The sequence below is a fragment of the Thermoactinomyces sp. CICC 10522 genome (genome assembly GCF_016055075.1).
Classification (GTDB): Bacteria; Bacillota; Bacilli; order Thermoactinomycetales; family Thermoactinomycetaceae; genus Thermoactinomyces_A; species Thermoactinomyces_A daqus.
This window is the reverse complement of record NZ_JAECVY010000012.1, coordinates 1-57,671: the sequence shown is the minus strand read 5'-3', so window position 1 is coordinate 57,671 and position 57,671 is coordinate 1. Positions and strand designations below refer to the sequence as shown.

At 50.5% G+C, this 57,671-nt stretch carries 44 protein-coding genes, 1 pseudogene and 1 riboswitch (1 of these 46 running past the window's edge); of the genes and pseudogenes, 33 read left to right on the top strand and 12 right to left on the bottom strand.

The window, feature by feature from the left end:
* Window positions 1-562, top strand: the 3' portion of a protein-coding gene (locus I8U18_RS13990; RefSeq protein ID WP_198056316.1) for a bile acid:sodium symporter family protein. 371 nt of this gene lie to the left of the window's left edge; 562 of the gene's 933 nt are visible here — the last part of the coding sequence; its start codon lies off the left edge, out of view; its stop codon occupies window positions 560-562.
* A gap of 178 nt (window positions 563-740) precedes the next feature.
* Here the strand turns inward: I8U18_RS13990 and I8U18_RS13985 are convergent, their stop codons facing one another.
* A complete protein-coding gene (locus I8U18_RS13985; protein WP_198064863.1) occupies window positions 741-1,628 on the bottom strand; it encodes a LysR family transcriptional regulator in 888 nt (295 codons plus the stop codon).
* 128 nt (window positions 1,629-1,756) lie between these two features.
* Between I8U18_RS13985 and I8U18_RS13980 the strand changes: the two genes are divergently transcribed.
* The gene (locus tag I8U18_RS13980; RefSeq protein ID WP_198064862.1) at window positions 1,757-2,674 is read left to right on the top strand and encodes a PhzF family phenazine biosynthesis protein; all 918 of its coding nucleotides are present in this window, start codon (window positions 1,757-1,759) and stop codon (window positions 2,672-2,674) included.
* A 204-nt stretch (window positions 2,675-2,878) separates the two neighbouring features.
* Here I8U18_RS13980 and I8U18_RS13975 read toward each other — a convergent pair whose 3' ends face one another.
* Window positions 2,879-3,445 (bottom strand): cysteine hydrolase family protein, encoded by a 567-nt coding sequence (locus I8U18_RS13975; protein WP_198064861.1) that lies wholly within the window; start codon window positions 3,443-3,445, stop codon window positions 2,879-2,881.
* A gap of 110 nt (window positions 3,446-3,555) precedes the next feature.
* On the opposite strand from I8U18_RS13975, the gene I8U18_RS13970 reads away from it, so the two are divergent.
* From I8U18_RS13970 to I8U18_RS13935, 8 genes are all read left to right on the top strand, one after another.
* Window positions 3,556-4,164 (top strand): TetR/AcrR family transcriptional regulator, encoded by a 609-nt coding sequence (locus I8U18_RS13970; protein WP_198056320.1) that lies wholly within the window; start codon window positions 3,556-3,558, stop codon window positions 4,162-4,164.
* Window positions 4,165-4,572: 408 nt separating this feature from the next.
* Window positions 4,573-6,039 (top strand): CoA-acylating methylmalonate-semialdehyde dehydrogenase, encoded by a 1,467-nt coding sequence (locus I8U18_RS13965; RefSeq protein ID WP_198064860.1) that lies wholly within the window; start codon window positions 4,573-4,575, stop codon window positions 6,037-6,039.
* A gap of 60 nt (window positions 6,040-6,099) precedes the next feature.
* Window positions 6,100-7,494 carry an aspartate aminotransferase family protein gene (locus I8U18_RS13960; RefSeq protein WP_198064859.1) on the top strand — a complete coding sequence of 465 codons (1,395 nt, stop codon included), beginning with the start codon at window positions 6,100-6,102 and terminating at the stop codon, window positions 7,492-7,494.
* Window positions 7,495-7,539: 45 nt separating this feature from the next.
* On the top strand, window positions 7,540-9,060 hold the full coding sequence (locus tag I8U18_RS13955) for an NCS1 family nucleobase:cation symporter-1 (RefSeq protein WP_198059434.1): 1,521 nt from the start codon (window positions 7,540-7,542) through the stop codon (window positions 9,058-9,060).
* Window positions 9,061-9,073: 13 nt separating this feature from the next.
* A complete protein-coding gene (locus I8U18_RS13950) occupies window positions 9,074-10,408 on the top strand; it encodes an NAD(P)-dependent oxidoreductase (protein WP_370589399.1) in 1,335 nt (444 codons plus the stop codon).
* A 20-nt stretch (window positions 10,409-10,428) separates the two neighbouring features.
* Entirely contained in the window at window positions 10,429-11,688 is a 1,260-nt protein-coding gene (gene preA, locus I8U18_RS13945) for an NAD-dependent dihydropyrimidine dehydrogenase subunit PreA (RefSeq protein WP_198064857.1), read from the top strand.
* Window positions 11,689-11,707: 19 nt separating this feature from the next.
* The gene (gene hydA / locus I8U18_RS13940) at window positions 11,708-13,099 is read left to right on the top strand and encodes a dihydropyrimidinase (RefSeq protein WP_198059432.1); all 1,392 of its coding nucleotides are present in this window, start codon (window positions 11,708-11,710) and stop codon (window positions 13,097-13,099) included.
* 35 nt (window positions 13,100-13,134) lie between these two features.
* Complete coding sequence (locus tag I8U18_RS13935) at window positions 13,135-14,025, top strand: nitrilase-related carbon-nitrogen hydrolase (RefSeq protein ID WP_198059431.1); 891 nt, start codon at window positions 13,135-13,137, stop codon at window positions 14,023-14,025.
* A 46-nt stretch (window positions 14,026-14,071) separates the two neighbouring features.
* Here the strand turns inward: I8U18_RS13935 and I8U18_RS13930 are convergent, their stop codons facing one another.
* The gene (locus I8U18_RS13930) at window positions 14,072-15,730 is read right to left on the bottom strand and encodes a PucR family transcriptional regulator (RefSeq protein WP_198064856.1); all 1,659 of its coding nucleotides are present in this window, start codon (window positions 15,728-15,730) and stop codon (window positions 14,072-14,074) included.
* 566 nt (window positions 15,731-16,296) lie between these two features.
* Between I8U18_RS13930 and I8U18_RS13925 the strand changes: the two genes are divergently transcribed.
* The 7 genes from I8U18_RS13925 (at window position 16,297) to I8U18_RS13895 (ending at window position 28,045) form a co-directional block, all read left to right on the top strand.
* Window positions 16,297-16,509, top strand: coding sequence for a hypothetical protein (locus I8U18_RS13925; protein ID WP_198056329.1), 213 nt, complete (start codon window positions 16,297-16,299; stop codon window positions 16,507-16,509).
* Window positions 16,510-16,518: 9 nt separating this feature from the next.
* On the top strand, window positions 16,519-18,957 hold the full coding sequence (locus I8U18_RS13920; protein ID WP_198064855.1) for a UvrD-helicase domain-containing protein: 2,439 nt from the start codon (window positions 16,519-16,521) through the stop codon (window positions 18,955-18,957).
* Window positions 18,958-19,321: 364 nt separating this feature from the next.
* A complete protein-coding gene (locus tag I8U18_RS13915; protein ID WP_198064854.1) occupies window positions 19,322-21,517 on the top strand; it encodes a hypothetical protein in 2,196 nt (731 codons plus the stop codon).
* Window positions 21,489-23,165, top strand: a complete 1,677-nt coding sequence (locus tag I8U18_RS13910) for a UvrD-helicase domain-containing protein (protein WP_198064853.1) — start codon at window positions 21,489-21,491, stop codon at window positions 23,163-23,165. Before I8U18_RS13915 ends, I8U18_RS13910 begins: the two co-directional genes overlap by 29 nt.
* A gap of 327 nt (window positions 23,166-23,492) precedes the next feature.
* Window positions 23,493-24,494 carry an HNH endonuclease gene (locus I8U18_RS13905; RefSeq protein ID WP_198064852.1) on the top strand — a complete coding sequence of 334 codons (1,002 nt, stop codon included), beginning with the start codon at window positions 23,493-23,495 and terminating at the stop codon, window positions 24,492-24,494.
* Between the two features lie 313 nt (window positions 24,495-24,807).
* Window positions 24,808-26,301: a class I adenylate-forming enzyme family protein gene (locus tag I8U18_RS13900; protein ID WP_198064851.1), complete on the top strand. Its 1,494-nt coding sequence runs from the start codon at window positions 24,808-24,810 to the stop codon at window positions 26,299-26,301.
* A gap of 28 nt (window positions 26,302-26,329) precedes the next feature.
* Complete coding sequence (locus tag I8U18_RS13895; RefSeq protein ID WP_198056335.1) at window positions 26,330-28,045, top strand: acyl-CoA dehydrogenase family protein; 1,716 nt, start codon at window positions 26,330-26,332, stop codon at window positions 28,043-28,045.
* Between the two features lie 172 nt (window positions 28,046-28,217).
* Here the strand turns inward: I8U18_RS13895 and I8U18_RS13890 are convergent, their stop codons facing one another.
* The 8 genes and pseudogenes from I8U18_RS13890 to I8U18_RS13855 form a co-directional block, all read right to left on the bottom strand.
* Window positions 28,218-28,817, bottom strand: coding sequence for a class D sortase (locus I8U18_RS13890; RefSeq protein ID WP_232331052.1), 600 nt, complete (start codon window positions 28,815-28,817; stop codon window positions 28,218-28,220).
* 2 nt (window positions 28,818-28,819) lie between these two features.
* A complete protein-coding gene (locus tag I8U18_RS13885; RefSeq protein WP_198064850.1) occupies window positions 28,820-29,572 on the bottom strand; it encodes an LPXTG cell wall anchor domain-containing protein in 753 nt (250 codons plus the stop codon).
* Window positions 29,573-29,685: 113 nt separating this feature from the next.
* Window positions 29,686-31,530, bottom strand: coding sequence for a tetratricopeptide repeat protein (locus I8U18_RS13880; RefSeq protein ID WP_198064849.1), 1,845 nt, complete (start codon window positions 31,528-31,530; stop codon window positions 29,686-29,688).
* A gap of 221 nt (window positions 31,531-31,751) precedes the next feature.
* Window positions 31,752-32,906 (bottom strand): mannitol-1-phosphate 5-dehydrogenase, encoded by a 1,155-nt coding sequence (locus tag I8U18_RS13875; RefSeq protein WP_033101512.1) that lies wholly within the window; start codon window positions 32,904-32,906, stop codon window positions 31,752-31,754.
* 2 nt (window positions 32,907-32,908) lie between these two features.
* A complete protein-coding gene (locus I8U18_RS13870) occupies window positions 32,909-33,340 on the bottom strand; it encodes a PTS mannitol transporter subunit IIA (protein ID WP_033101513.1) in 432 nt (143 codons plus the stop codon).
* A 5-nt stretch (window positions 33,341-33,345) separates the two neighbouring features.
* Complete coding sequence (locus tag I8U18_RS13865; protein WP_033101514.1) at window positions 33,346-35,442, bottom strand: BglG family transcription antiterminator; 2,097 nt, start codon at window positions 35,440-35,442, stop codon at window positions 33,346-33,348.
* Between the two features lie 46 nt (window positions 35,443-35,488).
* A complete protein-coding gene (locus I8U18_RS13860) occupies window positions 35,489-36,928 on the bottom strand; it encodes a PTS mannitol transporter subunit IIBC (protein ID WP_033101515.1) in 1,440 nt (479 codons plus the stop codon).
* Between the two features lie 250 nt (window positions 36,929-37,178).
* Window positions 37,179-37,433: pseudogene (locus tag I8U18_RS13855) on the bottom strand (DeoR/GlpR family DNA-binding transcription regulator); the annotation flags it as partial.
* A 379-nt stretch (window positions 37,434-37,812) separates the two neighbouring features.
* On the opposite strand from I8U18_RS13855, the gene I8U18_RS13850 reads away from it, so the two are divergent.
* From I8U18_RS13850 to I8U18_RS13775, 16 genes are all read left to right on the top strand, one after another.
* A complete protein-coding gene (locus tag I8U18_RS13850; RefSeq protein WP_198056341.1) occupies window positions 37,813-39,411 on the top strand; it encodes an APC family permease in 1,599 nt (532 codons plus the stop codon).
* A 286-nt stretch (window positions 39,412-39,697) separates the two neighbouring features.
* Window positions 39,698-39,892, top strand: a riboswitch (cobalamin riboswitch).
* A gap of 315 nt (window positions 39,893-40,207) precedes the next feature.
* Window positions 40,208-41,851 carry a precorrin-3B C(17)-methyltransferase gene (gene cobJ / locus I8U18_RS13845; RefSeq protein ID WP_370589398.1) on the top strand — a complete coding sequence of 548 codons (1,644 nt, stop codon included), beginning with the start codon at window positions 40,208-40,210 and terminating at the stop codon, window positions 41,849-41,851.
* Between the two features lie 33 nt (window positions 41,852-41,884).
* Window positions 41,885-42,772, top strand: coding sequence for a sirohydrochlorin chelatase (locus I8U18_RS13840; protein ID WP_198064847.1), 888 nt, complete (start codon window positions 41,885-41,887; stop codon window positions 42,770-42,772).
* 69 nt (window positions 42,773-42,841) lie between these two features.
* The gene (cobK, locus tag I8U18_RS13835) at window positions 42,842-43,609 is read left to right on the top strand and encodes a precorrin-6A reductase (protein WP_198064846.1); all 768 of its coding nucleotides are present in this window, start codon (window positions 42,842-42,844) and stop codon (window positions 43,607-43,609) included.
* Window positions 43,610-43,614: 5 nt separating this feature from the next.
* The gene (locus I8U18_RS13830; protein WP_198064845.1) at window positions 43,615-44,292 is read left to right on the top strand and encodes a precorrin-8X methylmutase; all 678 of its coding nucleotides are present in this window, start codon (window positions 43,615-43,617) and stop codon (window positions 44,290-44,292) included.
* 52 nt (window positions 44,293-44,344) lie between these two features.
* Complete coding sequence (locus I8U18_RS13825) at window positions 44,345-45,481, top strand: cobalt-precorrin-5B (C(1))-methyltransferase (protein ID WP_033101519.1); 1,137 nt, start codon at window positions 44,345-44,347, stop codon at window positions 45,479-45,481.
* Complete coding sequence (cbiE, locus tag I8U18_RS13820; RefSeq protein ID WP_198056345.1) at window positions 45,444-46,688, top strand: precorrin-6y C5,15-methyltransferase (decarboxylating) subunit CbiE; 1,245 nt, start codon at window positions 45,444-45,446, stop codon at window positions 46,686-46,688. Before I8U18_RS13825 ends, cbiE begins: the two co-directional genes overlap by 38 nt.
* Entirely contained in the window at window positions 46,685-47,389 is a 705-nt protein-coding gene (cobI, locus tag I8U18_RS13815; protein WP_198056346.1) for a precorrin-2 C(20)-methyltransferase, read from the top strand. Before cbiE ends, cobI begins: the two co-directional genes overlap by 4 nt.
* Window positions 47,386-48,183: a precorrin-4 C(11)-methyltransferase gene (gene cobM, locus I8U18_RS13810; RefSeq protein ID WP_033101522.1), complete on the top strand. Its 798-nt coding sequence runs from the start codon at window positions 47,386-47,388 to the stop codon at window positions 48,181-48,183. The genes cobI and cobM overlap by 4 nt, the downstream gene beginning before the upstream one ends.
* On the top strand, window positions 48,180-49,292 hold the full coding sequence (locus tag I8U18_RS13805; protein WP_198056347.1) for a cobalt-precorrin 5A hydrolase: 1,113 nt from the start codon (window positions 48,180-48,182) through the stop codon (window positions 49,290-49,292). Before cobM ends, I8U18_RS13805 begins: the two co-directional genes overlap by 4 nt.
* On the top strand, window positions 49,285-50,691 hold the full coding sequence (locus I8U18_RS13800) for a cobyrinic acid a,c-diamide synthase CobB (RefSeq protein ID WP_033101523.1): 1,407 nt from the start codon (window positions 49,285-49,287) through the stop codon (window positions 50,689-50,691). The genes I8U18_RS13805 and I8U18_RS13800 overlap by 8 nt, the downstream gene beginning before the upstream one ends.
* Window positions 50,688-51,266, top strand: coding sequence for a cob(I)yrinic acid a,c-diamide adenosyltransferase (cobO, locus tag I8U18_RS13795; RefSeq protein ID WP_033101524.1), 579 nt, complete (start codon window positions 50,688-50,690; stop codon window positions 51,264-51,266). The genes I8U18_RS13800 and cobO overlap by 4 nt, the downstream gene beginning before the upstream one ends.
* Before the next feature lie 15 nt (window positions 51,267-51,281).
* Complete coding sequence (locus I8U18_RS13790; RefSeq protein WP_033101525.1) at window positions 51,282-52,787, top strand: cobyric acid synthase; 1,506 nt, start codon at window positions 51,282-51,284, stop codon at window positions 52,785-52,787.
* 59 nt (window positions 52,788-52,846) lie between these two features.
* Window positions 52,847-53,632 (top strand): HoxN/HupN/NixA family nickel/cobalt transporter, encoded by a 786-nt coding sequence (locus I8U18_RS13785; protein ID WP_033101526.1) that lies wholly within the window; start codon window positions 52,847-52,849, stop codon window positions 53,630-53,632.
* Window positions 53,633-53,832: 200 nt separating this feature from the next.
* Window positions 53,833-54,693, top strand: a complete 861-nt coding sequence (locus tag I8U18_RS13780) for an alpha/beta fold hydrolase (protein WP_198064844.1) — start codon at window positions 53,833-53,835, stop codon at window positions 54,691-54,693.
* A 240-nt stretch (window positions 54,694-54,933) separates the two neighbouring features.
* Window positions 54,934-55,428, top strand: a complete 495-nt coding sequence (locus tag I8U18_RS13775; protein WP_152568579.1) for a DUF6843 domain-containing protein — start codon at window positions 54,934-54,936, stop codon at window positions 55,426-55,428.
* A 271-nt stretch (window positions 55,429-55,699) separates the two neighbouring features.
* Here the strand turns inward: I8U18_RS13775 and I8U18_RS13770 are convergent, their stop codons facing one another.
* Window positions 55,700-57,232, bottom strand: coding sequence for a Na+/H+ antiporter NhaC family protein (locus tag I8U18_RS13770; protein ID WP_033101529.1), 1,533 nt, complete (start codon window positions 57,230-57,232; stop codon window positions 55,700-55,702).
* Window positions 57,233-57,671 lie beyond the last annotated feature (439 nt).

Below are 57,671 nucleotides of genomic sequence, written 5' to 3'. Positions count from 1 at the left end.
CGCCCTTGCTGTGTCCATCGCCTCAGTTTCCACGATTATTGCCCCTGTTGTCACTCCGTTTCTGATCTATTTGCTTGCGAGTAAGTGGGTGGAGATCAATATCTGGTCACTGATTGTTTCGATTATTCAGGTCGTGATCATCCCGTTGGCTCTGGGATTTATCATTAAGAAATTCTTTGGTAGACAGGCAGAAGCGAGTGCAAAAGCCCTGCCGCTCGTCTCTGCCGCCGCGATTGTGATCATTGTTGCAGGAGTCGTGGCTGGCAGTCAGGCAAAGCTGGCTGTTACGGGGCCGTTGATTTTTGCTGTGGTGATTTTGCATAATGTATTGGGCTTTCTGCTGGGCTTTTTCCTCTCCCGTCTGTGCGGAATGGATTTGGCAAAACAAAAGGCCGTGGCAATGGAAGTAGGGATGCAGAATTCCGGATTGGGTGTAGCGATTGCAACGGCGAATTTCTCACCGTTGGCTGCCGTACCCAGTGCAATTTTCAGTGTATGGCACAACATATCAGGTTCGATCCTCGCCTTTGTTTTCAGCCGTATGAGGGATAAAAAAGAATAAAGAACGGGTTGTACAATCAGTCTATGAATTTTTGGCGGATGAAATAGAGTCGGCATGGAGACCCCTGCCACAGCTGAAGGCAGGGGTTTTGTTATGAAATTTTTTTGGTATGACCGGTGCATCATTTCGGTCCTGGATGTAATCTATACGCAAAATGGGAAGGGAAGAGGGGACTTTCTCAGGTGTTTTTCCCGTTTTCCTTGACCCAGGCAGTAACCGTTTCCCAAAACTTTTTGGCTGCCGGAGAGAGTGAATCCCTTGAGGTGGTGGCAATTCCGATGGTTCTATATATTTCTTCCCCCATTAAAACACGGTGAACGCCGGTCATGTCGAGGGGGAGGGTCATCTCCGGCAAAATGCTGATTCCCAGTCCTGCCCGTACCATGGCCACGATGGCCTCATCGTTCTCCATTTCAAAACGGATATTGGGTTGCACATTTTTTTCCCGGAACAGTTTTTTGATATGAAGATCGCAACCTTTTTTGGGCAGAATGAAAGGCTCTGCCGCAATTTGTTCAATGGCAGGGGAGGGATGGAGGTGCAAAGGGTAGCCGGCCGGAAGAAGAAGCACCAAACAGTCGTTTTTCAACATTTCCATATCGTAATCCGTTTGCTCTTTGCTAACCGGGATAAAGCCGAGATCGACAGCCCCCGTCCGGATCTGCTTTTCCACTTCGTCATAACCGCCTTCATGCAGTTTCACTTCGATCTCAGGGTATCGGCTTTGAAACTGGTTCAGGATCGGGGGGAGCCACTTGGTGGAAACACTGGGAAAGGTACCGACCCGAACGGTTCCCGTTTGCAAACCGGTGAGTTGGGCTGCTTCTTGTTTCATTTGTTCCGTCGCTCGCAAAATTTGCCGGATATAGCCAAGCATGCGCTCCCCGTTCGGCGTCACTTGAATTCCCGCGCGGCTGCGATGAATCAGCAGAAAACCGAGTTCAGACTCCAGCCCTGCAAGCGCGTGACTTACGGCAGATTGGGACAATCCCAGTTCTTCCCCTGCTTTGGTGAAACTCCCAGTTTGTGCGACTTTCAGAAAGACTTCCATTTGCGCGAGTGTCAATTCCGTTCTCTCCCTTTTTAAGAATCAATTTTATTCATGTATATCATTATAACAATTCATTTTACTAATGAAAAAGAAAGCGTTATGCTGGAATTGCACGGGAAACGATCAGTGAAAGGAGAAGGAAAATGAAGGCTTTAAATTATATTCTCGTTGATGTGTTCACCAATCAAAAATTCGGAGGAAACCCCTTGGCCGTGTTTGAAGAAACAGGACCGTTGGACCCCGGTCTGATGCAAAAAATTGCGAATGAATTAAATTTGTCCGAGACCGTCTTTGTCTTCCCGCCCACGAAACCGGGAAACACAAAAAGAATCAGAATCTTTACGCCGCGGATGGAATTGCCGGTAGCTGGTCATCCCACAGTGGGAACAGCATTTTTATTGGGACATGAAAACTGGACAGTGACCCGGGAGGGGGTCAACGAATGGATTCTGGAGGAAGAAGTGGGAGATATTCAAGTCTACGTTCATAAAGAGCAAGGCAAGATGACTCGAGCCGGAATGAAACAACCGATCCCCGCGTTTGGCGATGTGTTTTCCGATCGGGAAAAAGCCGCCTGGCTTCTTTCTCTGTCGCCGGGGGACTTGCATGCTGATTTGCCCGTTCAGACCGTTTCTTCGGGAGTCCCGTTTCTCTATATCCCCGTTCGTTCGCTCGAGGCTATGAAAAAAATCAAATTCCGCAACGATGTGTGGAAACAATGGTTCGCTGACCGTCCCGAAACGCAGCACATTTATGCTTTTACCCTGGAAACGGTCAATCCCGATTTCCACGTGCATGGCCGCATGTTTGCCCCCGCGATGGGAATTATGGAGGACCCGGCCACAGGAAATGCCAACGGGCCTTTGGGGGCTTATCTTATTCAACATTCTCTCGTACCGGCCAAGGAAACCGGATTGTATGAAATCCGCAGCGAGCAAGGCATCGAAATGGGGCGTCCCAGTTTCATCGACATCAGGATTCGGAAAAAAGGGGATGCATTTGAAGAGGTTAGATTGGGCGGAGCCTGCGTGAAAGTGGGGGAAGGGAGAATATTTGTCTGATCTTCGCGTGATATCCCTTCTCCACGGTAAATGGAAAAACGTGCCTTCCCAGGAGTCGTAATTTTCGGAACCTTTATTCGGGGCTCGCCCTTCTTGCGAAGGAGAATCGTTCAGACGATGAACAAGCGCCTCACCGAGAAATCCTGGGGAGGCGCTTGTTCATCGTCTGTTCTTTTCGCAATCCGGGGTGCCTGCGTTCGCTTATCAATCCAAGGTATCGATCCAAGCGTCGACAGTCATGACTTCCGCTTGTCGTGGGAACACTTTCTCGATGAGAACACGGTGAACTTCAGGATCGGAATCGAGACAGGCATCCGAAAGCACAGTAAGTGCAAAGTCTTTATCTGCTGCTTCCCGCAATGTCGAAAGAACCACTCCACTCGTGGCAATGCCGCTGAGAATCAGTTTGTTGATTTGGCGGGATCGGAGAATCACCTCAAGGTCACTTCCGGAAAATGCACTGACGCGAAGCTTGGTGACAACCGGCTCGTCTGGTTGGGGGTTCAGAGATTCGTGAATTTGCGTCGCCGTGTCTGAGAGAGTCATTCCGCCAAAATTGGAAATCGCTGAGAACGTCTTGTTTTTCGGGCTGATCTCGGGGTATCCTTCGCGGAATGCGACTCGGACAAAAATAACCGGAATGGAGTGACGGCGTGCGGCTTCCACGGCTTTCCGGAACGGCAGCAGCGCGTTCTCATTTTCTGCGAATCGCGAGACAATGCCGTTTTGTATATCCATGACCAACAGTGCAGCTTTGTCATGATTCTGCATGTGTTGTTCACTCCTGTTCATTATGTTAGTATTAAGCGGAGAATTCTCCATTTAATATTAACCGGAGAACTCTCCACTTGTAAAGCTGGATTTTGGGAAGTGGTGGTACAGTGAATGATGCAGACGCCATCCGCTCTCGTTCTGAACGCCGCGATGCCGCCGAAAATCGTCAGCGTATCCTGAAGGCGGCAATCAGGCTGTTTGAGCAATATGGTGTCGAACAAGTCAGTATGAATCAAATTGCCACAGAAGCGAAGATCGGGTCGGGAACGCTCTATCGCCGGTATAGAAACAAAGGTGAAATCTGCCTGGATTTAATTAAAGACCAAATTTGTCTGCTTTTTGAAGATATTGAAGCTTATTTGCAAGAGAACGGCACAGAGCCGCCTGACCGACGATTGAAAGGGATTCTCGGCTTATTTATCCGTTTTCGCGAGAAAAAAGCACAATTGCTTAAAGGAGTAGAGAACTTTGCGACAGCCAAACCGCCCCGGTATCGAATGCAGAATCCTCTGTATAACCAGATGCATGAAATACTCGTCCGGCTGTTTGACGAGATGGCTGAAAATAAGCAGTCCCAACCCGACAGTGTTTTCAGGGCCGATCTGTTGCTGACGGCATTAAGCAGTGATTCCTATTTATTTCAAAGAGACGTGCGTGGGCATTCGCCTGAGAAGATACTGGAACAGCTCTGTTTAACCTTTATTACTCCTGAGTGAGAGCGTGTTTTTCAAAATGGGATGTTCTCCTCCGGTTCCGTTTTTTCCATACGAATCTCGATGTTGCAGGGAAGGATTTTTGCTGGCCGGGGCGTGGGAGAAATCCTTTTTCCCTCCCCTCCTTCTTCATGATCAGTCAGTGGAGTTTTCCCTGACTCGCCAGGTCGTTTGACAAATTCCAATTAAACCGGGTTGGATTTATGCATAATTGTATAAATTGACGAGAAATTAGAGTGTATTTCTGTGCATTTTGTATGATAAAATATCGTTTTCTTTTTGTTATGATGGTTTATGGGATGAGAAAGGGATAGAATCACCGGGCTTTCTTTCCGGGCCTCAGACGCTTTTCTTCATTATTGTCTGAATTATGGGAATTAAAAGAGGATCAAATGCAAATGAGGTGATGGAATGAGCATGATTGTAAAAGGGGATCGCCTGCCCAATTTCGTGGGGGGGAAGTGGTGCACGTCCAATACCCGGGATGTGTTGCCTGTTCCCAATCCGGCAACGGAGGAAGTGCTCGCTCTGGTTCCTCTTTCCGGGACTGCTGAAGTGGATGCGGCAGTCCGGTCAGCACAGGAAGCTTTTTTGGCCTGGAGAGAAACTCCTGTTACGGAACGGGTACGAATTCTTCTGAAATTCAGGGAATTGCTGGTACAACATCTGGACACTCTTTCACGGACGTTGACGGAAGAGAACGGCAAAACCTTGAATGAAGCGAAAGCGGAGATCTGGCGGGGAATCGAAGTGGTGGAATTTGCCGCCGGGATGCCTTCCTTGATGAAGGGAGAGGTGACTCCCCAGGTTTCCCGCGGGATTGATATGGAAATGGTGCGTGATCCCGTGGGAGTGGTGGCGGGAATTACCCCGTTCAACTTTCCGGTGATGGTGCCTCTGTGGATGGTTCCCTTGGCGTTGGCGGCCGGTAACACCTTTGTTCTCAAACCCTCCGAACGCACGCCTTTGTCTGCGGTCCGCCTGGTGGAACTGGCGGTCGAAGCAGGTCTGCCCGAAGGGGTCTTCAATCTCGTTCACGGGGGAAAAGAGGCGGTCGATGCGTTGCTCTGCCATCCGGGAGTGGACGCGGTATCTTTCGTAGGGTCACAGCCGGTGGCGGAACATGTCTACAAGACGGCGGCAGCACACGGAAAACGGGTGCAGGCTCTGGCCGGAGCGAAAAACTGCCATATCGTCCATGAAGATGCCAACATGGAAGGAGCCGTGCAGTCCATCACCGGGTCGGCGTTCGGTTGTGCCGGGCAGCGATGCATGGCCGGGAGTGTAGTGGTGGTACTCGAATCGGTCGCGGATCGTTTTCTGAAGGACCTTGTTGCAGTGGCCGAACGCGTCCGGGTGGGGAACGGATTGGAGGAAGGTACCGAGCAAGGTCCCCTGATCCGGGATGAACATCGGAAAAAAGTGCTTGAGCGGATCGAACAAGGGCTGAAAGAAGGCGCGGTAATGCTCCGGGACGGCCGGAACCTGGTGGATCAGATGGACAGAGGGTTTTTCCTTGGGCCGACGATTTTGGACCGGGTTCGGCCGGAGATGACAGTGTTCCGGGAAGAGCTTTTTGCCCCTGTGCTAAGTGTGATTCGGGTGAAGGATCTGGACGAAGCGATTCGGGTGGTGAACCGTTCCCGCTTTGGCAATGCTGCCGTCCTTTACACAGAAAGCGGAAAGGCTGCCCGCCGGTTCCGGGAGCGGGTTCAGGCGGGAATGCTTGGAATCAATGTAGGTGTACCGGTTCCTGCTGCTTTTTATCCCTTCAGCGGTTGGAAGCAGTCTTTCTACGGTGATCTGCATGCCAACGGGAAAGATGCAGTGGAATTCTACACCCGGAAGAAAGTGGTCACATCCCGATGGTTTGGATAATAGCAGGTGTTCTTGAAGAACGGTTGCCATTATCGCCTTGAGCGGAGAGGAGAAGGCAAGATGGAGAATTATTCTTCCCGACCTGCGAAAGCGTTGGGGAAAGAAGAGCGGGAACGTTGGCTCGACAAGGATCGTCAGTATGTCTGGCATCAGATGCAACCCTATGCTTCCAGCCTGAATCCTTTGGTGATCACGCAAGGGGATGGGGCATGGGTGATTGATCTGGAAGGGAATCGTTATCTGGATGCGATGTCGGGCTTGTGGTGTGTCAATCTGGGGTATTCTGAGCACGAATTGGCGCAGGCAGCTTATGAGCAGCTTTGCCGGATGCCTTATTATCCTTTGACGCAAAGCCACCTTCCGGCGATCGCTCTGAGCGAGAAACTGAACGAGTGGCTGGGTGGGCCTTACCGTATTTTCTACTCCAACAGCGGCTCGGAAGCAAACGAGGCGGCTTTCAAGATCGTTCGCCAATATCATGCCCAAAACGGCCAGCCAACCCGTTGGAAGTTCATTTCCCGTTACCGGGCCTATCACGGGAATTCCTTCGGGGCATTGGCCGCTACGGGTCAGGCTGTGCGAAAACAGAATTACGAACCCCTCTCCCCGGGATTTGTCCATGTTCCCCCGCCGTATTGCTACCGTTGTCCTTTCGGGAAGACGCAGGAATCCTGCCGCCTTGAGTGTGCCTCCATCATTGAAGAGGTGATTCGTTGGGAAGGTCCGGACACGGTGGCGGCAGTGATCATGGAGCCGGTGATTACCGGAGGTGGTGTGATCGTTCCGCCCCCGGAGTACATGAAACAGGTTCGGGAGATTTGCGACCGGTACGGGGTGCTGTTGATCGTGGACGAGGTGATTTGTGGTTTTGGGCGGTCAGGGCGCCGGTTCGGTCATCAAAACTTCGGGATCCGGCCGGATGTGGTCACCATGGCCAAAGGAATTACGAGTGCCTATTTACCTCTGTCGGCGACAGCGGTCCGGGCCGAATTGTTTGATGCGTTCAAGGAAGATCATCCTTACGCTCATTTCCGGCATGTCAATACCTTTGGGGGGAATGCAACAGCCTGTGCGCTTTCCCTGAAAACACTGGAATTGATGGATGAACGGAAGCTGGTGGAACGAAGCCGGGAATTGGGAGAAAAACTGCAAGCGTTGTTAAAGCCTCTTTGGGATCATGACAATGTCGGGGATATGCGTTTCTTTGGTTTCATGGCCGGAATTGAATTGGTCGGGAACCGTAAAGACAAAAAACCGGCTTCTGCCGAATTCGTCGGACGCGTCATTGCCGCTTGCAAAAAGAGAGGGGTGCTGATCGGAAAAAACAGCGATACCGTACCGGAAATGAACAACGTGTTAACCTTGTCTCCTCCCCTGATCATCAGCGACCGGGATCTGGAATTTTTGGCCCGGGTGGTGATCGAGTCGGTCCAAGAGGCCGGTGCCTCCGGTTAAGCCGAGTCTGTCTGTGCGAGCCATGAAATGGATGGAGGAGATCCGATGAAGTCGCAAACTGAGAAAGACGGCATTGTCACGCTGACCGGCGATATGGCCCGGCAACTGAGTGATAGCCCGCTGTGGAATGAGGATCTTCGCCCCACAACCCGCAAGGAGCACCATTGGACTGCATGGAACTTTGCCGCTTTGTGGATCAGCATGTGCCTTTGCATCCCCGCTTATGCCCTGGCGGGAGGCATGATCTCGCTGGGAATGAACTGGTGGCAGGCTGTCCTCACCGTCTTGATCGGCAATCTTATCGTCTTGATCCCCATTTTGTTAAACGCCCATGCCGGAACCAAGTTCGGCATTCCCTATCCTGTATATGCCCGGTTATGGTTTGGATCAAGAGGGGCGCACATTCCCGCGCTGGCCAGAGCCTTGATCGCCGCGGGCTGGTTTGGGATCAACTGCTGGATCGGGACAACGGCGATCGACGGATTGCTTCAGGCGGTTTTTAAAGGTTGGAAGGAGGTGCCCGGGCATACCCCGCTCGTTTTCCTCATCTTTTGGGGATTGAACGTCTTCGTGGCCTACAAGGGACCGGAGAGCATCAAGAATCTGATGCGGTTTTCGGCACCGCTGTTGATGGTCGCGGTGATGGGACTGTTCATCTGGGCGGTGATAAAAGCGGGCGGGTTCGGGCCGATGCTCTCCGCTCAGTCGAAACTGAACACTCCGGGAGAGTTTTTGAAGGTGTTTTTTCCGTCCCTGATGGGGTGTATCGCTTTTTGGGCCACCATGGCGTTGAACATTCCCGATTTCTGCCGCTACGCCAAAAGTCAAAAGGCGCAAGTGGTCGGGCAGTCCCTCTCGCTTCCGTTGACCATGGGGGTATTTTCCTTCATTGCCATCGCCGTCACTTCGGCAACGATCGTCATTTTCGGAGAAGCGCTCTGGGATCCCGTGGCCATTCTCAACCGCTTTTCCGCTCCGGTCGTTTTGATTGGCGCCGTCATCATAACCCTTTCCAGTCTGACCATCAATGTGGGTGCCAATGTTGTGGCCCCGGCGAGAGCGATCGAGAATTTGTGGCCGCGCCGGATCACTTTTGCCACAGGCGCATTGATCACCGGCTTGCTTGGGATCGTTATTCAACCCTGGTATATCATGGAGAATTTCGGAAACTACATTTTTGGCTGGCTTGGCACCTACGGGGCGCTGCTCGGCCCGATCGACGGGATTGCCATTGCCGACTATTGGCTGGTTCGGAGGAGGCGGTTGGCGCTGGCCGAGCTTTACATGGCCCGTGGCCGCTATCACTACGCCAAGGGGGTGAACTGGAACAGCGTCATCGCTTTGCTCGTTGGGGTGGCTGTGCCGATTCTGGGCCGTTTCCTCCCGGGATGGGACTGGCTCTGGTCCAACGCGCTGGTGGTCGGACTCGTCGTGGCCGCAGTGGTCTACACCTTTCTGATGCACCGCCATGAATCGCTGGTTTCTCCTGCGGAATATGCGCGGATTACCCAAATCGAATCCCGCACCCCGACATCTGCTGTGTCCTTGCCGGAGGAGACAGAATAAGGAGGGAAAAAGCTTGTCCCAGGGAAAAAACAGCAGGTTGAGCGAACCGATCTACCGGGAACTGACCCGGATGGACGTGGTGAACGAGGCGAATCGATGTTTGTTCTGCTACGATGCTCCCTGCACCCGCGCCTGTCCCACCCATATCGATGTTCCTTCTTTTATCCGCAAGATCGCCACGGGAAATTTGAAAGGAAGTGCCCGTGTCATCATGGAAGCCAACCCCGTGAGTGCCAGCTGTGCACGGGTTTGTCCAACGGAAGAGTTATGCGAGGGGGCTTGTGTTCTTAAAGATGAAGAATCTCCCATCCGGATCGGCGATTTGCAGCGCTATGTCACAGATTGGGCCCGGCAGAACGGTGTGCAGCTGTTTCGCCCCGGACCGGCAACCGGGTACAGGGTGGCCGTGGTCGGCGGAGGGCCGGCCGGTCTTTCGGCGGCTCGTGAACTGGCACGCATGGGGCATGACGTAACGATTTTTGAGGCCAAGCCGGAACTTGGGGGGTTAAACACGTACGGCATCGTGCCTTTCCGTTTGCCCGGGGAGATCGCCCTGTGGGAGGCTGAACAGGTAGTCAAGCTGGGCGTGAACGTGCACACCGGGGTTACGGTGGGAAAAGATGTTCCTGCACAGGAATTATTGGAACGTTTCCATGCCATCGTTTTGGCTTTTGGCATGGGAACCGTGCCGCGTCTCGGCATCCCCGGCGAGGAACTGGAGGGTGTGTGGGATGCGATCGATTTCATTGAGCGGGTCAAAACAGGGGATGGTGTCGGGGAAATCGGGAAGCGGGTGGTCGTTGTCGGGGCCGGAAACACCGCGATTGATGCGGCAACATGTTGCAAGCGTATGGGTGCGGAACAGGTGACCATGTTTTATCGCAGGACGGAAGCGGAAATGACAGCCTATCCTTTTGAGTATGAATTTGCCAAACAGGAAGGCGTGGAGTTCCGCTGGCTCTCTGTTCCCCGGCGGATTCTCGGAGAAAACGGCCGTGTCAGTGCAGTGGAGTTTATTTGCATGCGACTCGACGTACCGGATCATTCCGGACGCCCCCGACCGGTGCCGGTTCCCGGAACGCAATTCACAGTGGAAGCGGATACGGTGATCCGGGCGATTGGCCAGTCGCGCCTGACCCGGTTGCTGAACGAACTCCGGATCAAATGCCGGAACGGCGTGGTTCAGGTGGATGAATGTTTCCGGACAAACCGGGCCAACATTTTCGCCGCCGGTGACTGCACCTTTGAGCGGGGCAAAGGGGAGGCGATGGTGGTCGAGGCAGCGGAGCAGGGAAAAATCGTGGCCCGGAGCGTTCACCAGTACCTGAAGCAAGTCAAGAATGTTTAATCTGCGGGGAGGTGTTCGAGATGGCCGATCTGTCCATCGATTTGGCGGGGATTCAAAGCCCCAACCCCTTCTGGCTGGCTTCGGCTCCGCCCACCAACAGCGGTTACCAGGTGATGCGGGCCTTTGAGGCGGGCTGGGGCGGTGCGGTATGGAAAACGCTGGGTGACCCGATCGTCAATGTCTCTTCCCGGTTTGCCGCTTTCAATTTTGGCAACCGCCGCATGTTGGGAATGAACAACATCGAATTGATCACCGACCGTCCGCTGGAAGACAATCTGAAGGAGATCCGGGAAGTGAAGCGAAAATTTCCCGACCGAACCATCGTCGCTTCTCTCATGATGGAACCAAAGAGAGAGCGGTGGCACGAGCTGGTAAAACGGGTTCAAGATGTCGGCGTGGATGGATTTGAACTTAATTTCGGCTGTCCCCACGGCATGTCGGAAAGAGGAATGGGATCGGCTGTCGGCCAGGTTCCCGATCTCGTCCGGCAAAATACCGAATGGGTCAAAGAAGTGGCCGAGGTCCCGCTCATCGTCAAGCTGACCCCCAACATCACCGATATCCGTCACACCGCCCGGGCAGCGGTGCAGGGCGGAGCTGATGCCGTCAGCATGATCAACACCATCAACAGCCTGATGGGAGTGGATTTAACGACCTGGAATCCGATCCCCCATGTCGACGGAAAAGGTGCCCACGGGGGTTATTGCGGTCCCGCCGTTAAACCGATTGCCCTCCATATGGTGGCGGATTGTGCACGGGATCCGGATATAGGCGTGCCGATTTCAGGCATTGGCGGAATTTCCACCTGGCAGGACGTGGTCGAATTTCTGCTGATGGGTGCGACGGGCGTGCAGGTGTGCACCGCGGTCATGCACCACGGGTTCCGGATCGTGGAAGATATGATCGATGGGTTGAACAACTATCTCGATGAGAGGGGGCTCTCTTCGGTCAGCGAACTGATCGGCAAATCCGTCCATCGCTACACGGAATGGGGAAATCTCAATCTGGAGTATAAAGTGGTGGCGAGGATCGATCCGGATGTCTGTATCCATTGCAACAAATGCTATATTGCCTGCGAGGATACAGCTCATCAATGTATCGACCGGATTGAACGGGAGTCCGGTCCGCCTCAACTGGTCGTCCGGGAGGAAGATTGCGTGGGCTGTAACCTTTGTTCAATGGTTTGTCCAGTGGATGGTTGCATCACGATGGTTGAAGTGGAGACCGGAAGACCGCCGCAAACATGGCGGGAACGGGCAATGGAAGGCGGAAACCAATAACCAGCGGGAGGTTCGCTTTATGGGTACATTGATCCGGGGCGGAACGATTGTAACCGCCAGCGACGTGATGACCGCCGACGTCCTGATTGAAAACGGCAAGATTACCCACATCGGAGAACGGATTCTTTCCATTGGTCATGAGATGATCGATGCAACGGGCTGTTATCTGTTTCCGGGAGGCGTTGATCCCCACACCCATCTGGATATGCCTTTTGGCGGAACGATCACGGCGGATGATTTTCAAACGGGAACAATTGCCGCCGCTTTTGGCGGAACCACGACCATCGTGGATTTCGCTCTGCACCAAAAAGGGGACACACTGGCCAACTCCCTGCAAACCTGGCATGAGAAAGCAGAAGGAAAAGCGGCCATTGACTACAGTTTTCACATGATGGTCGGGGACATGCGGGAAGCGGTTATGAATGAGATTCCTCACTTGGTGGAAAAGGAAGGCATAATGTCCTTCAAGGTGTTCCTGGCGTACAAAAATAATCTGCAGGTGGACGATGAAACCCTGTTTCGCGTGCTGCAAAAAGCGGCCAAATGCGGAGCTCTGGTCCAGGTACACGCGGAAAACGGCGATGTGATCGATGTATTGGTGAAAGACGCTCTGGCCAAAGGAAAAACCGAACCCAAATACCATGCTTTGACGCGGCCGCCCGAAGCGGAAGGGGAGGCGACGGCACGGGCCATTCGCCTGGCGGAGATTGCCGGTGCTCCCTTGTATATCGTTCACGTCACCTGCGCCCAAGCGTCGGATGCCATCAGTGAAGCGAGAAAGCGGGGGTTGCCGATTTACGGGGAAACCTGTCCGCAGTACTTGGTCTGCGATGTTTCGGATTATGAACGTCCCGGTTTCGAGGGGGCTAAATACGTAATGTCCCCGCCGCTCAGGGAGAAATGGCACCAGGAAGTACTTTGGAACCGGCTTCGGAATCTCGAATTGCAAGTGCTTGGATCAGACCAGTGTTCCTTCAATTTCAAGGGACAAAAAGAACTGGGGCGGAACGACTTCACCAAAATCCCCAACGGAGCCCCCACCATTGAGAACCGCATGTCGATTCTTTACCACTGTGGAGTGAACGAAGGGCGAATCGGCCTGACGAAATTTGTTGCTCTCACTTCCACCAATGCGGCAAAACTGTTCGGTCTGTTTCCTGAAAAAGGGACGATTGCCGTAGGGAGTGACGGGGACATTGTCATTTGGGACCCTGAAACCGAGTGGACGATCTCGTCGAAAACTCACCATATGAACGTTGATTACAATCCGTTTGAAGGAATGAAGGTGAAGGGCAAACCCAAATGTGTTCTGCTCCGTGGACAGGTGATTGTCGAGCATGACCGGTTTACAGGCAAGCCGGGCATGGGGCAATTTCTCCGGGCCAAGCCGTTTTCTCAGGTCGATGTGTGAGGCAAAAAGCCGAAAAAAGAGGAAGGAGTGGGACGATGGGTTCCAAAGTCAAAATCGGTTTGATTCAAGCTCATCATCATGTGGACGGCCGGGAGCCGGTTGAGACTCACAAAAAGGCGGCCATCGAAAAACATCTTCCGTTGATCCGGCAAGCGGCGTCCAAGGGTGCACGGGTGATCTGTCTGCAAGAACTCTTTTACGGGCCTTATTTTTGCACGGAACAGAATCCCAAATGGTATGCGGCTGCGGAAAAAGTGCCCGACGGACCTACAACCCGCCTGATGCAAGAGCTGTCCAAAGAGCTTGGGGTGGTACTGATCGTTCCTTTATATGAGGAAGAACTGCCCGGCGTCTATTACAATACAGCCGCCGTGATCGACGCAGACGGCAAATTTCTGGGCAAATACCGCAAACAGCATATTCCCCAGGTACAGGCCGGTCCTGCCGGATGCGGTTTCTGGGAAAAATACTATTTCAAACCCGGTAATCTGGGTTATCCGGTGTTTGACACGGCTTTTGCCAAGGTGGGCGTCTATATCTGCTACGACCGCCATTTTCCGGAGGGAGCACGCCTGTTGGGATTAAACGGGGCGGAAATCGTGTTCAATCCCTCGGCGACAGTAGCCGGTCTTTCCGAATACCTTTGGAAGCTGGAGCAGCCGGCACATGCTGTAGCCAATGGTTATTACCTCGGGGCGATCAATCGGGTCGGCTGGGAAAAACCTTGGGATATGGGGGAGTTTTACGGACAATCGTATCTGGTGAGCCCCCGCGGTGAGTTTGTGGCAATCGGCGAACGGGATCGGGAGGAAGTGGTGATCGGGGAGATGGATCGGGAGGTAATCCGGGAAGTTCGGGACACCTGGCAGTTTTTCCGCGACCGCCGGCCTGAGACATATCGGGAAATGTTGGACCTCTTGCCCTGAAAACAAGGAAATACGGGGGCTGATCCGATTCAGCCCCCCCGATTTTTTATTTACTTATTCGATGGCTGGCATGCCGGTTTTCCTGGGATCTGAGAAAATTGCGGGCGGCCAGGGCGGTGTCCAAAGCGAGACGGCGGGAGGGTGAATCCCAGTTTTCCCCGAGAAGAGAGGAGATTTGCTCCAGCCGGTAATACAAGGTTTGCCGGTGGATAAACAGAGCCTTGGCCGTTTGCTGCTTGGACTGTCCGGAATTGAGGAATGTTTCCAGTGTATGAACCAATTCGGTTCCGTTTTCGCGGTCATAGTCCAAAAGCGGACCGATCTGGTGGCTGATGTAATCGGATAAAACAGCGGGATCCACCTGTAAAAACAACTGCCAGGTATGAAGGTCATCGTAGAAGACAAGGTGGAAAGGGCAATCAGGTGAGCGTTCGCCGTGCTTGCGGTCGGGCTTCCTTTTTGCCGTATGGGCAGCGAACCGCGGTCGGATCTTCAGCGCCTGTTTCGCCTGTTGCCAAGCGGCGGGGGCCTCGGACAGGCTGGAAAAGATCCGGCTGATTCCGACCGTCCAGTGATATTGACAATTAAAGCAGGAGGAATCTGTTTGCCTGAACAAGTGGGTAAAACTTTCCCGGATCCGCTGAAGGAACGGAACAGGTGAGGAAGGTTGAGCATCCGCCAGCACGATGGACCACAGATCTCCATGAGAGGCAAACCATCCAAGAATGCCAAAACGCGCAAAGGTTGAATATGCACGACGCACCCATTGCAGAATGGCTATATCTTCATGAGACAGGGGACATTCTGTCGGCGAAGAGAGAGAGTGAAGATCCGTATGGACGGCGGCCAGGACGATTTTTCCGCCCGATGAGAGTACCGATGACAAAGGCGCAGGGATATCGGCCCGTCCGGAATGCAGGCAATCATCAATCCATTTTTGCACCTTTCTCAGACGGCGTTCTTCCAGGGAAAGTCGGCGAAGTAATTCCTGGGCGATGGCGATGGCTGCCTGGTCCAGAATCAGTTGGATGTATTCTTTGGCCTCCCCGCGATAGTCGAGGTACAGCTCCCCCACCTGCATGTCCAGGGCAATGATTGGCTGACGGCATGTTCCTTTTTTCAGGAACCGTTCTTTTTCGCATGACTCCGGAAAAGTGATGTCCGTTCCCCAATCGTCGCGAAGCCATACGGCGCATCCTGTTTCCTGATGCAGTAGTTTGAGGATCCCCAGAGTTCCTTGCGGCCGGAGCGTTAATTGGAGAAACCGGTTGGAAATCGCCTCCAGGGCAACGAGCCGGTGATGGTGCCGATTGATCAGACAGGCATGGATGTCCTGGGTGATCTCAATAAAGCGGACTTCTTCTTTAAAAACAATAATGGGAAAAGCACAGGTATCGGCGTATTGGAGGATGGAGCGGGGGATGTCCGTGAAGCGCTGAACCAGTTCGATGCATAATCCGGAAACTCCGCATTCCACCAACTGCTTGACGAAGTGAAACACTGACTCCTCTTTTCCGTCCAGACCGACACCGGTCGTCAGAATGAGTTCCTGCCCGTTGACAAAAGAGGCCGCATCGGAAACCTCCAACACGTGAACCCATCGGACCGGTCGGTTCAGACCGCGGGAGCCGGCCATCACTTTGGCTTTGGCAAAGGTGGGGCGTTTCAGCATATCCGCCACGGTGAAGGGCTGTTGAATTTGCATGCATTTCCCTCCCGGGTAGATTTTATTCATTTGTTTCATGCATCGGTGGTCTGCAAATGAAACTGGCGATCGCTTGCGGTGACATCAACAGGGACAAGCAAAATTGAGGGGAGCGGGACATCTTCCTTTGACAAAAGAATAAACAGGGGAATATTTTTGTGAATTTTCAATCTCAGTTTAATGCAATTCAGATCCGTGAGCAATATTTTTTGATGTGATCAGAAGGGACGGGGTTGGGGGGAGGAGGAGCAGAAGCTGGATGTTAGTTGAAGAACCGGCCTAAACGAACTGCCCAGCCATGAACCAATGGTTTGAAATGATGATTCAGACCGGATCAATGGCATGCAGTTTTTTGAGGCGTTTTACCCGTTTTGTGTTCGGATGAACGAAGTATTTATTGTGCCGGTTCATTTTATGTCGTGTGGCTTCTGATCTTTTAAGCCTGATTTTTTTGTGGTAAAATTTAAATAATCTTTTTTATATTGTATATAAACAGGGTTTTTTTAGTAAATAATTTATTAATACTAAAAATATCACTTTTTATACGAATTAAAAAATAGGGGTTTATGCCAAGAAAAATAGATAATCCGAAACTCTCGTTTAATCTTTGCTACTTTTACTATCAACTGGACAGCGTCTATTGGGGGAAGCTCGAAAATGATGTGAACGATGAAAAAATAGAACGGATCGATAATATTCAGATTGACTGGCTTGGCAGTCGGTTGGCAGAACTGTTTGGAAATGTAGAGATTAATTCGACATCATTTCAGGAAGAGTGAGGAAAGCAGATGATAGCACCCAAGTATTCTGTAATAATCTATTCCTTTGATCTATTTCCGGAACTGCTGGCCAATATCGAATCCTGGATCAGGTCCGGAATAAAAATTTATCTTTTTACATCTGATGATTTAGAGAGGATTGAAAATAATCCCAAATGGAATGCTTTGCGAGAAAATCAATTTATGCAGTGGTTTGCTGTACCTTATCGAAATGAAGATGCAGGTAAAACAGTCTACTTTGAGGATGGTAAGATCACTGATCCGACATTGTTTCAATTTCTCTGTAACCATGCGGAAGAGAATGGATTTTACTCTTTCAATCCGGAGCAGTATCGTGCAGAGCATGCGTTGGAGGGCCGCCATCTGTTTGTCATGGCGGGGGCGGGTACGGGAAAGACAACTGTAATGATTAACCGTTTGCTTTTTCTAAAACATGTGAATCCTTTGTTTCGATTTGATCAGGTTGCGATGATCACTTTTACTAATGAAGCTGCTACTGTGATCAAAAGACGTTTGCACCGTCGCATAAAAGCGTATTATGAATTGACACTTGATCATAAATACTTGGACTGGTTGGATGAAGCCAAGGATTTACATGTGTCCACCATTCACTCCTTTGCCAAAAACCTGTTTGAGCGTGAAGGGAGGGAGTTGGGCTTTCCACCTAACGTTCGGATTCGTAAGTTTTTAGAAACCAGACGTTCATTGATTGAACAGTGGATCGATCGATTTGCCCAAGCCTATCCAGAATTGTATGAGACTTTTGGTAGGATTCGTCATTATCTGTTGGTTCAGACGGTTCTTTCGGTTGTAGATAAGTTGGAAAATCAATCACTGCATGAATGGCTTTATCAAAAGACGGATTTTGGATCGGATGAAAAAGGCTTTCATAAGTTACTGCAATTTGTAATTGTTAACAGTATGAATGAACTGCAAAAAATGAAACAAGAGCAGGCTAATTGGGAAGTCAATGACTTGATCCGTAAATTATATGAACTGCAACACACAGATAATGTTCAGTTAAAAAAAAGGTTTCATACTGTGATGGTGGATGAGTTTCAGGATACGGATTTCATGCAGGTCCAATTTTTATTGTGGTTACATAAGTTGATGAAATGCGATTTGTTTGTCGTAGGTGATGTCAAACAAAGCATTTACCGTTTTCGGGGCGCAGACTATACTGCGTTTGACCAACTTCGCAGCGGTTTGGATCCAGCTATGGTTACTGAAATAAATTTGATAAGGAATTATCGTACCAGCAGTAAGCTTTTGAAGGAGATGGATGGATTTTTTCAGATATGGGGAGAGAAAGTCCGTGGTTTTCTTTACAATTCAAATGACCGATTGTTGGCGATGATAAACGAAGCTGAGGAAGGTATTCAGTTTAAAGCATTGGATCTGGCAACCGTATTTAAAGACCAACTGTTCAAACTGGAAGGAAAAGAGACTGCGATCTTGGTACGTTCTAATGCAGAAGTGCAACAGATTGTAGAGCAGTGCGAGGAGTGGGGGATTTTCTGCGAAGGACAAGTACAAGGACAGTTTTACCGTTCCCTGCCGGTGCGGGAGCTGTATATGCTCGTCCGATTTTTGATAATGCCGCAGTCAGCGTCCAACTGTTTTTCATTAAACAATTCTTCGTATGGTGAGAATACGATTTCGCCAAAGATGATAATCAAGCAGTTCGTTCCGGAAAAAAAGAATCTTTGGTCTATTTGGAAACAACAGCCTGATTATGCTTACTGGCAAAATTGCTTGGAACGAAGCCGCAAGGTTCCACCGATTATTTTGCTTGAGCAGATCATTCAAGAGAGGCAGCCGGCCCAACAATATGTGAAGCGATTGTGGGAACGAATCCAGTGTGATCGTCCGGATGCTCAACCAGAGAGCCTTTGGGAGCAGTGCGTCCGACGGATGTATCAGTATCAGAGTCGTCTCGAGTATCTTTTGTATATCCTGAAACAGCATTTTTCTGACCGGATCGCAACTCTGTATGGAATTGAGCGTTTTTTAAGGATTCATATCCAGACCGATGTCGAGGAGAATGACCCACCCGTACCCGAGTTGGAAAACAACAGCTCTCAACTGATTCGATGCATGACCGTTCATAAAGCGAAAGGACAAGAATTTGACTATGTGATCATGCCGAGATTGGATTCCCCGTTTCTCGTCTATGGGCGACCCCATATTTTTTTGAAGATGAATGAAGAACGACCACAAGTGGCATATCAGGTGAAATTGGAAGAGATGACGATTCGCAACAGTTTTTATACAGAATTAAAGAAAAAGGAGCAATTGGAACTTGTTGCGGAAGAAACGCGTTTGCTCTATGTAGCAATGACCAGGGCTAAAAAGGGATTGATCCTCGGCAGACCAAAATCCTGTACCCATGATAGCCCTGCCAACTGGGCAGAACTTCTGGGATGGGGGGGAACGGTTTTTGTTTAAAATCGAGACTTATCAAAATCCACATGAATACTTTCATTCATTTTCTCTGGAAAAAAATGCGCTTCATGTAACGGGGGACTCTTCTTTTCGCACCTATCTTATTCAAAAATCTGATTCGAAGGAACAAGTTCTTACATATGATCAGATGCAACAAAAGTTGTTTCCTAAATGGAATTCCCCTTTCTCAGATTTGCTTTTAAAGTCCAAAGTCCGGGCGATCCTGGAAAACCTTTTGCCAGACCAATACCAGAGAAGTATGGATCATTTTCTTCAGGATTGGATCCATCGCTTTCGTTTTCTGGTTGAACTCGGTCTTAACATTTCCGCGGAACCTTTGGAAGAAGAGCAAACTCCGGAGCGCAAGTTGTTTCATGAAGTTTGGGAGAAGTTGCTTAAAGATGCACAGGTTAAGCGTTTGCTGTTTTCCAGGCAGCAAATCGACATCGGGAAATTGATACGCCAGGTCTTCTCTCCTGGGATTACTGCCATTTACGTCTACCACATGATTCAATTGGATGCAAGTCGGATGATGTTCTTCTGCCAATGTGTTCAGTCTGGGTTTCAGGTTGTGTTTCGCATCCCGTACATTGCATCACTGCCTGATGTGTATAAGCCATGGAGACAAGTTTTCGAAAAAATCGGTTCCCCGTTCTGGCTGGAAAAACATTCAGATCGGACGATTTCTATGGGGAATCGTTGGGCTTCTTTTGTCGAGGGGAAATCCGATTTCAAAAACGTGAGTGATAGTCGGAACATTGAACTGTTTCAGTTTGTCTCTCCGGTTCATTTTAATCGTTTTCTTATGCAACATCATAAGAAAAATAAGAAAGGAAGAATCCTGGCAGCAAATTCAAAAAGATTAAATCAGATGTTTCGACGAAGTATGTCAAGTGGCTCAACCAAAGAAAAAAACTGTTTCCCCCTAACGCAATTGCCATGTAATCGCTTTTTCTTTCATCTTTACGAATGTAAAAGAGAAGATCAGACTGTCTGGATTGAGTATGAGCATTTGTTTGAGTGTATAACGTCAGGATGGATTATGGTTCGCGATGTGAGTGGAATCGAAGCGATTTCTTTTTTGCTAGATCTCGAACCTTATATGAAGGGGATCAAGACCGTTGACGAAGCGATCGAAAGGTTGCAAAGGTTGGAGGAACTAAGGGGAGCCAGTGACCAATTTGATCAATTGGCCCGTGAAAGAACGGGACGCAGCCGGATCAAAATGTATTTATCCAATCCGTTTCGCGTCTTTCCCTATGTTCACCGCAATCGCTATTCGGTAACCCTTAAACAATTACAAGATTTGTTCAAACAATTTAACCAGATTGCTCTTTCGCTGTTGCCCGAGGAACAGAAACAAATGTCTTTAAAAAAACACATGCAACTTCTTAGACAGCTATATAACAAGGTTAAAGAGCATTTACCCATCAATGCGGAAGAGAGAGAACGAATGGATAAAGCTTTTCGGACGACCATTTTTGAATCTTGGAACATGTCCCGGGCAGAATTGAAAGAATGCGTCCATATCCTTTTAAGCAGGACGAATGTTGAAGAGGATTTGGACAATTTAAATCAACTTGAAGGATTGGTGTTGCAGAGCGATTTTATTCATGTGACTTCTTTGTCTATACAGGGGTTGAAGGATTATTCAATTGAAGTGGAAATAGCCCCCCTCACTTTTTCATGGTTAAAAGAATGGAGCAAAAAACAGTTTGAAACAGATACGGTGCGGTACAATGCAGTATTGCTTGCACTGTTCACGCATTATCAGCTAAATCAAGTAGGTTTGTCATACTTTTATTTTCAACTCTATTTCCTGCTGGCATTTGCGAAAAAAGAAGTTCAACTTAGCTGGATTCAAGGCGTTTATGACAATGATGAGGAAAGCTCAGTTTTGGAGCTGCTAAATTCCCTTTATGGTAAACAACAGGAAATACCTTATTGGAATCCGCAATCAATAAAGTTGCAACTGCCAGATTTATCCTCCCGTGAGGAAAAACATCTGATCAATGCGAAAAATCTTCTTGGTCAAATTCCAGCAGTTTACTGGTTGGATCAGGATTTTTGTTCGCGCAAGTTTTTCTTTAATAGCTTGGTTGAGTTGCATCCAATCTACGATTCTGATTTTCATCAACGAATTGTTTTCTCCATTTTGGGTGCTTTGTTCACACAGCAGGCATTAGGGGAAGAAGGAGTAAAGGAACATCTTGATCCTCTGTTTCCCCAGTGGACACAAACATTGAAGAGAAACCTGGTTGAGACTGCTTCTAAAACGGATTTGCTTGTTTACCGATCTTTCCAGAATATCTCCTATCCCAAAGCGATGGAAAAATTGCAACGCTTATACAGCCGCTATCGGGTGACAAAAAGATGGAAGGTGGATTTTGCTTTTGAACGTGATCGCTTAAATGAAAAAGAATGGTTACAAGAATGGTTACAATCTGTTGAAGAAACACACGTTAAAGCAGAATCAGGATCTCACTGTGCCATGTGCCCATATCTCATGATTTGCGATAAAGGGGAGTTCACAGTTGACGGTAAGTACAGCAGCCAGAAGTGAAAGCAGAACTCAGTTTTTTCTCCGTACTGCAAAAGCTTGGCAAAATTATTTTGATGCAGAAGGGCTGTTGCCGGGGATTGATCCTTCTGATGAACAGAAAGTGATCATTCAACAAGAAGAGGACCAATTGTTGATCAATGGTTCCGCGGGAAGTGGGAAAAGCATCACTTTAATGTACAAATTGCTCAAAGTGATGAAGCAAGAGCAGGAACCGAGGCGGATTTTATATGTCACGTTCAATAAAACATTGTTAGATGATACAATAAAAAGGCTGAAAACTTCAGAAAAATATCGGGAGTTGACACAGAAACACCATTTGGATTTGTTTACATTTCATTGGCTGGCCTATCAATTACTGAAAGAGATGAAAGTTGCTCATGTAAAGCCGGTGGATACTTCGCTTAGAGGGATAAAGAGGCTTAATGATCGTCTGTACCGGAGAATCGAATCGATCAAGGAAAATTTGATGAATTCAGCTGAATACAAAAAAATGCCTGTCGAACAACGGTTATACAATACGCATACTGCTGGATTTATCGGGGATGAGATTATGTGGATGAAGGCTAACGGCATTGTCCGGGAAGAGAGTTATTTGCAGGTGGAACGGACCGGCCGCAGCCAGAATCCACGTCTTACCCGTCAGCAGCGAAAAACGTTGTTTCGAATCTTTGAAATTTACCAGGAACGAATGAAAAAGGATTACAATCATGATATGGATCTGGAAGATTACGCGTTAAATCTGCTGCGGATCATGGATCGTCTCCCGGATGCACTTCGCTATGATTATGTCCTCGTAGATGAGGTGCAGGATCTCCAACCCATGCAGATTCTTGCTTTGGTAAAGTTGACCAAAAAAGGGATTGTGCTGACTGGAGATCCAAAACAACGCATTTATAAGAGCACCCCACATACGTACAGCTCGCTTGGCTTGAATCTGACTGGTCGCAAAATCCGAACATTGAGGCAAAACTTTCGTTCCACCCGCCAGATTATGTCCCTGGCTGAGTCATTAACATTTCAGGATGTGGAAAACGATCGGTTGGATCATCTCGTGTTTGTTCGCGAGGGTGAAAAACCTGTGATTTCATATCATTTGGAACTTAGAAAACTGGCGGATGATATTGTAAAACAGATTCGTTCTATCCATGAACAAAACCCGGCGGCTTCCATCGCTATTATTCATCGATATGATGAGGAGCTGAACAGAGGGGTTCCAAACTCGCTCGAACGTTATTTAAAGCAACGGTTTTCTCTGATATCTACAGACGAATATAAACGGAAATTTGATTATCAATCAGAGAAGAAACCAGTTTTCTTTACTGATGTGTACAGTATTAAGGGACTGGAATTTGACCATGTCTTTGTAATTCATTTTGATCGGAATCATTACCCTATGAAGAAGAGAATTCAAGAGTTAAATAAGTGTGCAGAAAATCAGTTTTCAGATGGATATAAAAAAGATTTGGATAAGATTTTGAGTGATGAAAAGAAGTTGTTGTATGTTGCCCTGACCAGGGCCAAACATACCTTGCGAATTATGTATTATGGATCAAAACCGGAGTCCATTTCGCCGTTTGTAAGGGATTTCCGTACAGAAGATTATGAAGCTGTGGGGTTTGATAAAAACAAGTATACTAGGAAGAATTAAGAATTAGAGAGCCGGTTTCTTCCCGATATGATGATTAAGCAGGGATATTCAATAGTCAAACCGATTACGAAAGTATTGCCGAGCCCACTCCTGTAAGAGGCAATGAAAAGGGAGTGGGTCAAGTTTACCAAATTCAATCGGGTTTTATATTTTTTATTTGTATAATTTTATGTTAATTTCTTTTCTGTTTATGTTATCTTGTTAATGTATAATCTATTCTCCATAATTTTATCAACCTTTTAGCAACTTGCAAGTTTTGTGTGGGAGTTTTATCTTTTCGCCAATTCTTTCTTTGCAACATAAATCAAACAGCCAGAGGGGAACAGCATGAATATAAACAATTTGAAGAAAGAAGATTTTTGGCGGGCCATTATTCTTTATGGATTAAATCAGGCAACATATAAAATCGCACTGGGCCACTCTTTGATGCGTTTCTCGCAACAGGGAAAAACAAAAGTGACGATGTCTGAATTGGCAGAGGATTTTTTTGAAATGTATTTAAAAAGAGTTGAAAAAGAGAAGCCGCAATCATTTAATGAAAAAAGAAGATCCGTGATGGAGAGAATTATTGATTTATATAAACTGGGGAAGATCAACCGGAGCACTGCTGTGGAACAGGTTGAAAAAAATGCATTCCGCAATGTAATTTCCTCCTTTCATACCGTTTATAATCAAGCAGTTCCCGTCCAGTTTTATCAAAGGGACAAGGATGGGCTGATTTTGACTGATCATCTTTTTGAGGTTTTTTCATCGCAGAATCATTCAATCTTGAAAGAGGAATTGGATGCTCGGTGGGATCTTTTGGAAGCGGCTTTTGAGATGAGAAGGAATAACAGCCAACTGGTCAATGATATTCGCAGGATGTACTTGGTAAATGGCTATAAAAGAACTGATATTACCAAAAACAGACCTGTATTAAACGGTTATCAGAATAATGTCTGTTTCTACTGCAGAGAGGTTATGAATGGCGATGACGTCCATGTCGATCATGTTATCCCGCGGCAGTTAATCCATCATGATGAAGTTTGGAATTTGGTTTTGTCCCATGGTTTTTGCAATGAACAGAAAAGTGACAGTTTGCCGTCCGCCATCTATATTGAGAAGTTGATCAAACGGAATGAGCATTTTGTTGAGAGCAATCATCCGATAAAAGAAAAGCTGGTTGCTCAGTTGGGAAATACACCCAAAAAAAGAAGGGACTATGTACTTAAAGTATATAACGACGCAAAGATCGTGCTTGGCTACACTTGGGATGGAATAAGAGGATATCATCCGGAGACAGATCCGTTTTACAGGACGTATGTAAGATATTTGAATAAGGTGGATTGAGCTTGGGTTCCACAAGTGAGAATCATTTCGATTCAGCTATGGAGATGAGAGACTTGAATTGATATCAAACGATCTGACTGCTTTTTGCCTGGAAGACGCTGAAGTTCTCAAACTGAAGATCCCCATGAATCTATTGTAAAAGTGAATGCAGTGACGCGGCACTCTTCCCCTCGGGTGAACAGTAGCGTGAAACTGTTTATCCGAAGGGGATTTTTTTAATTCAATAATAATTGATATTAGCGGAAAATAAATAATTGATATACTATTATAATAGAAAAATGTCAAGGGATTGAGACAGGAGGAGAGCAGTGGAATGAGCCAACCTTCACCCACCATCCACGGATTGCTGGAGCGAAACGCCAGAAAAGATCCGGACAAGGAGGCATTTATCAGTGCCACCAACCGCCTCACTTATGCGCAGATGAACCGGATGGCCAACCGGGTTGCCCGCTTGCTTCAGGCCACAGGCGTTGGGGGTGGCGACCGGATGGCGATTCTCGTACGCAATAATGAGCATTTTTTCTACGCGTATTTTGCCCTGCTCAAAGCAGGATGCATCGCGATGCCGGTCAATGTTCGCCTAACGCCTGCCGAACTTGCCGTGATTTTGCGAAATTCCCGGGCGAAGGGGGTTGTTTTTTCCGAGGAGTTTGCCAAAACGGCTGAAGCGGTGCACGAACATTATCCGCTGTCACACCGGATTTGCATTGAGAAGGCAGCGGTTTCCGCCTCGTCCTTTGCAGCGGACGATCTGGATCTCCCGATTTCTTCCCGTGAGGTTTGCGAGATTCTTTTCACTTCGGGGACAACCGGTGTTCCGAAGGGGGTTTTGTTCAATCATGAACGGATTCTTGCCCTGGCTTCGGCGATTTCCATCGAATTTCAACTCACGCGGGATGACCGGCTTTTGACTCTGATGCCTCTGTCCCATTCCGCCCCGCTGAACTGTTTCTTCATGAGCGGGCTGTATTGCGGAGTCTCGCACGTGTTGGGAGATTTTTCGCCGCGATCATTCCTGAAGTGGATTCACGAAGAAAAAACCACGTTTACTTTTGCGGCTCCGGTCGCTTATTTGCTGGCGGCCAAAGAGCCTGACCTTCAACGGTTTGACCTGTCTGGCATGCGTGTCTTTGCCTATGGCGGAGGCCCGATGCCATTGGCTTCTTACCATCGGGTAAAGGAGGCGTTTCAAAACGGTAATTTCTATCAGGTGTACGGCCTGACAGAGGCGGGGCCCAACGGGTGTCTGTTGCGTCCGCATGAACATCAGACCAAAGCGGGGAGCATCGGCAAGTACCCGGTTGTCAATATGGAAATGCGTGTGGTGCGCGAAGATGGAAGCGATACCATACCGCACGAATACGGGGAAATCATCCTGAGAGGAGATAGCCTGATGCTCGGATACGACAACAACCCGCAGGCCACCGGTGAAGCGATTCGCGATGGTTGGCTTTATACCGGAGATATTGCTTGCCGTGATGAGGATGGCTACGTCTATATCGTTGACCGGAAAAAGGATGTGATCATCTCCGGCGGGGTTAATATTTATCCGCGGGAAGTGGAAGAAGTGCTGGCTCAGCATCCGGGAGTGCTCGAATCGTGCGTGGTCGGGGTTTCGCATGAAGAGTGGGGGGAAACCGTGAAGGCGGTGATCGTTCCCAAAGGCGAGGTAACGGAGGCGGAATTGCGGGAATTTGTAAGCACTCGTCTGGCCGATTACAAACGCCCCCGCATCTATTCGTTTGTAAAGGAACTGCCCCGCAATGCCAGTGGAAAGGTTCTCAAACAACAGGTCCGAAATCTGTAGGAGCAGGAGAAAAGGAGGAGAACACGGGATGATCAATTACGAAAAATGGGAAAGCGGCAATGATGTCAATTGGTATACGGACGATCCGATTCTCACGCGTTATGCGAAACGGTACCTGCCGAAAGGGGTTTACGAGTATGTGGAGCCCTCGTTTCAGCATACCGGGGGACTTGCGGCCGGAGTGATTGACCGGCGGGCAGTACATACGGATCGTGAAGGGGCACCCAGGCTGATCCGGTATAACCGGAAAGGGGAGGAAATAAACGAGGTCTGGTACAATGAAGGCTATTTGAAGACCGTTCAGGAAGGGTATGCCACCGGCGTGGTATCTTACCGTTATGACCGGAATGCCCCGGAAAAAATCCCGTTTTTGGTGAATTCCATTCTGATTTATTTGTTATCCGAAGCGGAGCCGGGATTTACCTGCCCGGTCGGCCTCACCCAGTCGGTCGCTTTTGTTCTGGAAAAATTCGGTTCAGACGAACAGAAAAAGAACATTTTGCCCCGCTTGGCTTCGACCGATCCAAAAACAATGGTTCAAGGCGGTACATTCCTGACGGAAATCCAGGGCGGGTCGGACGTGGGCGCAACGCAGACGGTGGCAGTCAAGAATGGGGACCATTATCTGCTGACGGGGGAAAAGTGGTTTGCCAGCAACTGCGATGCCGAAATTGCCATCACGCTCGCACGGGTGAATGACAAGCCTTCCACCAAGGGATTGGGGCTGTTTCTGTTGCCGAGGACGCTTCCCGACGGCAGCCGGAACCGTGTCTCGATCCGCAGGTTAAAGGACAAGCTGGGCGTGAGGGCAGTGGCCAGCGGTGAACTGATTTTAAACAACGCGGTCGGCTATCTCATCGGTGAAGAAGATCAAGGGTTTAAGTACATGGCAGAAGCACTGAACATGTCACGGCTCGGTACTGCATTTGCGGGGCTGGCCATCGCACGGAGGGCTTTTTTGGAGGCGGCCATTTACACCAGCCATCGTGAGGCATTCGGCAGCAAGATCAACCGCTTCCCCATGGTGCAGGAAACATTGGCTGACATGATCACGGAGATTGAAGCGGGATGGGCGGTTGTGGCGCAGATGGTTCACTGGTTTGACGTTATGCACACCTACAGAACGGGGACGGCGGAGGATTATAAACTGCTGCGCATCCTGCTCTCACTGGCGAAATACCGCTGCAGTGAGCTGGGAGTGTCAGCGGCGAAGCGTGCCCTCGAACTGCATGGAGGGAACGGATATATTGAAGAATACGTAACCCCCCGTTTGCTGCGCGATGCGGTTGTCAATCCGGTCTGGGAAGGAACAGCCAACATTCAGGCGCTCGAAGTGCTGAAAACCCTGGAAAAAGGAGGAGATGCTCCGTTCCTCCGCGATCTTCGCCGGACGTTGGAAAAAATCGAACATCCGCAACTGAAGGAACTGAAACAAACCTTTGCCGAAGCAGCCGGCCGCGTTGAGCACCTGATTACGCATGTCCTCTCCGGTGATGAGCAGACCCGGGCGGCGGTGGCGAAGAAACTGGCTGATGCGATGTACGATATATTCAGTGCGGTTCATCTCCTGGAGGAAGCCCAACACGATTTGCAGACGGATGGTGACGGCAGACGAATGCTGGCGGCACAACACTGGTCGCGGTTGAGCCTGCATCCCGACCGTGACCGGGATATTTTGGCGGGACGGGTGCTTTCCGACGAGGCTTTTCGGTCACTGGTGATGTTTGCAAAGTGGGATCGGTAGAATATCTTCGTTGATCAGGAACATAACGGAATAAAACCTGTAAGCCTGATCGAGTGAGAGGGTTTACAGGTTTCTTTATTTATTGAATCCAGGTATTTCCAAAGCGGTTGCCCATGATTTGCATAAAAAAACGGGCCGCAAGACCCGAATGAAGGAAGATGGGGAATGTCTTTTATTTCTGTTTGGTATCAATTTTAATTAATACGGCTTCAATAATATAACGTTTCGGTGCGCTTCCGATATAACCGAAAGGATAACAGGTTGTCAGTGTCAGTACCGGTGTCGGTTTGGAATCGAGTACCGAGATGTCCGTGGGCTTGGTGATCCACATTTTTGTCACCCTGTAGGTAAAGGTGCCGGCATCGGTTCTTACCACCAGCAGGTCGTTTTTTTTCACTTCGCCCAACCGGCGGAATACGGTGTCGCGATGTCCGGATAAGACGGAGTTGCCGGTGACGCCGGGAAGGGCGCTCCCGCGGAAGTGCCCCACCCCTTTTGCCAACTCATCTTCGTCTGTTCCTTCGATGATCGGCAAAATGGCACCGATGCGGGGAATCACCAACTGTCCCATCTCTTTGCCCACCTGCGGAACGGGATACGGCGCAATTCCTTTGGTTAACGCCGGATCGAGGGCATTGGTTCGGGGCGTGTATGCCAGAGCAGTTTTTGGATCATAAACGGCTACCTGGCTTTCCTTCCACCAATGGTATCCGCTCCAACCCACCAGCAAAAGACCTGCAACCATCAGTAAAAGCCCGAGTTTGCGTATCAAAGCTACTCAGCCTTTTTCAGACGGAACCGATACATCAGTGCACCGAAGACGAGCAGCAATCCACCTGCCAATGCCAGATTGGGGTATGGAGTTGACGTTTTTGGCAATTCTTTTGTTTCAGAAGGTGCCGCTTTATATAACTGGATTTCTTCTGGTTGCACCATGGTGGATGGATTGTAAGAAGGTTTTTCTACTTTTACAGGTTGCTCGGTGTCCTGTCCGCCATTACCCGGTTGATCTCCAGGCTGTTGATCTCCAGGCTGTTGATCTCCAGGAGGTTGGTCCCCGGGCGGCTGATCCCCAGGCGGCTGATCCCCAGGAGGTTGGTCCCCAGGAGGTTGGTCCCCAGGCGGCTGATCCCCAGGAGGTTGATCCCCGGGTGGCTGGTCCCCAGGAGGTTGGTCCCCGGGCGGTTGATCTCCAGGAGGTTGATCCCCGGGCGGATCGACGACAGGCGGATCAATCACGGGAGGATCGATTACAGGCGGGTCGATCACAGGAGGATCAATTACAGGCGGTTCCACAACAGGAGGTTCAACGACCGGAGGTTCATCTCCGGAAGGCTGGTCTCCGGAGGGTTGATCCCCAGGTAATTGAACGACGGATTGAACCGCGTCCGTTACACCTTTGACGCTCTCTTTTACTGTATCCGTTAGCGATTTTGAATTCGCGTTTTCGTTAGCGTCGAGTGGTGCGGCGTATGTAACGGGTAGGGAGACGAATAGAAAGGCTAATGTCAAAATTAACGTCCGCAATGGGATTTCACTCCCCATCTCATTGCAAATTTTGCCCATCTTCCCTATTTTTCTATAATATCATATCTCATTGAAATTGGAATATGTCGTCAAAAATATGTTAAAAGTTGCGGTTATTTTTTTTGAAATTGCGTGAGTGCCTGCTTATACAAAGGATTGTTCGCATCTAAGCGGGTTGCTTGCTGAAATTCGGCGATCGCCTCGTTTCTCTTGCCGGAGGAAGCAAGTACGACCCCGTATTGATAGTGATACAGTGCTTGCCGGTTATCCGTTTTCAGCGCCAGCTGGATGGCCTCAAGTGCCTGCGAAAGCTGGCCGGTGTAATAAAAAGCGACGGATGCATAATAATACTCACTCGCGTGCAGCACATGTTTTTTCAGCAGAGGACTAAAAATTTTGGCTGCTTCTTGCGCCCATTTCTGTTTTTGAGCTGTTCGCTCTTCCGCCAAAAGCGATGGATCTTCATTCACCAGATCGCGTTCTTTCAAGTACAGGATGGCGAGCATCGTCTGGTAACGGACATTTTGCCGATCCATGCTGATTGCGGTTTTGGCTGATTTGACGGCCTCGTCGATTTGCCCCAGGCGATACTGATATATGGAAAGATCATAATAATAATAGGACTGGTTCTTATCCAAAGAAATCGCTTTTTTCATTAACTCCACGGCGTCAGTGTATTTACCCTGCGCACTGAGAATTTTCGCTTCATGATGATAATAGCTGGATCGGGATGGATTCAGATGAACCGCTTTTTCACTGGCTGCCTTGGCCGTCGCGTAATCTTTGGCGTAATAGGCCTGCATGGCCAAACCATCTTGTATGGCCGGATTTTCGGGGAAGCGTTTGACCGCTTGTTTCATGATCTGAACCCCGTTTTTATAGTCTTGGCGGAGCTGGTACAGTTTGGCCAGATGAAGGTAGTATTTTTCTTTGCTCGGATCAGCTGCCAATGCTTTCTTGCCCAGATCCAGCGCACGGTCATATTGTTTGTCCTGATAGGCCGTCTGGGATTGGTCATACCAGTCAGCGGCTTGCTTCGCCTGATAAGGATCAACTGTTGTAGTGGGGGTATCCGATATCCACTCGGCGATTCCCCATCCCGCAACTGACAGCAGTATGTAGATACCCAGTGCGATTCCGATCCAACGAGCGGCTTTGCGTTTCCACCAGGGGAGCGGGACAGGCTGTGTGGTGATCCCGGTTTTCTTCGTTTGGGTGACAATCTTCGGTTTCTCTTCACTCAGATTTACAAGTGACTGTTCCGTCTTTTGCAATGAGGCCAATAGGTCATTCCAACTCACGGCGGATGCAGGCTGCCACGCTTGCCGGAGGAAAGGTTTCCAAGCAGAAGTTACTGCCGGCTCGTCCAGAAAAGAACGGAGGTTTTCATGGGACACGTCGATTGGCGTGCGTTGCCCTGTCAGCAGGGAATAGGCAAGCAGACCGACACGGGGCCCCTCGTTTTCAGGAGAAAGAGGTGCTTCTGACAGCCAGGACGGCCCGCCGTGCAAAAAACGCACCTGTCCGTCTTTGTGCTGAAAAATGTTTTCAGCATGGAGCAAAGTCCATTCGTGATGTTGTTCGGCCTGCATCAAAGCGTGAATCACCTGCTGCAAAAGATGGACAATTTGCTTTTCCGGCAGACGATGGTCGGGCAGCAACCGGTGTGCAAGCCAGTTTTCCGGCAATTGGCGGTAAACCCAGTATAATGTCTCATTTTCCACAAATACCGCTTCTGCTGGTACAAAACGTGCTTCATCCCGTTGCAACAGCGTTTCCGGCGGCAGATCCGGCGGCAGGGTAACGCCTTGGACAGCCAGAAGAAAGCGGGTTGCTGTCCCGGTGTCATTCTCGCCGGAGTGCATCCGGGTGAAGTACATCGTTCCCTGATGAAGGGGAAATGTTTGCAACACTTCATATGTATCGCGAATCCATTTGCCCTTGCGTGCATTGCTCATCAGTCAATACTCCTTTATTTATCTTGTTTGGTATCTCTCATTTTACCATGCCTTGAGGCGGGAATATATCGGAAATCAAGGATGTTTTCCGGCTTTGAAACAGTTTTATGACTTATTATTCGGGATATTTTCGATAATCACAGACCAAGCATCATGACAGATGAGGAGTGCAGCACAAATTTAAAAAAAAGAGAGGCGCGAATCGCCTCTCACACGAAAGATTAGTTTTTACGGGCCTTCAGATCATCCAGTTTTTCCAAAATCAGCGGGAATAAAGGGGAATCCGGTTTGATTTTGGTATAGAGTTGAACGGTTTCAGCAAGCCCTTTTTCCTTGATGTCTTTCTGGATTTGAACGGCTTCCTCATCCCCCGCGTAATCAAACAGAAATGCGGAAGCAATGCCGATACACAGGTTTTCGGGAATGATTCCATAGTTTAAGGATTGTACGGCCGGACCGACCAAGCGGTCATCAGGGCCGAGTTTTCTTATGGGTGACCGGCCGATTCTTGTCACTTGATCAGCAAGATGGGGATTGGAGAAGCGATCCAGGATCTTGTTTCGATACTGCTCCTGTTGTTCCGGCTGAAAGGAATGTTTGGCAACGAGCAGGCGGCTTGTTTCTGCCATCGCCTGTTCGGTTACTTGCCGGATGTAAGGATCTTGCAATCCCTCCGCAATGGTCTGATAACCAAAATGATAGCTGAGATAAGCTGCGGTGGCGTGACCGGTATTAACCGTGTACAGCTTGCGTTCGATATAAGGCTGCAGATCATCGACATAAGTGATTCCTTTGATATCCGGGATTTCCCCGACAATTGCCGAGCGGTCAACCACCCATTCGTAAAAAGGTTCAACCGTGACAAGAAGTTTGTCTTCGTGCTTTTGCAATGGAACAATCCGGTCCACTGCGGCATTTGGAAAGCCGACCAGTTCATCTGCTTTTTTCCGATCCGCTTCGCTTAAATGATGGTAGACAGCTTCTTTTAAAAGGGAACTTCCGCCGACCATATTTTCACAGGCGATCAGATTGAGCGGTTGAGCATTTTTTTTGAACCGCTCGCTCAGTCCTTCCGCGATGGTTGGAGCAATCCGTTGCAAAACATTGGGGCCGACGGCGGTGGTGATCAGGTTGGCATCGAGCATTTCTGTTACGACGGTATGGAGATCCCGGCTGTTGATGGCCCGGACTCCCTTTACCCGGATCTGTTGGCGGGTGTGGTCGGCCATTTCGACGATATATTCCCGCCTGCGATTGATTTCATCCACCAATTCCTGAACCACATCCGCAAAACAAACTTCATATCCGGAGTGGTTCAGCAACAAGCCGATAAAGCCCCGGCCGATATTTCCGGCACCGAAGTGCAATGCCTTCATTTTTAGATTCCCCCTTCCACAAGGGCGAGCAACTCATCGGCAGAATCAGCCTGAACCATTTTCTTTACATTTTCTTCTTCAGAAAAGAGGATGGCGAGGTTGGAGAGAATCTCCAGATGCTCGTCGCCGACAGCGGCAATGCCGATCACCAAATAAGCGGTATTGCCGTTGCCAAAATCGACTCCGTCCGGAATTTGAACGATGGAGATTCCGGTTGAACGAATCCATTTTTTGGAATCATTTGTGCCGTGCGGAATGGCAACGCCGTTGCCGAGATAAGTAGTGACTGCTTCCTCGCGCTCTATCATTTTCTCAATATATTCTGGTGTTACATGATTTCCTTGAACTAACAATTGTCCGGCGCATTCAATTGCTTCTTTCTTCGAATTTACTTTTTGGTTGATAAGAATTTTATCTTTGGATAAAATGCTCATTCTGCTCACTCCCGGGTGTTGATTTTTTTCAGAGAAAATGGGGTTAACTTTTCGACGAAATATTGCCGGATGAGGTCCTGATCATGGGTTTCAAGAAGTTTTACCGTTTCCGGCTCCATTAACAATGCGCTGATCTCACTCAGCACCTCTACTGCTTCACGGGAAATGGAAACAGGGCTTAACATGAAAAGAAGTTTATCAATTTCCACCATCCCTTCATCCATCGCTTTGATCAGGAATGGCCGGCTGAGTGGATAGAGGGAAAAAGAGATCCGAATTACCTGGTCGCTGCGGCAATGGAAAAAGCCCAGTTTGGCATCGGGAATTCCCAAACCGCCCAATTTCTCCCGTTCGAGCAGCTGACGGACGATTGGTTCACTCTGTTTGATGATTCCTTTGCTTTTCAGTGTTTCGGCTGCCTGAAGGAGGATCTCTTCCAAGCTCATCCCATGATTTTCGATTTCCATCACATGAAATTGCTTCAACAAATCAATCACATGCCCAAGTGTCGAGTGGACGGATTCCAGTTGGTCCAATTGATTGTTTTTTGGTGTATGACCGATTTTTTTTGCAATCGATGCAGGTTTGTATCGATGTAAAAAGGCATGGATTTTTTCAATTTCCTCTTTTGTCAGCATCGGGCTTACCCTGATGTATTCCTCAGGGCTTTTGGATGGAATCGGGATTGTCGAGAGAATAAAGTCGTATTCTTTTTCATCGATCTTGTTGATTTCAAACACCGAAACATTTCGCAGCACCTGGATTTCCGGAATGGCGCTTTTCAGGCGGCTCGCCAGCATTTTTGCCGATCCGATCCCGCTCGAGCATACGATCAGGACGCGAAAGCGTTTTTTGGCCCGCATTGTTTTTTCCAATGAGGACCCGATATGCATGACGAGATAACCGATTTCTTCTTCGGGTACATGCAGGCGGGGGAATGCTGCCCTCGCCGCCTGCTGTACGATCTGAAATAAGTCCGGGTAATCTTCTTTGATTTTGCCAAGCAGCGGATTCCGGATTTTCATGTTTCCCTTCATTCTGTGAAGAGCCGGTTCCAAATGGGTGATCAAGCCTTTGAGCAGCGAACGGTCTTCGCTGAGCATGACCCCCAGTTTTTCCTCGCAAAAGTGAATCAGCTTTTTGGCAGTGGCCGTCAATTCCGCATTGCTTTCTTCCGGCAGGCCGGTCTGTGCAAGCCTCAGCTTGGCTCCTCTTAAGTGCATGGTGACATACCCGATTTCGTCTTTGGGAAAAGGAAGGGCAAAATGTGATTCCAATTGTGCGACGATCTGTTCCGCGATCCGAAACTCCGGTGTACTTTCCAGTTTCTTTAAATAAAGCGGGTCGATATCGATCTTTTCTCCCTTCGCAATCCGTTCAATCACCAAAGAAAGATGGATGACCAGCCCGATAAAGGCACTGTCCGCCAGAGGATGAGGAAGCTGTTCGTTCACATCCTGCAAGGCGTTTTCAATCGCCAACAGTTTTTCTTTAGGGATGAGATTGAGCAATCTCTCTGCCGCAGTATCGATGTTCTTAAGAGCCTTGTTTTGGATATTCTCCTTCAACAAACCGATCAGTTGCGATTCTTTCAGATTCTCGAAGATCAGTGCGCTGATCGCTTTTCTCTTCTGCGCTTCGGTTCCCGCGATCTCCACACCGTATCCGCGGCGACGGATCAGTTGAAGGTGAAACCGCTTGATCCAATCGCTCAATTGGTCAAGATCATGACTGATCGTTGCAGGTGTCACCTTCAGGTCATAGGCGAGCGAGATGATTTTCAGCGGTTCCGTCGCTTCCAACAACGTGCACAGGATAATCGTTTTTCTTTCATCCGGCGTGTATTCCGTAGGATCCGCCTGGAATAACATTTCTTTCAGTTCGTTCAGTTTCTTTTGCGATCCTTGAATGGAAAGCCCCGTTCCGGCTTTTTTTCTGAGAGTCAGTTCGTATTTTTTCAGTAACTTTTCGATCTCTTTCAATTCCCGGTGAATGGTGCGGGAACTGACCTGGATTTCTTCTGCTATTTTACCGATAGTGCTTTCTTCGTCATCTCTCAACAGAATTTCAAGAATATGACGCTGTCTTGATGAAATGTGCATTATTGGCTTACCTCAGACTTTCCGAAAGAGCTGAACACCTGAAGGATCACGAGTGTTTATTTTCATTTTGCTCTTTCAGCCGTTGAGTCAATTCGTCATATCTGGGGCTGTTCAAGAAATTATCGACCGAGATGTGCTCCGCATCGGGTAATTTAGTTTTTGCGCGATCGGTCAGCGTTTTTTGCGTCACTACGATATCCGCATCTTCGGGCAGATCATTGATGGCGGTATTGGTTACTTCGACGTCAATACCGGCATCTTTGAATTTTTTCCGCAAGATGGAAGCGCCCATGGCACTGGAACCCATTCCTGCATCACAAGCGAAGACCACTTTTTTAACGGATGCCGCTTTTGTTTGTGGCGCAATGGCCTGATTCATTACGCTGCTTTTCTTTCCTTTCATCTCCTGTACCTTATCGGCAGCTTTTGCCAAATCATCGTCATCTGCTGCCGAGGTTTTCAGGAATACAGCGGAGATCAGGAAAGATACCACCGTACTGACGACAATCCCGGCCAGTACGGGCAGAAGGCCGCCTTTGGGAGCCATTGCGATCAGCGCAAAGATACTTCCCGGCGATGGAACTGCCACCAGACCTGCATGCAGGATTTGGAAGGTGAATACACCGCTCATTCCCCCCGCGATCACGGCCAGAACCAAACGGGGTTTCATGAGGATATACGGGAAATAGATTTCGTGAATTCCTCCCAGGAAATGAATGATGGCTGCACCGGGGGCTGATTGTTTGGCGGTTCCACGGCCAAACAGCCAGTAGCCCAGCAGAATGCCCAGCCCGGGACCCGGATTTGGTTCCAGAAGGAAAAAGATGGATTTGCCGGCGGCTGATGCTTCCTTGAATCCCAAGGGGCTCAGGACGCCGTGGTTAATTGCATTGTTGAGGAACAGCACTTTGGCCGGTTCAATCACAATGCTGGCCAGCGGGAGCAGTCCGGCATGCACAATCCATTCCACACCGGAAGCCAAAGCCTGGGTTAAGGCAGCGACGATGGGTCCGATGGCGATAAAACCCAAAATGGTCAAAATCGCACCGACAATACCCGCGGAAAAGTTATTGACGAGCATTTCAAAACCCGTGGGAATTTTTCCTTTGAAAAGCCGGTCAACCAGTTTGATCACGAGACCGCCCAGAGGGCCCATGATCATCGCGCCTAAAAACATGGGAATATCTGTAGCAATAATAATTCCCATTGTGGCCAGGGCTCCGATCACTCCGCCACGCACATCGTAAACCATCTTGCCCCCGGTGTATCCGATGAGAAGGGGCAACAAGTATTTGATGATCGGATCAACCAGTTCAGCCAACTTTTCATTGGGGAACCAGCCTGTCGGAATAAATAATGCCGTAATCAAGCCCCAAGCGATAAATGCCCCGATATTCGGCATCACCATGCCGCTTAAAAATCTCCCCAATTTCTGGATGCGAACGCGGAGATTCAGATCATTTTCCTGTTTAAGCGACTCATCCATGATCGATATCCTCCCTCTCTGTTAAATTTTTAAAAAGATGATAAGATCCGTTAACTCCATAGTAAAAAGAGATGGTTTTCGATTCAACAAAATGAAAATATAGTTTCGTCACAATGGATGTTGACAAAATTAAAATAGACCATGCTTGAAGTTCAGACAAAAGCACGCGAAGCGTTTTTTTAGCAATGAAAAAAAGTTGCCAGCATCGTGATCGCCGGCAACTTCGCAGAGGGGGAAAAGCGTTTTGACATCAGTCGGATTGGTCGGCGGCAACAAGGCGGATCTGATGTTGTTCGGCATAATCCCAACACGCTTTGCCTGAAGCGGTATCGGTGATAATACAATCGATCTCATCCAGACTGCAATAAGTGATCAATGCGTATTTGCCGAATGTATGATGGTCAATCAATAAATGGATTTCCGGTCTTCTTGTCACGATGGCTTTTTTACTTTCCCTTTCGAGCGGAGGGGAATGGGTTATCCCTTTTGTGATTGAGACTCCGGCCGAGCCATAAACGCTTGGTTTATATTATAGGATGTCAATAAATCCATGTTTTTAAAACGGATAAATGCGTTGGTTTCACGGTCGAGTACGCCCCCCGATGGCAAGGAGATTCAGATTTTGATCAGGGAAAGCGTTGACGATCAAATCGAGACTATCCTTCATAATGGTCGCATGTTTCGTTTGCAAGTACCCGGCTGTTTCCAATGAATTCGGATGAGGCGGACACCTGAAATTAAAATAATAATATTCTATTATTTATGTATTAACTAAACTATTTGATTTATTAGAAATATATATTATAATAAAATAGATTTATATATATACAAAAGTCCCAAGCGATGTCGGTTTATTTGCAAGAATATTCGAAAGGAGAGGCGGTATGGAAGGATCTTTTAAAAAGAAGTTAAATCTGATCGATTTGACGTTTTTGGGTCTTGGTTCCATTATCGGCTCCGGCTGGCTGCTGGCATCGATGAACGGAGCCAAGTATGCCGGCTCAATCGCATGGGTGGCCTGGATTGGCGGGGCCATCGCGGTCTTATTAATCGGTTTGGTGTACGGTGAGCTGGCTGCAGCGTTGCCGCGCGCGGGGGGATTTGTGAGGTACCCGGAGTATACGCATGGTTCGCTGGTCGGTTTTTTGTCGGGGACGGCTTCATTGCTAGCGTATTCCAGTGTGGCCGGAATTGAAGTTGAGGCGGTTGTCAGCCATGCCTCCTTTTACTGGCCGGCCCTGATGGACAATGCGGGTCCGTCGATCCTGGGGCGTGTGATTGAAATTTTGCTTCTTCTTCTGTTTTTCCTGTTAAACTATTGGAGCGTCAATGTGTTTGGCAAGATTAACACCATTATCACCTTTTTTAAATTTGTGGTTCCGTCTGTGACAATCATCACCTTGTTCTTCTTCTTCAAGGGAGGAAACTTCGCGACTGTTGGCGCGGTTCCGGGTGGTGCGGAAGGCGTGTTCAAGGCCATTGCCGGCGGAGGGATCGTTTTCGCGTTTCTTGGGTTCCGTCAGGCGGTCGACTTTGGGGCCGAAGCGAAGAATCCGCAACGGGATATTCCGCGAGCCATCATTTTGGCTGTCACACTCGGTACGATCGTCTATATCCTGCTGCAAGTGACGTTTCTCGGCGCTGTCCCGAGTGAAGCGCTGACACAGGGTTGGGGGCATATTGCCGACTTTATGCCGAAATCGGCAAACTACCCGTTTGTCTGGATTGCCGGTTCACTCGGTCTGACCTGGCTGTCGACGCTGCTGCTGATTGACGCCGTAATATCGCCTGCCGGCACGGGTAACATCTATCTGTCGGGGACTGGTCGCGTCCTTTATGCGTGGGCCAAAAACCGCCATTTCTATTCTTGGTTTGCGAAGATTGATCCTCGTACGGGTGTTCCGCGGGCAGCCCTTTGGCTCAGTTTCCTGCTGGCGATTGCCTGGATTTTGCCCCCCAGCACGGACACTTGGTCAAAACTGGTTGACGCGGTTACATCGGCCACCGTTATGACATACATGATCGGCCCCATTTCCATGACTTCGATGCGCAGAACAATGCCAAACATGAAACGCCCGTTTTTCTTGAAAGGGGGAGCGATTTTAAGTCCGTTGGCTTTTATTGCGGCCACCTGCATTATCTACTGGGCGGGCTGGACGACTGACAGCATGTTGATCGGAATCACGCTCGGTTCATTGATTTTGTACTTTGCCTTTATCGACAAGGACGAATCCACCCGAGCCAGTCTGAAGCAGGCCTGGAAGTCGGGTGCGTGGCTGATCGTCTACTATATCTTTATCCTGGTGATGTCGTACATCGGTTCATTCGGTCCGATGAAATCCCCGTTGATCCCGGGCGAGTGGGATACGCTGATCGTTGTCATCGGGGCAATAATCCTGTTTTACTGGGGCGTCAACTCGGCTCTGCCGAAACCGTCGTTTGAGACGGACACGGAGGGCGAAGCACCCCCGAAATTTGAGTAAACTCATCCGTTCATTTTCTCGCAACTGCAATGAGTGGCTGAGGAACTCTTGGGCTTGTCGGCAAAAATGCTTGTTAACACTTGTCGACAAGCTTCTTTTGTTTTTCTGCCAGGGTGTCGCTGGCCGAGTCAAAGGGCGCCACTCCCCTTTTGTGTTGGCTTCAGTTCCAAGGGGGATGGTTAAGCGGTGTTTGGACGGAATAATTTCTGATGATGGTATTTTCTTTAAAATGCTTGATATTTCGTATTCTTATAATATATAATTATTTTTAAAAATGTTGATAATTTCATATGAAGTGGGAAAAGGTGGAGTGTTAGACGACACTCCCGAAGAGGGAAGTCCGGTGAGAATCCGGCGCGGTCCCGCCACTGTGAATGGGGAGTCGGGTTCTGGTCACTGTTTAGACGATGGGAAGGCCAGAGCCAAAAATGATTGACGATGATCCATGAGCCAGGAGACCTGCCTTTTCTGACAGCACCGTTTGACCTACGCGGATAGGAAGGTGCTTATAGCGGTCCGGCGCTTGGTGTCCCTGTTTGTCCGGTTGGCAGGGACTCAATATCTGCTTGAGCAGCCGGGAAACGGTCTGCCTTGATTCTGCCGCCTATAAGCACTTTCCGTCCGTCGTGGTGGAAAGTGCTTTTTATATTGCCGATTCAGGGAGGTTGCATCCGGCTAAAGCTGTTCACTTTCTTGCATGAGTCCGGGTTTTGTTTGCTCGTCGCGACAGTTCTGTCAGGGGAAGAATCGTTACCGGGACATGAAAGTGAAGAGAAATGGCGAGGTGAATAGAGAAGTGAACAAAGGAAAACTGTTGATTGTCGGTTTTGGCCCCGGGCATTTCGACCATCTCACCGAGCGGGCGCGTGAAGCGATCCGGGAAAGTGAAGTCGTTGTCGGTTATAACACCTATGTGGATATCATACGCGATCTCCTGACTGATCAGGAGATTGTGCGTACCGGAATGACTGAAGAGGTGAGCCGGGCACAGGAAGCGGTGAGACAAGCGGAACAAGGGAGAAAGGTGGCCGTGATCTCCAGCGGGGATGCGGGGGTGTACGGAATGGCCGGGCTCGTTTACGAAGTGTTGATCGAAAAAGGGTGGCACCCCGATACCGGTGTCGAAGTGGAAGTGATTCCGGGGATTTCCGCGATCAATTCCTGCGCTTCTCTGCTCGGTTCACCGGTGATGCACGATGCCTGCATGATCAGTTTAAGCGACCATCTCACCCCTTGGGAGACGATCGCTAAACGGATTGAAGCGGCGGCTTCCGCAGATTTTGTCATTGCATTATACAATCCGAAGAGCGGGCGGCGAGTCCGGCAGATTGTCGAAACGCAGCGCATTTTATTGCAGTATCGTTCGCCAGGGACACCTGTCGGCCTGGTGAAAAGCGCATATCGCGAGCGGCAGCAGATTGTTTTGACCACACTGGGAGATATGTTGAACCATGAGATCGGGATGTTGACCACTGTGATAATTGGCAATTCGACCACCTTTGTTTATGAGGGTTTAATGATCACGCCGCGCGGTTACCAGCGCAAATACACGCTGAGCAAAGAGAGCCAGGACCTGAAGCCTCACCAGCGTTTGCAAGTGGAGGCAGAACCGTGGTCGCTCAATGCCTTTGGCGAATCATCAGGAAAGTTCGTCAGAGAGCAGAACATCGCGACAGCCGATAAGAGAAAGGCATCCGTTCGTCCGGCCAGTCTGGCGCATGAAGCGCTTTCCGTTTTGCAGGCAAAGGGACTGGTTGAGACCGGGATCACCACGATTCCGTTCACAAAACCTGTTTCGATCTTTGAAGTGGCGGTCTCTCCCGGAGTGGCCAACAAAATAATCACGCCGGAACAACTTGTCCTGCTGGCGGAAATTGCCGGCGACCAGGGTGAAATCAAGTATACTCCCCACCACCAGCTCATTTTGCGCGTTCCGACCGATGAGCCGGCGGCAGTGACTGCGCGGTTGACCGAAGCCGGGTTGCTGTTGAGCCCCATCGGGGATGTGGTGCAACTGAAAGCCTGTGATTTTTGCGATGGAGAAAAAGGGGAGTCGATTCCGCTGGCGGAGGAACTCAACCGGCGTCTGGGCGGGCTCAAGGTTCCCAAAGAACTGAAAATCGGGTTTAACGGCTGTGCGATGGCCTGTTATGGGGCCGTAACGGAAGAGATTGGCATCGTCTACCGCCGCGGGACTTATGACTTGTTTTTGGGTGGGAAAAAAATCGGACGCAACGCCCATCCGGCCCAGCGGGTCGCAGAAGGAATTTCGCCCGGGGAGCTGTTGGAGACGGTGGAACAGGTGGTACGGGAATATGCGGAACAGGGCCATCCCGATGAACGGTTTAACAAATTTTTCAAACGAGTGAAAGAAGTGGCCGGTTTTGCTTATTCCGACGAGAGAAAACCGGTTATTGAAGAGCTCGCCTGCGGGGATTAAACGGCAGGCAAAAAAGAAACGGGAGGAATCTGTTTGAACGCGATCCTGTTTGTCGGCCATGGGAGCCGGGACCCGGAAGGGAACAAAGAGTTGCTGCGTTTTACCGAAAAGCTTTCGCGCGTTGTTGACGCACCGGTGAAAGAAACGTGTTTTTTGGAACTGGCATCGCCCGATATTCCGCAAGGCATTCAGCGGTGTGTGGAACAGGGGGCGAACCGGATTACGCTGATTCCCGTGATGTTGTTTGCTGCCGGACATGCCAAAATTCACATCCCTTTGGCGATTCAGGAAGCGCAGGAACAATATCCGGGCGTCCAATTCCGTTACGGCCGTCCGATTGAAGTGGATGAAGCCGTACTGGATCTGTTGGAACAGCGGGTGGCAGACATTAATCCGGGAGTGCGGGAGGAAACGGCGATTCTGCTCGTCGGCCGCGGTTCCAGCGATTTGTACGCCAACAGTGATCTATACAAGATTGCCCGCATGTTTTGGGAGAAAAATCGCTACAGATGGGTGGAAGTTTCTTTTATCGGGGTGACGGAGCCGCTTTTCGCCGAGGGATTGGAACGCTGCATCCGGCTGGGAGCCAAAAGGATTGTTACTTTGCCCTATTTTTTGTTTACCGGTGTGCTGATCAAGCGGATGCGAGCAATCTTGAATGAATATGAGTGGCGCCATCCTGAAATTGAGTTTCATATGGGCGCCTATCTCGGATTTGATGAAGGACTGATTCCGATTGTCCAAAAAAGAGTGAGCGAAGTGAGGCAGGGGGAAGGGGTAGCATGGAAAGCCCTGGCCGAAAAGGCAATCGCCGACGGGCATGACCATCACCATCACCACCATCATCATGATTGCGGGCATCATGATCACACCGCCGCTCACGGGGCATCTCATCAGGCTGTCCGCAGCAAACGTTCATGAATTTCCCGGGATTGTCCGGGCCCGCGATCATGATCACACAGCAAAGAAGCATGGAAAGGAGTTCTCCAGATGGTTCTGTTTTTGGCCGGTACCAGTGATGCGAGGGACCTGGCTGTCCGGTTGAACCGCGCGCGGATTTCTCTGTTGGCCACCGTCGTCACGGAGAGTGCTGCCAAGAGTTTGCGGGAAGAGGGGATTCCCGTCAGGGTGGGAAGGCTCACCGCGGAGGAGATGGCCGGCCTGATCCGCGTGCAGGGGTGCAACCGGGTGGTGGATGCCAGTCACCCTTTTGCCGAAGAAGCGTCCAAAAATGCGATGGAGGCGGCGCGAATTTGCGGCATCCCTTATATTCGCTTTGAGCGGCCCGCCTGGATATACGGGAATCATCCGGGTATCTGCATCGTTTCTTCCTATGAAGAAGCTGCTGAAGAGGCGGCACGGCGTAAAGGGGTGATTATGCTGACCACGGGAAGCAAGACATTGGCCACTTTTACCAAACGGCTTTTGCCGGATCCGGAAATTCGCCTGGTCGCACGCATGTTGCCCCGCAAGGACAACATGGAAAAATGTGCGGAGCTGGGCATTGAGCAAAAAAATATCATTGCCATGCAAGGTCCGTTTGGCAAAGAGCTGAATATCGCCCTGTACCGACACTACGGGGTGACGACCGTGATCACCAAAGAAAGCGGCAAAGCGGGTTCTGTGGATGAAAAGGTGGAAGCGGCCCTGGACGTGGGAATTGGCGTGATTCTGATTGCAAGGCCGCAACTGGATTACGGCACCTCTTTTTCCAGCGCAGAAGAGGTGGTCGCTGCACTGAGCAAAGGAGGAGAGTGAACAATATGTCCCATCAATCTTTTAAACCGGTGACAATCCGGCCGCGGGAAATCGAGAATCTCAGTTTTGAAATGATCAAGGACGAACTGGGTGATCACCCGTTCACAGCAGAGCAATTTCCCATCGTACAGCGGGTGATTCATGCTTCCGCCGATTTTGACCTGGGACGCAGCCTGATTTTTCATCCGCAGGCGGTGGAGGCGGGAATCCGGGCGATTCAAAGCGGAAATACCATTGTCGCGGATGTGCAGATGGTTCAGGTGGGCATCAGTAAACCGAGAATCGCCAAATTTGGCGGCGATGTGCGCGTCTACATCTCGGATCCCGACGTGGTGGAAGAAGCCAAACGGCTGGGAACGACCCGGGCCATCATCTCCATGCGCAAAGCGGTGAAAGAGGCGGAAGGAGGCATTTTTGCCATCGGCAATGCACCGACGGCCCTGCTGGAATTAATCCGCCTCGTGAGGGAAGGAGTGGCCAAACCGGGATTGATCGTCGGCGTTCCGGTCGGGTTTGTCTCCGCTGCGGAATCCAAGGAAGAACTGAGCAAATGCGAAGTCCCTTTTATCACCAACCGTGGCCGGAAAGGCGGCAGCCCGACAGCGGTGGCTATCGTGAATGCCCTTTCCCTCTTGGCGGAAAAAGCGGGGCAAAACGGATCATCAACTTTTAGGACTCCGTGATCCCGGCATGCGATACAGTTTCACAGATGTTCATCAGTTAAGGAGTTTCGCAATGAAAAAGCAGGCGGAAGAGCAAGAACGAAAAGAATTGCGACATGGCTATACGACGGGAGCTTGCGCTGCTGCCGCCACAAAAGCGGCCCTGCTTTCCCTGATCACCGGACAGGCCGTCCATGAGGTGGAGATTGTGCTTCCGGTCGGCCAAATGGCGTCTTTTTCGGTCGATCAGGCGCAACTGCGGGAAGGGGAGGCAGAATGCAGCGTGATTAAGGATGCTGGTGATGATCCTGATGCCACGCATGGAGCACGTATTGTTTCCACCGTGACTTGGAGTGAAGAACCGGGAATCCGGCTCGATGGCGGACCGGGAGTGGGCCGGGTGACCAAACCGGGGCTGCCCGTGCCCGTGGGCGAAGCGGCCATCAATCCGGTTCCGCGGAAAATGATTCGTGAAACAGTGAGAGAAGTGCTTTCATCCTTTGCCATCAAGCGCGGTGTTCAGGTAAAGATCTCCGTGCCGGATGGAGAAGAGATTGCCAAAAAGACGCTGAACGAAAGGCTGGGGATTGTGGGTGGCATTTCGATCCTGGGGACGCGGGGCATCGTGGTTCCGTTCTCCACTGCAGCTTATCGGGCCAGCGTCGCCCAGGCAATCCAGGTGGCCAGAGCGAACGGTTGCCGGCATTTGGTGCTGACGACCGGGGGCAGCAGTGAAAAGGCGGCGATGAAAATGTACCCGGAGCTTCGCGAGGAGGCTTTTATCCAGATGGGGGACTTTGTCGGGTTTGCCTTGAAACACGCAAAGCGGGCCGGCGTCTCGAAAGTGACGCTGGTGGGGATGATGGGCAAGTTCTCCAAAGTGGCGCAAGGCGTGATGATGGTTCATTCCAAGAGCGCGCCCGTCGACTTCGACTTTTTGGCCCGCATCGCGGAAAAAGCCGGCGCTCCCCCCGCTTTGGCTGCGCAAGTCCGGGAGGCGAACAATGCCACCCATGCCGGGCAGCTGATGGAAGAGGCAGGGCATGACCGCTTTTTTACGCTGCTTTGCGAACAGATATGCCGGCAGTGTCTTTTGCAGGTTGAAGGCGGCATCCGGATTGAAACCATTTTAGTCAAGATGAAAGGTGCAGAGTTAGGGAGGGCGGAAATGAGTGGCGAAAAAGATGAAGGTGATTGGCATCGGCGATGACGGGCAAAACGGATTGTCTTCCCGCGTCAAGAAGTGGATTGAACAGGCGGACGTGTTGGCGGGCGGAGAACGGCAGCTCTCCTTTTTTCCGGATCATCCGGGCAGGCGGATCCTGATCAAAGGGGGGCTCGGCCCGGTTTTGGAGCAGTTGGAACGTGAAAGCCGTCAGCACGATGTCGTCGTCCTGGCTTCGGGAGATCCTCTTTTTTACGGGATTGCCAGCTTGATCGTGCGCAAGCTGGGACTGGAACGGGTGGTGATTCATCCCCATCCCAGTTCGCTTCAGCTGGCCTTTGCCCGCATGGGGGAAAGCTGGCAGCAAGTCCGGATCGAAAGTGTGCATGGGCGGCCGATGAAGGGACTGGCCCAGCGGATTGACGGGCAGGAAAAGGTGGCTCTGCTTACGGATGAAGTCCATTCTCCGGGGGAGATCGCCCGTTATCTGTTGCAGTTCGGAATGACCGAGTACCGGGCGTTTGTGGCCGAGAATCTGGGTGGCCCGGAAGAAAGATGCGGCTGGTGGGAATTGGACGAACTGGTGGATGCCGAGTTCTCTCCGCTCAACATTGTCGTTCTCAAGCGAAAAAAAGAGGTGCCAGTTCCGCGATGGAGTTTGGGGATCGAGGATGGGGAGTTTTTTCAGCGGAAGCCGGAAAAAGGATTGATCACCAAAAAAGAAGTGCGCGTGCTCAGCCTGGCAGAATTACGCTTGCAGAAGGACAGCACGGTTTGGGATATCGGTGCGGGGTCCGGCTCGGTTTCCGTGGAAGCGGCCAAACTGGCCCCGTTTGGAGAAGTGTTTGCCATTGAAAAAAATGAAGCGGATCTTGCCAACATTGAAGCCAACCGCAGGAAATTCCGTGCCGATTTCACCGTGATTCATGCCAAAGCCCCGGAAGGTCTGGACTCATTGCCTGACCCGGATGCGGTATTTATTGGCGGAAGCGGTGGTGAGCTGTGCGAGCTGCTCCGGGTTTGCTGTTTGCGCCTCAAGTCCGGCGGCCGAATTGTCGTCAACGCCGCCACGGTGGAAACATTGGCACAAACACGGGAAACGCTGGCAGCGCAAGGATTTTCCGTGAGAATCACTTTGCTGCAAACAGCCAGGAGCAGGCCAATCCTGCAGATGACCCGCTTTGAAGGGATGAATCCGATCAATGTCATTGTCGGCGAAAGAGATCACACCACAGGGGAGGGACGGGCATGATCGGACAACTGATCGGAATCGGCATGGGGCCGGGCGATCCGGAATTGATCACGGTAAAAGCTTATCGCGTGTTAAAAGAATCCCCGGTCATTGCTTATCCAAAGAAGCGGATGGGCGAAAAAAGCTATGCGTTGTCCATTGCCGAGAAGTATATCAATCCGCTGGAAAAGGAGATGCTCGGGCTTGTTTTCCCCATGACGAGGGACCGGGAACAGTTGGAACGGGAATGGGAGCGAACTGTCGAAGCAGTCTGGCAAAGGCTGTCGCAAGGAAAAAACGTGGCATTTGTCACCGAAGGAGATCCGCTGCTGTACAGCACGTTTATTCATATGAGCCGGCGGATGCAGGAATTGCACCCACAGGTGGCGATTTCTTCCGTTCCGGGCATTTCATCGATCAACGGTGCTGCTTCCCGTTTAAATTTGCCTCTGGCGGACGGCGATGAGCAAATCGCCATCGTTCCGGCAACGGAAGACCGGCAGGCGATGAGAAAAGCGCTCACCGAACATGATGCGGTTGTCTTTCTCAAAGTGGCAAAAGTGCTGGATCTGATTATTGACCTTTTGGAAGAATTAAATCTCTCAGACAAGGCGATGGTCGTTTCCAAGGTGACTTCCGATCAGGAAATGGTCTGGAAGAACGTGGCCGAACTGAAAGGGCAGAAGCCGGGATATCTGACACTGATGGTGGTGAGAAAATGAAGCGATTGGAAGCAAAAGTCTACATCGTGGGAGCAGGTCCCGGAGATCCGGATCTGATCACGGTCAAGGGGCAGCAGGTTCTGCAAAATGCCGACGTGATCCTGTACACCGATTCACTCGTCAGTGAGGAGCTGATTGCCCGGGCCCGCCCGGATGCTTTGGTGTTGAAAAGTTCAGGGATGGATTTGCAGCAAATTGTCGGACTCATGGTTGCCCATGTCCGCGGAGGAAAAAGCGTCGCCCGCGTCCATACCGGTGACCCGGCCGTTTATGGAGCCATTTTTGAACAGATGGCCATGTTAAAAAAAGAAAAGATTCCTGTTGAAATCATCCCGGGCGTCAGTTCCGTGTTTGCCGCTGCCGCCGTCTTGGGAGCGGAACTGACGATTCCCAAACTGACGCAGACGCTCATTCTCACCCGCGCCGAAGGCAGAACACCGGTGCCGGAAAAGGAAAAACTGCGGGAATTGGCAGCCCATCAGACTACGATTGCCTTGTTTTTAAGTGCCACGTTGACCAAAAAGGTGGTAAACGAGCTGCTGGAAGCGGGATGGTCCGAGGATACGCCTGTCGCTGTGGTGCAAAAAGCGACCTGGCCCGAGCAGAAAATCGTCCGTTCCACCCTGAAGCATCTGGATGAAGAGATGCGTAAAGCCGGCATTCGCAGCCACGCCATGATTCTGGCCGGATGGGCGCTCGACCCCGATCTCTATGAACAAAGCGAAGCATACCGTTCCAAGCTGTATGATCCTTCCTTTACTCACGGCTATCGCAAAGGAGGGAATGCTTCATGAACCGGATGTATGCAGTGGTTGCCATAACCAAGCACGGTGTCGAAATAGCCCGCCGCCTTGTCCGCCAGCTTCCGGGTTCCGATCTGTACTATATGGACAAATTTGCCCGCGGGGATGAGGAAGCGCTGGGTATTACCCTCTTTACCGGGTCGGTGCGGTTGATCCTTCCTGATTTGTTCCGGCGGTACAACGGCTTGATCATCCTGATATCTCTCGGCGCGGTGGTGCGCATGATCGCTCCCTTGCTCAAAGACAAGAAAACCGACCCGGCCGTGGTGGTGGTCGATGACCGTGGGGAGCATGTGATCAGCGTGCTGTCCGGCCATCTCGGCGGGGCCAATCAACTGACCCGGCGTGTGGCTTCCATTCTGGACGCGCGGCCGGTGATCACGACCGCTTCCGATGTGCAGCAAACAATCCCCGTCGACTTGTTCGGCAGTCAATTTGGCTGGGAAATCGAAAGTTTTGAACGGGCGACACCCGTAAGTGCGGCGGTGGTAAACGAGGAGAGGGTGATTGTCATTCAGGAGTCGGGCGAACCGGACTGGTGGGCCTATGACAAACCCCTGCCCGGCCATATTCAGGTGGTGGCTTCTGCCTGCGAGGCGGAGGAACAGGAATTTGATGCCGCCCTCGTGGTAACGCATCGTTTGTTGAGCCCGGATGAAGAGAAACGCTTTCTGCAAAACGGGGTTCTTTACCGTCCGAAAGTGCTGGTGCTCGGAATTGGCTGCAATCGGGGCACCACGCTGGAGGAGATCGAACAGACCGTGACGGAGACGCTTGCTGAACTGAAACTCTCCATTAAAAGTGTCCGTAATATTGCCACCATCGACTTGAAAAAGGACGAGCCCGGCCTCCTCGCTTTGTGCCGAAAATACGGCTGGCGGATGGATGTATATTCTCCTGAAGAACTGAACACCGTTTCGCTGCCCAATCCTTCGGAAACGGTATATCGCTATACGGGGGCTTATGGCGTGAGCGAACCGGCAGCCCTGTTGTCTTCGGGGGCGGAAGATTGGCTCTTGCCCAAGAAAAAATCAGGAAATGTGACCCTGTCCGTTGCCCTTGTCCCACATCCCCGCGCAGGGAGGGAGAACAATGAGTGAAGCGAGACCGAGGATCGTGATTGCCGGAACCGGCAGCGGCGTGGGCAAGACGACCATTACGCTCGGCTTGATGGCCGCATTCAAAAAACGCGGGCTGCAAGTGCAAGGGTTTAAAGCAGGCCCCGATTACATCGACCCCAGCTATCACACTGCCGTTACCGGCCGTCCTTCCCGCAATCTGGATACCTGGATGATGGAGCCGGAGGGCATGCGGGAAATTTTTTTCCGCGGGAGCCGGGGGGCTGACATCTCCATCATTGAAGGAGTCATGGGGTTATATGATGGAAAAGATCCGCGCAGTGACAGGGGGAGTACGGCTGAAATCGCCATGATGCTGCAAAGCCCGGTCATACTCATCGTAAACGTTCACAGCATGGCGCGCAGTGCGGCGGCCGTGGTGAAAGGGTATCAGCTTCTGAATCCGGCCGTGCCGATTGCCGGAGTGATTGTCAACAGGGCAGGCAGCGAAGGACATTTTCGCCTGGTTCAGGCGGCGATTGAACAAGAATGCGGGATTCCTGTGGTCGGCTGGCTCTCCCGCGATCCGTCGATCGACATTCCGGAACGTCATCTCGGTTTAATTCCGGCGATTGAGCGGGGAGAAATCGCCCCGCTGTTTGCCCGCTTGGCGGAGCTCGTGGAAAAAGGGATTGATTTGGATCGGCTGGAATCGCTGGCCAGTGCAGCCCCGCAGCTGGAAACGCCGGAAAAGCGAATTTTTGCGCCCGCGTCATCTGGGGAAGAAGAACCTGTCACCATCGCGGTGGCCAAGGATGCGGCTTTTAATTTTTACTACCCGGAAAATCTGGAACTGCTGACGCATCATGGCGCTTGCCTGCGTTTTTTCAGCCCTCTTCGCGGAGAAATCGTGCCGGAGGAAGTGGACGGTCTGTATATCGGGGGAGGCTTTCCCGAAGAGTTTGTCCGGGAATTATCGGGCAACGGCAAAGTGAAGGATTCCTTTCGTAGGAAAATCGCCGCAGGCCTGCCGACGTTTGCCGAATGCGGCGGGTATATGTACCTGACTGAGGCTATCATCGACTGGGAAGGAAACGCTCATCCGATGGTCGGGGTGATTCCGGCTGCCGTCCGGATGAAAGACCGGCTGGCGGCGCTCGGCTACCGGGAAGTGGAGGCGTTAAGCGACAATCTGTTGCTGAAGCGGGGCGAAAAAGCGCGTGGCCATGAATTTCATTATTCTGAGCTGACGGCACAGTCGGACCATTACCCGCCGGCTTACCAAACGAGCGGGCGCAGGGGAAAACACCGGGAAGGGTATGTGCGGGAAAATCTGCTGGCCGGCTATACCCATCTTCATTTTGCATCCCATCCGGAGATGGTGCCGCGCTTCATTTCCGCATGCCAACAATACCGACTGAGCAGGAGGGCTGACACATGAGCAACCTGGACAAAAGGGAGACAGCCGGAAAACAGGACAGTGGACGGCGCGGGCTCACACTGGTTTACACAGGTGAAGGCAAAGGAAAGACGACGGCGGCTCTCGGGCTGGCGTTAAGGGCAGCCGGCCGGGGGATGAAAGTGCTGATTCTGCAATTTATCAAATCACCGGAACGGACGTATGGCGAGAAAATCGCGCTGGAGCGTCTGGGAGTGGAGATCTGCCAGCTGGGGATCGGTTTCACCTGGACCAAAACCCCGGAAGAACACCGGGAGGCGCTGGCCCGTGCATGGAAGATCAGCAAAGAAAGGGTAATGAGCGGAGATTACGATCTGGTCATACTCGATGAGATTAACAACGCGCTTGCCATCAAATCCTTTCCCATCGACGATGTTTTGCCGATGGCGGAAGTGCTCAACCTGATTCAAAACCGCCCTCCGCACCTGCATCTCGTTTTAACCGGGCGAAATGCGCATGAAAAGGTGATGGAAGCCGCTGATCTCGTCTCCAGAGTGGAGGCGGTCAAACATTATTATCATGAAGGAATCCCGGCGGTGCGCGGAATCGAATTTTGAAAAGGAAGCGGAACCATGAAGGCGATCATGTTGCAAGGAACAGCTTCAGATGTAGGGAAAAGTGTGTTATGCACGGCTTTTTGCCGCTATTTTCATGAAGAAGGTTTCCGGGTTGCCCCGTTTAAATCGCAAAATATGGCCCTTAACTCCTATGTGACGTCGGACGGGGGAGAAATCGGGCGGGCTCAGGGCGTTCAGGCGGAAGCGTGCGGCATTGAAGCAAATGTCGATATGAACCCGATTCTCCTGAAACCGAAAGGGGATCTGGTCTCGGAAGTGATTGTGCACGGCCGCCATTTTGCCGATGTCGCCGCCGGCTCGTATCGCGGACCGCTGCTCGGCCAACTCCTCACCGCGGCTTCGGAGTCCCTGAAACGGTTATCGCGAAAATATGAAGTGCTTGTGATCGAAGGGGCAGGCAGCCCGGCGGAGATTAATCTGAAAGACCGCGATATTGCCAATATGAGAATTGCGCAAATGGCGGATGCCCCCGTTCTGCTGGTGGCGGACATCGACCGCGGCGGAGTGTTCGCCTCGATCGTGGGAACGCTGGAACTGCTCGAACCGGAGGAACGGGCGCGGGTAAAAGGATTGATTATCAACAAATTCCGGGGCAGCAAAGCATTGCTTGAGCCGGGAATCAAATGGCTGGAAAACCGGACGGGAATTCCGGTGCTGGGCATTCTCCCCTATGTCGAAATCGATGTTGATCCCGAAGATTCGATGTCGCTGGGGGCATTGGCCTTAAAAGGAAACAAACAGGGAGCAGACCTGGACGTGGCGGTCATCCGGCTCCCGCGCATTTCCAACTTCACTGATTTTCTTCCGTTGATGGATCAGGACGATCTCGCCGTTCGTTATGTAAAATCGGTCGACGAGCTGGGAAATCCCGATGTCATCATCCTGCCCGGCACAAAGAACACGATGGAAGATCTCGCCTGGCTGAAAGTGACGGGATTGGCCGGGGAAATCCTCCGATTAAAAGAGCGGGGCAGTTCAGTGGTCGGCATTTGCGGCGGATATCAAATGCTCGGACGAAAGTTGACTGATCCCGAAGGAGTCGAATCAAGCCAAACTGAACAGGATGGTTTGGGACTGCTCGCGATGGAGACCCGCTTCGTTCCCGGCAAGCAAACGGTAAGAGCTGTCGGGAGGCCCCTTGCCTCCTGGGGTGGTTCGGAGCTTGTCGAAGGGTATGAAATTCATTTGGGCCGAACCATATTGGCTGCCGGCACCTCTCCTCTTTTCAGGCTGGCGGACGGACGCCTGGACGGTGCTGTATCCGGGGAGGGGGAGGTATGGGGAAGCTATCTGCACGGCCTGTTTGATAATCCTTCCTTTCTCCGTCATTGGATCAATCATCTCCGCTTGAAAAAAGGTTTGCCCAAAAAAGAAGAAAGCGGGAGAAACAGGCGGGAGATCCGGGAAGCGGTTTATGCCTCTCTTGCTGGGTGGATTCGTGAACACATAGACATGCAAAAAGTGAAGGAAATCATGAAGCTGGAATCCGCGGATTCGTAATGTCGATGTACCCGATCTTATGCAATTCAAATACACGACATGAAGAAGGGAATGGTGGTATGGAGGTTTTTTCGCTGATTCTGTTCGTGTTCGTGCTGGGGTTGCGTCATGGTTTGGATGCTGACCATTTGGCCTGCATTGATGGGTTGGTCCGGTATAATTGGCGCAAAAAGAGCAAGGTGACACGCTGGGTGGGCACGCTGTTTTCATTTGGACACGGAACGGTGGTGGCGAGTGTTGCTGTCGTCCTTTCTGCATTCAGCCGAAATTTCAAGTTCCCGGACTATTTTGATACCCTGGTGACATGGGTGTCCGTTCTTTCACTGCTGCTGATCGGGACGTTGAATATCCGGAACCTTCTCATCCGCACGGAAGAAGAATACAAGTTGGGAGGAATCAGGGGGAGATTCATTCCTCGCTTCGCCCGGGAAACCTCCAATCCCATTCATATTGTCATTATTGGAGCCATCTTTGCCCTTGCTGCGGATACGGTCAGCCAGACCTCTGTCTGGGCGATCGCTGCCAGCCACGCAAGCCGGTGGATGCCGGCAATGTTGGGGCTTACCTTTATGGCAGGGATGATGCTCACCGATACCATTGATTCATTTATCACCTGCCGCATGCTGGAGCAGTCGGGGAAACTGGGAAAAGCGGCATCGCGAATCATGGGATGGATCATTGTGGTGCTGGCGTACGGTGTGGCTTGTTACGAAGCGATTATCTTTTTTGTTCCTTCGTTTGAAGTGGATTTTGAAATCATCGGGGCGATGATGTTTGCTTTGATTGTTTTGTGTTATGTGATAGTGCGTTTTGGAACGAAAGCAAAACCCGGGATCGGCGGATGATGCCCGGTCCGGTGAATGCGTCGAAAGAAAACCCTGCCGCATTGCAAAAGGAGCAGGGTTTTTTCCGTCGGCCGGCCTGTGGCTCCAGATGAATGGTATACTTGTGATGAAGGCAAAAACAAGACTCGATTTTTCGGAATTTTCGTGTTGATGTGCTGGATTGTTGACCATGACAACAGGAGAAAACAGGAGGGGTTATGATGAGGGCCGGAATGTCCCGATACCTGGAAGTCGACGGTGTGCAACTTCACATTTATGAGTGGGGTGATGCGGCAAAGCCGGCGGTGTTGTGCTGGCACGGACTGACCAGAAACGGCAGGGATTTTGATACCCTGGCCGCCCGACTGGCAAAATCCTTTCATGTGATTTGCCCCGACATGATCGGACGCGGACGGAGCGAATGGAGTGCGGATCCTGCCAAGGATTACTGTTTTGGGCGTTATGAGCGTTTGGTTGCCGCTTTGGTCGATGCTTTGGGAATTGAGGAAATGCGGTGGGTTGGCACTTCCATGGGCGGGGCGATCGGAATCCGCTTGGCCGGTTCGATCCTGCGAAACCGGATTACGCACCTTGTGCTGAATGATATTGGTGCCGGCCCGGCGGAGAAACAGCCGAACGGCGAACTTGCGGAAGGGGTTCAACGCATTCTTGCCTATACGGCCAATCCGCCCGAGTTCCGAACAATAACGGAGCTTATGGATTATTATCGTTCCACTTACCGAGACTTTGGCATCAACAGTGAGGAGGAATGGCTTCATTTTACGGAAACTTCGGCCCGCCGCAAAGACAATGGCAAATTCACTCCGGATTATGATCCGCAGATTGTTCACCAGTTTGCCCATCCGGAAGACTTGTTGCTGTGGGAGCAATGGAACGCGGTAAAAGCGAAAGTTCTGTTGATCAGAGGGGAACGGTCGGATATTTTGCCGGTTGAGACAGCTGAGGCAATGCGCAAGAGCGGACCCGGCTGTCAATTGGTTACCATTCCCGGACTGGGTCACGCCCCAGCGCTGAATACAGAAGAACAGCTGACTTGCATTGAGCGTTTTTTAAATAGTTGAAGGAACAAGTTCCCGCTGTTATCCGGTCCGTCAGAAAGTCTTTGGCTACAGCTGTTCTGACGGAGTCCGGACATTCTTTTTCCGTCCGGTCAGGCCGATTGTCGGCTCTGTTCGATTTGCGGGTTTTGCCCGGGGCCGGTGAAGCGGGTTGGATCCCGGAAAAATTCCATGGTGAAAGCGGCATCCGACTCAGCGCATCAAGAATGGTATCCTCTTTTTGGGATGAATGGGGGAATAACCGTGCGGACATGGAAGTATCCTGCCGGATTGCTGTTGTTATTAGTCATGGCTCTTTTGCTTTACGTTGCATGGTCTTTTTTTTCAATTCCAACCTATGTTTTTCTCGTACCGAAGAACTATCACGGTTGGGTTCAAGTATATATGGACATTCCCGACGCCAAAGAACCCCCGAAAGAATTTTGGAACAAATATATGATCAACGTTCCTCCAAACGGAATGGTTTACACACCGTTGCCGGATCAACCGGCACACTTGGAAACCTATTTTGTTGATCAGCATGGGCACCGAACCGAACTTTTGCTGAAAGAAGATCCCCGGGCCAAAGATCCAAATGCCTTATATGTTCAAGATTTTTTCACTCAGGGATTAGATCATCTTCCTGCTTGCGATGTACTGTTTATCGGAACATCCCAGGAATACGAAAAGGTATTGCGGGAAAATCGCTATCCGGATTACTCGGAAGAAATCAAAAAGAAATTTCATTATCCCTATTAATTAATGAAGATGGGATTCAATTTGTTGTGCGACTGTTGTGCAAATGGACTCTTTTGAAGCCTTTCCGGGCAAGATCGGCAAATATTACCCGGTTGTCTGTCCACTCTTGGGCCCAGGTCTGTTGTCTTGGATACGGAAGTGTCGGAATACCGCCGTGAGAGAAGATGCCATTCACCCCGGTCTAATAGATCTTTTCAATCTTTTTCGTTGCCACGGAAAATGACCCCCTTATTGTGACCGGGGTCATTTGATTCCTGCTTTTTTCGTGCCTTTACCTGCTCATCACCCAGCCGATCACCGCATACAAAATGGCGCTGGCGATTCCGACGATCAGGGAGGCAATCAGTTTTTGATGCGCATATTTCATCAAGGGCAGCTTCATGACCGTGGCCATGGCGACGGTATTGTCACTCAGGGGAGAGGCAAATCCGCCGAAGCTGCCGCTGGCAAAAACGGCCCCGGTGATGAGCGGGATCGGGGTATGGGTGCCGGCAGCAAGCGAAAAACCCAGAGGCATCAGGATTGCCCACGCTCCAAAGCTGGATCCGACGATATAGGAGATGACACAGCCCACCAGAAACAGGACAGGAGCCAACCACAGGGACGGAACCAGGTGTTCGATCAGGTTTTTCGTATAGGTGATAAAACCCAGATCCGTCGAGACAGCTGTCAAGGCCCAGACGAGAGCGAGCAACACGTTTACGCCCATCATCTCATTGCCCCCTTGCAAAAATCCGAAGAGGAGTCGCTGGATCGGCTGCCGGTGAATCCCGTACCAGATAAAGGAGAGAATCAGCGTGATGAAGACAGCTTCCAGCATCGCTTTGCCCGCATCGGCTTTAGTGAGTGCCTCCCAGAAAGAGGGGGTTTTCGTATAACCGTCCCACCAGGTGAGAAAAAAGGTGAATCCCAACAGCAGACAGAGGGGGACGATCAGATGAATTGCCTTGGGCGCGGCTGATTCTGAAACGATTTCCACCGGATCGGGAAAGTCGCTGTCAGGTTCGTGTTCACTGCTGGCGCCGGTATTTTTTTTCCCGGCCAACGCTTTGTCCTGCTTGCACAAATCTTTAAAATAACCGACCTGGGGCGAGGTGCGGAAAGGAGTGCGAATGCCGGGAGGGCAATCATTGGGATCAACAGCTCCTTTTTCCTCGGATTTTCCTTTGAAAAAAGTGAGATAAAGGGTATAGACCAGCATCAGGATAGAGAAGAAGTTGAAAGGAATGCTTTGCAGCAAAACCTGATAAGGGGTGAGGCTGAACCCCTGATGATGGGCCGAATCGGCGATCAGCCCGACCATGTACCCGACGAACGCCGTTCCGATCGGAATCAGGGCGATTAAGGGAGTTGAGGTGGCATCGATGATGAAGGCCACTTTGGAACCGGAGATTTTCAATCGTTGAAATACTTCTTTCATCACGGGGCCGACGGTGATGATGCGAAAGTCGGGAGCCATAAAGGTGGCCAGTGAGGAGAGCCAGGTCAGCCCGAAAGCGCTGCGGGCCGATTTGATACGGCGATTCATCCACTGCGCGAACCCTGATACTCCCCCCGTAACGCGAACCAGTCCGATAAAGGCGCCAAAGCCGTACATAAAGAGAAGGAGGCGAAGATTGCCGGGCGAAGTGACTTCCTTGACCAGATAGTGGATTGCCACTTCAATACCCCCGAGCCAGGTGAATTTTTTCATGTAGGCTCCGACGAGCAGGCCCGCCATCAGGCCGATCAGTACCTGGCGTGTCCACATCGCCAGCGGGATTACAATCAGAAAAGGCAAAAGAGACCAGAAAGATGCGTGCATCAGGTCCACTCCCTGTGTGGAATATTTCGATCATAGGATGCACCAAGAAAAGGAAAATCATTCCGAGACAAGATCTTATTCATCTATACTTGGTATGCGGACAGCAGGAAGGCGGATCAGAGTGATGGAGGAATGGCTGTTATTTTGCTTTATCGGGAAGAAAATCCATCAGCAGCTTTTGGAAATATTTTCATTTGACGCAGCGCTCTCCGGGTGATATAGTAGTTTACGTCGCTTTTGCGAAGAGGAAATTATCAATCTCGTTTCTAAAAAACTATTGACATATGATGCGAGATGTGATAGCATTAAATTCCGTCGCGATAAGCGATTGATAAAAAACGTGTTCCTTGAAAACTAAAGAGTGAAGCATGACCTGTTGATTCTTTTTGAGCTAGATCTTTATCGGAGAGTTTGATCCTGGCTCAGGATGAACGCTGGC

What these genes read in the sequence shown, in the direction of transcription:
- I8U18_RS13895 (WP_198056335.1), top strand. Translation starts at nt 26,330, where the DNA reads ATGATCAATTACGAAAAATGGGAAAGCGGCAATGATGTCAATTGGTAT.
- I8U18_RS13770 (WP_033101529.1), bottom strand. Translation starts at nt 57,232, where the DNA reads ATGCACGCATCTTTCTGGTCTCTTTTGCCTTTTCTGATTGTAATCCCG.
- I8U18_RS13860 (WP_033101515.1), bottom strand. Translation starts at nt 36,928, where the DNA reads ATGGATGAGTCGCTTAAACAGGAAAATGATCTGAATCTCCGCGTTCGC.
- I8U18_RS13805 (WP_198056347.1), top strand. Translation starts at nt 48,180, where the DNA reads ATGAACCGGATGTATGCAGTGGTTGCCATAACCAAGCACGGTGTCGAA.
- I8U18_RS13935 (WP_198059431.1), top strand. Translation starts at nt 13,135, where the DNA reads ATGGGTTCCAAAGTCAAAATCGGTTTGATTCAAGCTCATCATCATGTG.
- I8U18_RS13955 (WP_198059434.1), top strand. Translation starts at nt 7,540, where the DNA reads ATGAAGTCGCAAACTGAGAAAGACGGCATTGTCACGCTGACCGGCGAT.
- hydA (WP_198059432.1), top strand. Translation starts at nt 11,708, where the DNA reads ATGGGTACATTGATCCGGGGCGGAACGATTGTAACCGCCAGCGACGTG.
- I8U18_RS13870 (WP_033101513.1), bottom strand. Translation starts at nt 33,340, where the DNA reads ATGAGCATTTTATCCAAAGATAAAATTCTTATCAACCAAAAAGTAAAT.
- I8U18_RS13800 (WP_033101523.1), top strand. Translation starts at nt 49,285, where the DNA reads ATGAGTGAAGCGAGACCGAGGATCGTGATTGCCGGAACCGGCAGCGGC.
- I8U18_RS13920 (WP_198064855.1), top strand. Translation starts at nt 16,519, where the DNA reads ATGATAGCACCCAAGTATTCTGTAATAATCTATTCCTTTGATCTATTT.
- I8U18_RS13875 (WP_033101512.1), bottom strand. Translation starts at nt 32,906, where the DNA reads ATGAAGGCATTGCACTTCGGTGCCGGAAATATCGGCCGGGGCTTTATC.
- I8U18_RS13900 (WP_198064851.1), top strand. Translation starts at nt 24,808, where the DNA reads ATGAGCCAACCTTCACCCACCATCCACGGATTGCTGGAGCGAAACGCC.
- I8U18_RS13780 (WP_198064844.1), top strand. Translation starts at nt 53,833, where the DNA reads ATGAGGGCCGGAATGTCCCGATACCTGGAAGTCGACGGTGTGCAACTT.
- I8U18_RS13975 (WP_198064861.1), bottom strand. Translation starts at nt 3,445, where the DNA reads ATGCAGAATCATGACAAAGCTGCACTGTTGGTCATGGATATACAAAAC.
- I8U18_RS13905 (WP_198064852.1), top strand. Translation starts at nt 23,493, where the DNA reads ATGAATATAAACAATTTGAAGAAAGAAGATTTTTGGCGGGCCATTATT.
- I8U18_RS13960 (WP_198064859.1), top strand. Translation starts at nt 6,100, where the DNA reads ATGGAGAATTATTCTTCCCGACCTGCGAAAGCGTTGGGGAAAGAAGAG.
- cobI (WP_198056346.1), top strand. Translation starts at nt 46,685, where the DNA reads ATGATCGGACAACTGATCGGAATCGGCATGGGGCCGGGCGATCCGGAA.
- I8U18_RS13965 (WP_198064860.1), top strand. Translation starts at nt 4,573, where the DNA reads ATGAGCATGATTGTAAAAGGGGATCGCCTGCCCAATTTCGTGGGGGGG.
- I8U18_RS13830 (WP_198064845.1), top strand. Translation starts at nt 43,615, where the DNA reads ATGTCCCATCAATCTTTTAAACCGGTGACAATCCGGCCGCGGGAAATC.
- cobO (WP_033101524.1), top strand. Translation starts at nt 50,688, where the DNA reads ATGAGCAACCTGGACAAAAGGGAGACAGCCGGAAAACAGGACAGTGGA.
- I8U18_RS13790 (WP_033101525.1), top strand. Translation starts at nt 51,282, where the DNA reads ATGAAGGCGATCATGTTGCAAGGAACAGCTTCAGATGTAGGGAAAAGT.
- I8U18_RS13825 (WP_033101519.1), top strand. Translation starts at nt 44,345, where the DNA reads ATGAAAAAGCAGGCGGAAGAGCAAGAACGAAAAGAATTGCGACATGGC.
- preA (WP_198064857.1), top strand. Translation starts at nt 10,429, where the DNA reads ATGGCCGATCTGTCCATCGATTTGGCGGGGATTCAAAGCCCCAACCCC.
- I8U18_RS13980 (WP_198064862.1), top strand. Translation starts at nt 1,757, where the DNA reads ATGAAGGCTTTAAATTATATTCTCGTTGATGTGTTCACCAATCAAAAA.
- I8U18_RS13925 (WP_198056329.1), top strand. Translation starts at nt 16,297, where the DNA reads ATGCCAAGAAAAATAGATAATCCGAAACTCTCGTTTAATCTTTGCTAC.
- I8U18_RS13865 (WP_033101514.1), bottom strand. Translation starts at nt 35,442, where the DNA reads ATGCACATTTCATCAAGACAGCGTCATATTCTTGAAATTCTGTTGAGA.
- I8U18_RS13930 (WP_198064856.1), bottom strand. Translation starts at nt 15,730, where the DNA reads ATGCAAATTCAACAGCCCTTCACCGTGGCGGATATGCTGAAACGCCCC.
- I8U18_RS13880 (WP_198064849.1), bottom strand. Translation starts at nt 31,530, where the DNA reads ATGAGCAATGCACGCAAGGGCAAATGGATTCGCGATACATATGAAGTG.
- cobM (WP_033101522.1), top strand. Translation starts at nt 47,386, where the DNA reads ATGAAGCGATTGGAAGCAAAAGTCTACATCGTGGGAGCAGGTCCCGGA.
- I8U18_RS13785 (WP_033101526.1), top strand. Translation starts at nt 52,847, where the DNA reads ATGGAGGTTTTTTCGCTGATTCTGTTCGTGTTCGTGCTGGGGTTGCGT.
- I8U18_RS13850 (WP_198056341.1), top strand. Translation starts at nt 37,813, where the DNA reads ATGGAAGGATCTTTTAAAAAGAAGTTAAATCTGATCGATTTGACGTTT.
- cobK (WP_198064846.1), top strand. Translation starts at nt 42,842, where the DNA reads ATGGTTCTGTTTTTGGCCGGTACCAGTGATGCGAGGGACCTGGCTGTC.